Annotated in this window: 51 protein-coding genes and 1 pseudogene (1 of these 52 only partly in view); 5 read left to right on the forward strand and 47 right to left on the reverse strand. The window is 41.0% G+C overall.

The genetic code is table 11. From position 1 onward, the window contains the following. The 16 genes from JOC37_RS02480 to JOC37_RS02555 form a co-directional block, all read right to left on the reverse strand. Nucleotides 1-255, reverse strand: partial view of a MerR family transcriptional regulator gene (locus JOC37_RS02480; protein ID WP_204615601.1) — the 5' portion only. Its footprint begins 159 nt before the window's first position; the window shows 255 of its 414 coding nt (coding positions 1-255); the start codon lies at nt 253-255; the stop codon falls past the left edge of the window. A 172-nt stretch (nt 256-427) separates the two neighbouring features. Further along, nucleotides 428-1,675, reverse strand: coding sequence for a methionine gamma-lyase family protein (locus JOC37_RS02485; protein ID WP_204615611.1), 1,248 nt, complete (start codon nt 1,673-1,675; stop codon nt 428-430). A gap of 24 nt (nt 1,676-1,699) precedes the next feature. Beyond that, on the reverse strand, nt 1,700-2,680 hold the full coding sequence (locus JOC37_RS02490; protein ID WP_238480714.1) for an AAA family ATPase: 981 nt from the start codon (nt 2,678-2,680) through the stop codon (nt 1,700-1,702). Between the two features lie 156 nt (nt 2,681-2,836). Next, nucleotides 2,837-3,100, reverse strand: coding sequence for an RNA chaperone Hfq (gene hfq, locus JOC37_RS02495; protein WP_204615621.1), 264 nt, complete (start codon nt 3,098-3,100; stop codon nt 2,837-2,839). Nucleotides 3,101-3,137: 37 nt separating this feature from the next. After that, nucleotides 3,138-4,088: a tRNA (adenosine(37)-N6)-dimethylallyltransferase MiaA gene (gene miaA / locus JOC37_RS02500; RefSeq protein ID WP_204615623.1), complete on the reverse strand. Its 951-nt coding sequence runs from the start codon at nt 4,086-4,088 to the stop codon at nt 3,138-3,140. Further along, a complete protein-coding gene (locus tag JOC37_RS02505) occupies nt 4,085-4,882 on the reverse strand; it encodes a class I SAM-dependent methyltransferase (protein WP_204615625.1) in 798 nt (265 codons plus the stop codon). The genes miaA and JOC37_RS02505 overlap by 4 nt, the downstream gene beginning before the upstream one ends. Then, the gene (gene mutL / locus JOC37_RS02510; RefSeq protein WP_204615628.1) at nt 4,879-6,699 is read right to left on the reverse strand and encodes a DNA mismatch repair endonuclease MutL; all 1,821 of its coding nucleotides are present in this window, start codon (nt 6,697-6,699) and stop codon (nt 4,879-4,881) included. Before mutL ends, JOC37_RS02505 begins: the two co-directional genes overlap by 4 nt. Before the next feature lie 33 nt (nt 6,700-6,732). Beyond that, entirely contained in the window at nt 6,733-8,088 is a 1,356-nt protein-coding gene (locus JOC37_RS02515; protein ID WP_204615630.1) for a histone deacetylase family protein, read from the reverse strand. Next, entirely contained in the window at nt 8,085-9,767 is a 1,683-nt protein-coding gene (locus JOC37_RS02520; RefSeq protein WP_204615631.1) for a hydantoinase/oxoprolinase family protein, read from the reverse strand. Before JOC37_RS02520 ends, JOC37_RS02515 begins: the two co-directional genes overlap by 4 nt. A gap of 110 nt (nt 9,768-9,877) precedes the next feature. Beyond that, nucleotides 9,878-12,508: a DNA mismatch repair protein MutS gene (gene mutS, locus JOC37_RS02525; RefSeq protein WP_476580492.1), complete on the reverse strand. Its 2,631-nt coding sequence runs from the start codon at nt 12,506-12,508 to the stop codon at nt 9,878-9,880. 205 nt (nt 12,509-12,713) lie between these two features. Beyond that, nucleotides 12,714-13,088, reverse strand: a complete 375-nt coding sequence (locus JOC37_RS02530; protein WP_204615633.1) for a YlbF/YmcA family competence regulator — start codon at nt 13,086-13,088, stop codon at nt 12,714-12,716. A gap of 11 nt (nt 13,089-13,099) precedes the next feature. After that, nucleotides 13,100-14,443: a tRNA (N6-isopentenyl adenosine(37)-C2)-methylthiotransferase MiaB gene (miaB, locus tag JOC37_RS02535; RefSeq protein WP_204615645.1), complete on the reverse strand. Its 1,344-nt coding sequence runs from the start codon at nt 14,441-14,443 to the stop codon at nt 13,100-13,102. A 113-nt stretch (nt 14,444-14,556) separates the two neighbouring features. Beyond that, entirely contained in the window at nt 14,557-16,065 is a 1,509-nt protein-coding gene (malQ, locus tag JOC37_RS02540) for a 4-alpha-glucanotransferase (RefSeq protein ID WP_204615648.1), read from the reverse strand. A 54-nt stretch (nt 16,066-16,119) separates the two neighbouring features. Beyond that, nucleotides 16,120-17,919 carry a glycoside hydrolase family 13 protein gene (locus tag JOC37_RS02545; protein ID WP_238480709.1) on the reverse strand — a complete coding sequence of 600 codons (1,800 nt, stop codon included), beginning with the start codon at nt 17,917-17,919 and terminating at the stop codon, nt 16,120-16,122. Nucleotides 17,920-18,600: 681 nt separating this feature from the next. Continuing rightward, nucleotides 18,601-18,858, reverse strand: coding sequence for an alpha/beta-type small acid-soluble spore protein (locus JOC37_RS02550; RefSeq protein WP_204615653.1), 258 nt, complete (start codon nt 18,856-18,858; stop codon nt 18,601-18,603). Between the two features lie 165 nt (nt 18,859-19,023). Then, nucleotides 19,024-19,503, reverse strand: a complete 480-nt coding sequence (locus JOC37_RS02555; protein WP_204615656.1) for a hypothetical protein — start codon at nt 19,501-19,503, stop codon at nt 19,024-19,026. A 412-nt stretch (nt 19,504-19,915) separates the two neighbouring features. Between JOC37_RS02555 and JOC37_RS02560 the strand changes: the two genes are divergently transcribed. The 3 genes from JOC37_RS02560 (at nt 19,916) to JOC37_RS02570 (ending at nt 20,817) form a co-directional block, all read left to right on the forward strand. Next, nucleotides 19,916-20,263 carry a hypothetical protein gene (locus tag JOC37_RS02560; protein WP_204615659.1) on the forward strand — a complete coding sequence of 116 codons (348 nt, stop codon included), beginning with the start codon at nt 19,916-19,918 and terminating at the stop codon, nt 20,261-20,263. A 58-nt stretch (nt 20,264-20,321) separates the two neighbouring features. Continuing rightward, nucleotides 20,322-20,480 carry a hypothetical protein gene (locus JOC37_RS02565; protein ID WP_204615661.1) on the forward strand — a complete coding sequence of 53 codons (159 nt, stop codon included), beginning with the start codon at nt 20,322-20,324 and terminating at the stop codon, nt 20,478-20,480. A gap of 169 nt (nt 20,481-20,649) precedes the next feature. After that, on the forward strand, nt 20,650-20,817 hold the full coding sequence (locus tag JOC37_RS02570) for a hypothetical protein (protein ID WP_204615664.1): 168 nt from the start codon (nt 20,650-20,652) through the stop codon (nt 20,815-20,817). 408 nt (nt 20,818-21,225) lie between these two features. Here the strand turns inward: JOC37_RS02570 and JOC37_RS02575 are convergent, their stop codons facing one another. Further along, nucleotides 21,226-22,878 (reverse strand): AMP-binding protein, encoded by a 1,653-nt coding sequence (locus JOC37_RS02575; protein ID WP_204615673.1) that lies wholly within the window; start codon nt 22,876-22,878, stop codon nt 21,226-21,228. Between the two features lie 279 nt (nt 22,879-23,157). Between JOC37_RS02575 and minC the strand changes: the two genes are divergently transcribed. Further along, the gene (minC, locus tag JOC37_RS02580) at nt 23,158-23,811 is read left to right on the forward strand and encodes a septum site-determining protein MinC (RefSeq protein ID WP_204615676.1); all 654 of its coding nucleotides are present in this window, start codon (nt 23,158-23,160) and stop codon (nt 23,809-23,811) included. An 82-nt stretch (nt 23,812-23,893) separates the two neighbouring features. On the opposite strand, the gene JOC37_RS02585 is transcribed toward minC, so the two are convergent. The 24 genes from JOC37_RS02585 to JOC37_RS02700 all read right to left on the reverse strand — a co-directional run bounded on the left by JOC37_RS02585 (nt 23,894) and on the right by JOC37_RS02700 (nt 44,539). After that, a complete protein-coding gene (locus JOC37_RS02585; RefSeq protein WP_204615678.1) occupies nt 23,894-24,439 on the reverse strand; it encodes an NUDIX domain-containing protein in 546 nt (181 codons plus the stop codon). A 207-nt stretch (nt 24,440-24,646) separates the two neighbouring features. Beyond that, the gene (locus JOC37_RS02590; RefSeq protein ID WP_204615680.1) at nt 24,647-25,411 is read right to left on the reverse strand and encodes a response regulator transcription factor; all 765 of its coding nucleotides are present in this window, start codon (nt 25,409-25,411) and stop codon (nt 24,647-24,649) included. Nucleotides 25,412-25,413: 2 nt separating this feature from the next. Then, nucleotides 25,414-26,607, reverse strand: a complete 1,194-nt coding sequence (locus tag JOC37_RS02595; RefSeq protein WP_204615682.1) for a histidine kinase — start codon at nt 26,605-26,607, stop codon at nt 25,414-25,416. 782 nt (nt 26,608-27,389) lie between these two features. Then, a complete protein-coding gene (eutM, locus tag JOC37_RS02600; RefSeq protein ID WP_204615684.1) occupies nt 27,390-27,677 on the reverse strand; it encodes an ethanolamine utilization microcompartment protein EutM in 288 nt (95 codons plus the stop codon). A gap of 21 nt (nt 27,678-27,698) precedes the next feature. Further along, the gene (locus JOC37_RS02605; protein WP_204615686.1) at nt 27,699-28,340 is read right to left on the reverse strand and encodes a phosphate propanoyltransferase; all 642 of its coding nucleotides are present in this window, start codon (nt 28,338-28,340) and stop codon (nt 27,699-27,701) included. Between the two features lie 2 nt (nt 28,341-28,342). After that, on the reverse strand, nt 28,343-29,827 hold the full coding sequence (locus JOC37_RS02610) for an acetaldehyde dehydrogenase (acetylating) (protein ID WP_204615688.1): 1,485 nt from the start codon (nt 29,825-29,827) through the stop codon (nt 28,343-28,345). A gap of 68 nt (nt 29,828-29,895) precedes the next feature. Further along, nucleotides 29,896-30,531, reverse strand: coding sequence for a BMC domain-containing protein (locus JOC37_RS02615; RefSeq protein WP_204615691.1), 636 nt, complete (start codon nt 30,529-30,531; stop codon nt 29,896-29,898). 20 nt (nt 30,532-30,551) lie between these two features. Further along, nucleotides 30,552-31,226 (reverse strand): cupin domain-containing protein, encoded by a 675-nt coding sequence (locus JOC37_RS02620; protein WP_204615693.1) that lies wholly within the window; start codon nt 31,224-31,226, stop codon nt 30,552-30,554. A 49-nt stretch (nt 31,227-31,275) separates the two neighbouring features. Then, a complete protein-coding gene (locus JOC37_RS02625) occupies nt 31,276-31,824 on the reverse strand; it encodes a BMC domain-containing protein (RefSeq protein ID WP_204615695.1) in 549 nt (182 codons plus the stop codon). Beyond that, nucleotides 31,817-33,154 carry a 4Fe-4S dicluster domain-containing protein gene (locus JOC37_RS02630; protein WP_204615697.1) on the reverse strand — a complete coding sequence of 446 codons (1,338 nt, stop codon included), beginning with the start codon at nt 33,152-33,154 and terminating at the stop codon, nt 31,817-31,819. The genes JOC37_RS02625 and JOC37_RS02630 overlap by 8 nt, the downstream gene beginning before the upstream one ends. Nucleotides 33,155-33,175: 21 nt before the next feature. After that, the gene (locus JOC37_RS02635; RefSeq protein WP_204615700.1) at nt 33,176-33,436 is read right to left on the reverse strand and encodes a EutN/CcmL family microcompartment protein; all 261 of its coding nucleotides are present in this window, start codon (nt 33,434-33,436) and stop codon (nt 33,176-33,178) included. Beyond that, a complete protein-coding gene (locus JOC37_RS02640) occupies nt 33,433-33,744 on the reverse strand; it encodes a BMC domain-containing protein (RefSeq protein ID WP_204615702.1) in 312 nt (103 codons plus the stop codon). Before JOC37_RS02640 ends, JOC37_RS02635 begins: the two co-directional genes overlap by 4 nt. Nucleotides 33,745-33,763: 19 nt before the next feature. Then, nucleotides 33,764-34,606, reverse strand: coding sequence for an ethanolamine utilization protein EutJ (eutJ, locus tag JOC37_RS02645; RefSeq protein WP_204615704.1), 843 nt, complete (start codon nt 34,604-34,606; stop codon nt 33,764-33,766). Beyond that, nucleotides 34,594-35,265: a cobalamin adenosyltransferase gene (locus tag JOC37_RS02650; RefSeq protein WP_204615706.1), complete on the reverse strand. Its 672-nt coding sequence runs from the start codon at nt 35,263-35,265 to the stop codon at nt 34,594-34,596. The genes eutJ and JOC37_RS02650 overlap by 13 nt, the downstream gene beginning before the upstream one ends. 95 nt (nt 35,266-35,360) lie before the next feature. Further along, a complete protein-coding gene (locus JOC37_RS02655; RefSeq protein ID WP_204615716.1) occupies nt 35,361-35,816 on the reverse strand; it encodes a EutP/PduV family microcompartment system protein in 456 nt (151 codons plus the stop codon). Next, the gene (eutS, locus tag JOC37_RS02660) at nt 35,813-36,166 is read right to left on the reverse strand and encodes an ethanolamine utilization microcompartment protein EutS (protein WP_204615718.1); all 354 of its coding nucleotides are present in this window, start codon (nt 36,164-36,166) and stop codon (nt 35,813-35,815) included. Before eutS ends, JOC37_RS02655 begins: the two co-directional genes overlap by 4 nt. A gap of 33 nt (nt 36,167-36,199) precedes the next feature. Then, complete coding sequence (gene cutD / locus JOC37_RS02665; protein ID WP_204615720.1) at nt 36,200-37,165, reverse strand: choline TMA-lyase-activating enzyme; 966 nt, start codon at nt 37,163-37,165, stop codon at nt 36,200-36,202. Nucleotides 37,166-37,214: 49 nt separating this feature from the next. After that, on the reverse strand, nt 37,215-37,505 hold the full coding sequence (locus tag JOC37_RS02670; protein WP_204615722.1) for a hypothetical protein: 291 nt from the start codon (nt 37,503-37,505) through the stop codon (nt 37,215-37,217). 2 nt (nt 37,506-37,507) lie between these two features. Further along, the gene (locus JOC37_RS02675) at nt 37,508-38,518 is read right to left on the reverse strand and encodes a DMT family transporter (protein WP_204615724.1); all 1,011 of its coding nucleotides are present in this window, start codon (nt 38,516-38,518) and stop codon (nt 37,508-37,510) included. Between the two features lie 78 nt (nt 38,519-38,596). Next, nucleotides 38,597-41,143 carry a choline trimethylamine-lyase gene (cutC, locus tag JOC37_RS02680; protein WP_204615726.1) on the reverse strand — a complete coding sequence of 849 codons (2,547 nt, stop codon included), beginning with the start codon at nt 41,141-41,143 and terminating at the stop codon, nt 38,597-38,599. Between the two features lie 57 nt (nt 41,144-41,200). Next, the gene (locus tag JOC37_RS02685) at nt 41,201-42,349 is read right to left on the reverse strand and encodes a 1-propanol dehydrogenase PduQ (protein WP_204615777.1); all 1,149 of its coding nucleotides are present in this window, start codon (nt 42,347-42,349) and stop codon (nt 41,201-41,203) included. 22 nt (nt 42,350-42,371) lie between these two features. Next, nucleotides 42,372-43,865 (reverse strand): acetaldehyde dehydrogenase (acetylating), encoded by a 1,494-nt coding sequence (locus tag JOC37_RS02690; protein WP_204615734.1) that lies wholly within the window; start codon nt 43,863-43,865, stop codon nt 42,372-42,374. A 53-nt stretch (nt 43,866-43,918) separates the two neighbouring features. Beyond that, a complete protein-coding gene (locus JOC37_RS02695; protein WP_204615736.1) occupies nt 43,919-44,209 on the reverse strand; it encodes a BMC domain-containing protein in 291 nt (96 codons plus the stop codon). A 30-nt stretch (nt 44,210-44,239) separates the two neighbouring features. Further along, nucleotides 44,240-44,539, reverse strand: coding sequence for a BMC domain-containing protein (locus JOC37_RS02700; protein WP_204615738.1), 300 nt, complete (start codon nt 44,537-44,539; stop codon nt 44,240-44,242). Nucleotides 44,540-44,921: 382 nt separating this feature from the next. Here JOC37_RS02700 and JOC37_RS02705 point away from each other — a divergent pair, with 382 nt between their 5' ends. Then, nucleotides 44,922-45,836 carry a choline kinase family protein gene (locus tag JOC37_RS02705; protein WP_204615748.1) on the forward strand — a complete coding sequence of 305 codons (915 nt, stop codon included), beginning with the start codon at nt 44,922-44,924 and terminating at the stop codon, nt 45,834-45,836. Nucleotides 45,837-46,155: 319 nt separating this feature from the next. On the opposite strand, the gene JOC37_RS02710 is transcribed toward JOC37_RS02705, so the two are convergent. The 6 genes and pseudogenes from JOC37_RS02710 to JOC37_RS02735 all read right to left on the reverse strand — a co-directional run. Continuing rightward, a complete protein-coding gene (locus JOC37_RS02710) occupies nt 46,156-47,826 on the reverse strand; it encodes a DUF5301 domain-containing protein (RefSeq protein WP_238480716.1) in 1,671 nt (556 codons plus the stop codon). A gap of 584 nt (nt 47,827-48,410) precedes the next feature. Beyond that, complete coding sequence (locus tag JOC37_RS02715) at nt 48,411-49,955, reverse strand: caspase family protein (protein ID WP_204615752.1); 1,545 nt, start codon at nt 49,953-49,955, stop codon at nt 48,411-48,413. Nucleotides 49,956-49,981: 26 nt separating this feature from the next. Further along, nucleotides 49,982-52,510 (reverse strand): S8 family peptidase, encoded by a 2,529-nt coding sequence (locus JOC37_RS02720; RefSeq protein ID WP_204615754.1) that lies wholly within the window; start codon nt 52,508-52,510, stop codon nt 49,982-49,984. Nucleotides 52,511-52,525: 15 nt separating this feature from the next. Beyond that, complete coding sequence (locus JOC37_RS02725; protein ID WP_204615757.1) at nt 52,526-53,521, reverse strand: AAA family ATPase; 996 nt, start codon at nt 53,519-53,521, stop codon at nt 52,526-52,528. Nucleotides 53,522-53,578: 57 nt separating this feature from the next. Next, entirely contained in the window at nt 53,579-53,773 is a 195-nt protein-coding gene (locus tag JOC37_RS02730) for a helix-turn-helix domain-containing protein (RefSeq protein ID WP_238480710.1), read from the reverse strand. Nucleotides 53,774-54,244: 471 nt separating this feature from the next. Then, nucleotides 54,245-54,781: pseudogene (locus tag JOC37_RS02735) on the reverse strand (IS3 family transposase); the annotation flags it as partial. Nucleotides 54,782-54,872: the final 91 nt, after the last annotated feature.

A 54,872-nucleotide genomic window follows, 5' to 3' on the forward strand; every position in this document is an offset into this window, starting at 1 on the left:
TTTTATTTTCCAACAGGGGTACAAGCTGATCATCTGCTGTACACCGGCAATATTTAATCCCTTTTCATTAATTAAGTGGTGAATAAACTGCAGCCTTTTAATATCGTTGTTTGTGTACAGTCTTTGCTTGTTTCTGCGAGCGGGATAAATTAACTCGTTTTTTTCCCAGATTCGCAGCGTCTCTGGATGCACTTTTAAAAGTTCGGCCACTACGCCGATATTGTATAGCGGTAGGTCATCATTAACCAATGCCATGTTTACTTTACCACCTCTTACTTTTTAGTTAATTACTGTATCATTATATAATTGCAAACCACATTTGTAAATAATTTAGTCGAATTTTCTGTTGTAAAAATGTAGGAACCCTATAAAACTCGGTTTTATTAATTATCAACAGGAATATTTATTTTTAATAACGGGTTCCCGGTTATTTCGCTGTTCTCAACACCGCCTCAGCTGCGGACAATACGCCCAGCTTAATATATTCCTTGGAAAGCCCACCCTGCATGTACACAGCATAGGGCGGTCTCAGGGGACCATCGGCGGATAATTCAATGGAAGCGCCCTGAACAAAGGTGCCGGCCGCCATAACCACCGCATCGTCATAACCGGGCATGCCGTCCGGTTCGGGACGCACGTGTGAATCCACCGGGGATGCGGATTGTAAACCGCGGCAGAATTCCACCAGCTTGTCCGCATCACCCAGTGCCACCGCTTGAATGATATCGGTGCGGTATTCATCATACAGGGGAGAAATTTCAAACCCCAGGCGTTCAAATAACCTGGCAGTAAATACTGCTCCCTTTAATGCCTCAGCCACAACGTGGGGAGCTAAAAAGATACCCTGCATTAACAATCTTTGGTGATCTAATGTGGGTCCCACTTCATCGCCAATACCGGGGGCTGTCCAACGGTTGGCAGCCATTTGAACCAAATCAGCCCGTCCCACCACATAGCCGCCGGTGGGAGCCACTCCACCACCGGGATTTTTAATTAGTGAGCCGGCAACCAGGTCCACTCCCACATCGCATGGTTCTTTAGGTTCTACCAATTCCCCGTAGCAATTGTCTACAAATATTACTGTATTTGGCTGCCTTTGCCTGATAAACTGTACCAATTTTTCTATACCGGCAATGCTCAGCGACGGCCGCCAGGCATATCCCCGGGATCTCTGTATCATCACCATTTTTGTGTTGGAATTAAGAGCTTCTTCGATACCTTTCCAGTTCAGTTCCCCGTTGGGTAATAAATCAACCTGCCGGTATTTTATTCCATAGCTTTTTAACGAGCCGGCAGCGTTACCCCTTATGCCTATGGCCTCTTCCAACGTGTCATAGGGTGCTCCTTGAACCGCCAGCAGTTCATCCCCGGGACTAAGCACTCCAAATAAGCACAGGGCAATGGCATGGGTACCGGAAACAATTTGCCCTCTTACCAGGGCCCTCTCACCGCCAAATACACGGGCATAGATTTTTTCCAAAATTTCACGCCCGGCATCCCCGTAGCCGTATCCGGTGCCGCCTTTCAAATGAAAATCACTGACTCTGGCTTCTCGAAAGGCATTTAATACTTTGGTATGATTTTTTAAAGAGTTCTCATCTATTTGATGATAAATATCACGAACTTCAATTTCTACTTCTTTAGCTAATCTGTCCAATTTATTTTTGATATCCATGATGTCCTCCCGCATTTATTATTATCAATCTTCCGTTAATTCGTCATAAGCATTTATCACATCTTCAACTGTGATAGTCATTAAATCTTCCCTGCTTATTTTGGGCAAATTCATGTTTAACAAGCGCACTGCCTGCAATCTCATGGCCCTTTCAATAAGGTTTCTCACCATCCTGGCATTGCCGCTGTTCATGTGCTGGCTGGCCCTGTTTTTTATTAATGTACGCAGCTGAGCCTTTGCATCAGCGGTTAACTTATACTGCCTTTCATCCAGCATAACCTTTGCTATTTCCATCAGTTCCTGAATTGTGTAGTCCGGGAACGTAATATGGATGGGAAACCTGGAGCGCAAACCCGGGTTGGTTTCTATGAAACACTCCATTTCGTGCTTATACCCGGCTAAAATTATTATCAAATTATCCTTGTAGTCTTCCATGGCCTTAACCATACAGTCAATTGCTTCTTTGCCAAAGTCTTTATCTCCACCCCTGGCCAGGGAGTATGCCTCATCGATAAACAAAATTCCCCCCAGCGCCTTCTTTATCTGGTCCCTGGTTCTTTTAGCGGTATGCCCAATGTACTCACCAACTAAATCAGCCCGCTCCACCTCAATTATGTGGCCTTTATTTAACACGCCCATCTCCTTAAACAGTTGTCCCAACAGGCGGGCCATAGTTGTTTTCCCGGTACCGGGATTACCTTTAAACACCATATGTAAAACCATTGGTTCATAAGCCAGTTTTTCCCGGTGGCGAAGCTTTTGTATTTCTATAAAAGCATGTAATTCATTAATTAACTTTTTGACACTTTTCAATCCCACCAGTTTATTTATTTCTGCCATAATTTCTTGCACACCTTTTTCAGGTGTTTGTTCATTAAATACTGATGGGGAATCGTTATTCTTTTTTACGGAATATATGGGTTTCCGGCGAAAATGACTGGGCTTTTTCGGGGATTCATTTTTTTCAGCCCTTTCATGGTTATGCCACATTCTAATTTTCACCAACACCTGTCACCTCGCGGACTTTAAATCTCTTTTAATGTATACGCCCGCGCCGGTGATTAGTGAACCAAAAAAGAAGACCTCTTCACCGCCGGGTGGAGAGGTTAACCATCTTCTTAAAACCGGGTTTTCTTACTGTAAACGTAAAATTACCACCAACTATATTGTTTTGGCCTCACTGGTTATATTCTTAGCATCAGTCATTGGTGTATTAACCGGTTTCAATGGACTGATAGTGGAAATGGCATGCTTGTATACCATCATTTGCTTACCTTCACTTTCCATGATTACTGTAAAGTTGTCAAACCCCCGCACCAATCCCTTGAGCTGGAAACCGTTGATGAGAAACATGGTAATGGGGATACTTTCCTTTCTAACTTGATTTAAAAATGCATCTTGCAAATTAATCTGCGGTTTCGTCATCGGAGTCCCTCCGTTTTTCTTTATTTTTTCCATTATTTCACTTCGACATTACTAAAAAGTTTTCCTGCCAGGCATTAATAATTTTACTTACAACTTTTGATATACTATCATAATTATGCATGTCAATCCAATATATGCGTGGATCTCTTTTAAACCAAGTAAACTGCCGTTTTGCAAACCTGCGGGTATCCCTTTTTATTAACTCAGCGGCCCGGTCCAGGGATATTTCTCCGGCCAGGTATGAAGCAATTTCTTTATATCCCAAACCCTGCATAGATGTGTGAGAACGTTTAACCCCCTGCTGTATTAAAGACTTAACTTCTTCCACTAAACCCATTTCTAACATTTTTTCCACCCGCTGTTCTATCCGCCTGTACAGCAGTTCACGGGGCATGGTAAGGCCAAATATTTTTATCTGGTACTTGGAATTGCTTTGATAGCCGGCTTTCTGCATACCGGAAAAGGGTTTACCGGTAAGTTTGTATACCTCCAGGGCCCGGATAACCCGGCGCACATTATTGGGGTGAATGTTTTCCGCTGCTGCCGGATCCACCGCCGCCAGCTGGCGGTGCAGCCACAAATTCCCTTTTTCCCGGGCTGCATTTTGCAGTTCCTGGCGGAGTTTTTGATCCTCCTTCGGGCTGTCAAAGTGGTATTCATCCAGCACTGCCCGAACATACAGACCTGTTCCCCCTACCAGTAGAGGTAGTTTCCCCCTATTATGTATTCCGGCAATTATTCTTTCCGCTTCTCTTTGGTATAGAGCCACATTATATTCTTCCCAGGGCATAACCACATCAATCATATGGTGAGGGACACCCCGCCGTTCCTCAATGGTGGGTTTGGCGGTACCGATATCCATACCCTTATATACCAGCATGGAATCAGCTGATACAACCTCACCGTTTAGTCTCAAGGCCAATTGTACCCCTACTTCGGTTTTACCGATGGCAGTGGGGCCCACTATGGCCAGCAGCGGCTTTTTCAATTGTTATCCCTCCCCACTACAATAACCCCATAGGCAATGGGTGATTTTTTTCCGCCAACCACTTGCTCGCACCCCAGCCTCTCAAATTCTTCACTATTATATCTTTCTTTTATTACCACTCTTTTTCTGGCCACCCGGCACGCTTCTTCAACAGAGTCCACCGCCAGGGGATCATGATTGGCCAGTTTTCTCAGCGGCACCATGCCCGCAGACTTGTAAACGGGGTTGCGGAACATGGGATCGAAATAAACAACATCAAAACTGTTGTCCGGTAAATTCTTAAGGTACTTTTTGTGGTCGGTGTTGATTATATTGATTCCTTTAACCGCCTTGACCAGTGTTGGGCTGGGGTTTTGGAAACGTTCAATACCGTCTTTTACCACATAGGCCATTAAGGGATTGATTTCCAACCCTGTAACCCGCCCACTGCCACCGGTGACATAGTTTGCCACCACAGCATCAGAACCTAATCCCAGCGTACAGTCTAACACACTGTCCCCGTAATTCAGGTTCATAGCACTAATCATTTGATCAGTATGCCCGTTTTTTAACTGCTTAATACGTAATTTTGCCATTCCTGGATGAAAAAAGAATTCCTCGCCCTTTATATAAACGGACAGCCTGTTTTTAGACACCACCAGTATACCGCTGCCGGAATATTGGGATTCTAAATCAGGTAACGACATGCCGTTCCTGGGAACATAATTTATATTTAGTTCTGCCGCAATTTTTTTTGCCCTGATGATCATTTCTTTTGATGCATTCAAAGAAGTGGTTACCATTTGATTTGTCATCTTTGAAACCTCTTTGCCAGTTCTTCGAAAGTTAAATTTATTATTGTCGGCCTCCCATGGGGGCAGGTATATGGATTTTCCGCTTCCCTCATCTGCTGCAGTAAAGTTTCCATTTCTTGATGGGATAATTTTTGCCCGGATTTGATAGCACTGCGGCATGCTAATTTTGCTGCCAGCAGGTGATAGAAGTCACTGCTTCTGGTTTCCAGCAGGTCATAAAAAAACTTCGCCTCTTCTCCCTGGGGAAAGCCCATTGGTACACCCCGCAGCATATAATTGCGGCCGCCAAAATGCTCTATTATAAAACCCAGCTGCCGAAATGTAAGAATATTTTCCGTCAGCACCTGGGCTTCATGGTAATTCAATTCTAATACCACTGGAACCAGCAGCATTTGACTATTATGCCCGCTGTTATTTCCTTTTGTATAACGCTCATAAAGAACCCGTTCATGGGCGGCATGCTGATCTATAATATACAGCCCTTTGGGGCCCTGGGCCAGTATATATGTGGGAAGCAGCTGCCCCAGGGGCAGCAGTTCCGGAAAACTTTGCTGCTGGTAGCTTTCCCCTGCTTCTTTAAACATTTGCTTAGAAGCATGTTCAACCTGTAAACTTTCTTGATCATCTTTTAAAACAGGTTGTTGAACCGGTTTTGGGGATGACTTTTCCCGCTGCCGGTGAGGGCTGGATGCTTCTCCTGTCCATTTATTAGCAGGTGGGCTTGTTTTTAACTGCAGGCCCAGCTGTAATTCAGTTTGTTCAGCACTTCCAGCGTCAGATGAATGATGATGCTTGCTTTTTAACGGTTGTTCAATAACAGGTACTATCTTTGGTGTACGAAGAGCCCTTTGGACAGCAGAAACTATCAGTTTGTAAAGTTCCCGTTCCTTATCAATACGCACTTCCATTTTGGCAGGGTGTACATTGACATCAACCATACCGGGAACCAGTTCTATTTTCAATACGGCCAGCGGGTGTCTTTTGGAAGACAATAAGGTGTGGTACCCTTCCTGCAGAGCATCGGACACCACCCGGCTTTTAACGTATCTGCCGTTTATAAGTATTGTTTGATACGACCTGGTGGCCCGGTTTAGTTCCGGCTTGCTCACGTAACCGCTGATGTGTATACCGATACCTTGACCTTCAATGGGTATCATTTTTTTGGCCACTTGGATTCCGTTAACCGCTGCAATGGTGTCTATTAACTTATCATTACCCGGCGTTTCAAGCAAAATACGGTTTTGTGAAGTAAACTTAAAACTTACATCCGGTCTGGATAATGCCAGCCTGGCCACTAAATCACTAATCAATCCCGCTTCCGCAGAGGGTCTTTTTAAATGTTTTTTTCTGGCCGGTGTGTTGTAAAACAGATCCTGTACCGTTATCTTAGTACCAGGGGGACAGCCGGCAGGAGCCTGGTCAGTTATATTCCCGCCTTCTACCTGTAATTTTATCCCTTCATCCCGTTGGGGAACTCTGGTGAGCATTGTTACCTTTGATACAGCAGCAATACTTGGCAGTGCCTCGCCTCTAAAACCAAGGGTGGATATACTAAGTAAATCTTCCACCCGGCTTATTTTACTGGTTGCGTGTCTGGAAAAAGCCAATGCGGCATCTTCTGGCTCGATGCCGCACCCGTTATCACTCACGGTAATAGATGTTGTTCCTCCATCTTTAATATCCACGGTAATTCTGCCGGCTCCGGCGTCAAGGGCGTTTTCCACCAATTCCTTTACCACTGAAAGCGGTCTTTCTATTACTTCGCCGGCAGCGATTTTGTCTGCCGTATTCTGATCCAGCACTCTAATTTTAGCCAATCCAACACCCCCGAAAAATTATTGTCCGCTGGCTTAGCCTTCGGTACGCCATTCCTTTTGGTCATCCCGCCGGAAAGTTATAAATGTATCATCGGTTTTATCCTGCAAGTATACATAGGAATAACGGTAATCTTTTTTAGCCTCGTAATAGGCTTCCCAGGCTTCTGCAATGCAGTTTTTACAGCAGCGGTTGTGAATGGAGATGGCCATTACGCGGCAGCGGCCGATTTTGGGCTGAGCGGCATGGGAATCTATAAGCACGTACCCGGGACAGCTTACACAGGCCCGCACTTTTTCCAGCTGCTTTTCTTCAAAATATTCAGTGTCGTAAAAAATATTTTTATGCCGCTGGTAATATTTGCTGCCGCCGCACAGCTGGGATACGGTGACATCTTTACGCTTATCCCACATCTGCTGTAATTGATCCACCACTTGGTGAACATAATTTGTTACCTGTGAATTTTCAACAATTTTTCCCGGATGGTTGCCGGGTTCAGTAACATAGGAGTAATCGCGGCCTGCCAGGGCCAGTAAAATTGCCAAATTAACGTATGGTAATGCCGATTCTATGGCATAACCGCCCTCTAACACAGCCAGGTCCGGTTTTAATTTTTCAGTCATTCGGGCGTAACCCTGGGCTGTAATCAGCATGCTTCCCAGGGGATCGGTGAAATGGTTATCCTGTCCCGCCGAGTTAATTACAAACTCCGGCTCAAAGTCTTTTAAAATGGGCAGCACCAGGTTATCTATAACGTACAGCAGGCTGCTGTCGGTAACACCGGGAGGGAGTGGTATATTAATAGTTGCGGCATAGGCCGTCGGTCCTCCCAGCTCGTCAGTAAAACCCGTTCCGGGAAATATGGTGCGGCCGTCCTGGTGAAAGGAAATAAACAAAACATCCGGATCATGATAATAAATGTCTTGTGTTCCGTCACCGTGATGGACATCGGTATCAACAATGGCAATGCGTTTAATGCCGTAAGTACGTCGTAAATGCTCCACCACCACAGCCTCGTTGTTTATGCTGCAAAAACCCCGGTTGCCATGAACCACCCTCATGGCATGGTGGCCGGGTGGACGTACAATGGCAAAACCGTTATTTATTTCCCCGCTCATGATGCGGTCGCTCAGCCGTATAGCTGCTCCCGCTGCAATGCGGTGGGCCACCAAAACCTGATCATCCACTCCGGGAACACAAAAATGGGCCCGGGCGATTTCATGGGGTGTAGCCACCTGCGGCCGATATTCAATGATTTCCGGCAGATCCAATACACCTTCCTCAAAAATCTGATCCCTGGTATATAAAAGCCTTTCCTCGCGCTCCGGGTGAATAGGTGCGATAGACCAGTCAAAGGCGGGGAAAAATACCAATCCCGTTCTTTTTTTCATATTAATTTCCCCCCTGCACCAATGTGCCATTGAATACCCCTGGGGGTTTGCACACATATATCGTATATTTTACCGGTGGTTTTTAGATCCCTTACAATATTAAATACTTCCCGGCGGGTTATTTCCACATCCTGCATCTGATCGCCAATGTTCATCCTGCTGGCTTTATTAATCAACCATTCCTTTGCTAAATCCAAGGCCTGCTCAAATCCAAAGGGAGACCGGTTTATTTTTCCCTGGTAGCCGTCTTCTTCAATGCTAAATATGTTCTGCTCGGTATCCGCCCGCATGGTTACCTGCAGTGTCGGCCTGGCCACCGCAGCACCGATGGCGTTAGCTACTGAGGCATACGGGGGCAGTACCGGCGTACCGCCTATGCGGATGGCTATTTGAGGCACAAACCCGGCGGCGCCGCCTCCCACTCCAACTACATTTTGGGGACGCACCCTGCGCTTTTGCATAACTTCCCAAATCCGGTAAGCAGGTTCCTGCTCCCATTCCAAAAACATGTTTTCTATTTCCTTTACTATGGTGTCAACCACCAGGTTAATGATATTCTTGGCCACTTCCACCGGGGACATATTTGCCCATTTACCGAGCCTGCTCATTGCTTCCCAAGCTCTATCCTTATCACCTAATCTGGTAAGCCCCATCACGTTTAAGGCATCGGTGGGCGTGGGAAACGGCCCGCCCAGGCAGTAGGGCTGTCCCATTCGTTCAGAGTAGATTATTAATTCTTTACCCACCATTTCCACCACACTGTCGCCGCCCACAGGCACTGATTTCACCGCCAGCGTCCGAACCTGGGTGAGCTTATCTCCCACCATTACCCCCTTAGAAGAGAGCAGCGGTTTTCCCGACAATATAAGCGCCAGGTCAGTGGTGGTACCGCCAATATCCACCACCAGTGATGTTTCTCCCGCCGCTGTTAAGGCCTGGGCCCCCAAAGTACTGGCAGCAGGCCCGGAGAAAATTGTTTCTACCGGTGACTGTTCAGAGCTTTCCAGCGTCATGGTACCGCCGTCGGCCTTCATTATAAATACCTGGGCTTTTATATCACGTTTTTTTAAGGCCTCATTAACTGACTGCACAAAGTAACGATATTTTTCCTTGGTAGCACAGGTAAGCACCGTGGTGTCTACCCGCCGGGGAAAATTTAACTGTCCCCCGGCCCGGTGCCCCATTTCCACCTGCCAATGGGGCTTATGTTTTTTCACCAGTTCAGCCACCTGCAGTTCGTGCCGGTTATTTCGCGGTGAAAATTTACCCACCACCGCCACCTTATTGTAACCTTTAGCATCAAACTCCTTTATTGCCTGCAGTACTTCTTCTTCGTTTACCGGAATGATCTCCCGTCCCCGGTAATCTATGGCTCCACTTAAAATGTGTACATCGGCATTGCGGTAGTGTTCTAATTTACGACCCGGCCCGGGCATTATAAGCAAACCCACCGGGTCATACTTTCGTTCTACAATCAAATTGGTAATCATGGTGGTTGAAAGCACCACCCGCTCTATGTCCCCGGCAGATACCCCCTTCATAACGGAATCCAGTGCCTGTACCAGTGAGGTTAACAAATTGTTTGGCGTATTATATATTTTGGCGGTGGAACGCACCTTGCCCTCACTGAGCAGTACAGCGTCAGTGCAGGTTCCGCCCACATCAATACCAATGTACACATTTACACCTCCGAACCAGCCGATATTAATAACTTAGTTTATCACATTATTAGTAAACAAGAAACGTATCCGGTATAAAAAATTAACTGTTCTAAATATTATGTTAAAAGTTAAATTATGCTTTTTAGTTTTCTGGCTTTCTTCTGCAGCTCAAACAGCACAGTAAGTGCTTCCAGGGGGGTTGTATCCAATAACTCCAAGTTTAGTAATTCATCAATCATTGCCGCAATTTCCCGGCTGCAAGTGAACAGTTCCAGTTGAGTGTCTTCCTCTTTTGCCGCGGCAGCCTGTTTTTCCCCGGTAATCACTTCTTCTGCTGCCCGGCAGTATCTCTCCAGGTCTTCTACTAAACCATTGGCTCTATCAATTACTGTACCGGGCAGTCCCGCCAACCTGGCACAATGAACGCCATAGCTCTTGCTGGCCTTTCCCGGTACAATCCGGTGCAGAAATATCACATTGTCTCCCTTTTCTTCCACTGCCGCGGCATAATTTTTTAAGCCGGAAAGGCTGCCTTCCATTTCTGCCAATTCGTGATAATGGGTGGAAAAAAGAGTACGACAGCCCACCTGATGATGCAGATATTCAATAACTGCTTGAGCAATGGCCATACCTTCTAAATTAGATGTTCCCCGCCCCAGTTCATCAATAATCACCAGGCTTTTTTTGGTGGCCAGACGCAGGGCGTTATTACACTCGTTCATTTCAACCATAAAGGTGCTGCGCCCGGAGGCCAGGTCATCAGAGGCCCCCACCCTGGCGAAAATCCGATCCACTATCCCAATTTCTGCACCGCCGGCGGGAACAAAGCTGCCCATTTGAGCCATGATGGTTATTAAAGCCACCTGTCTTTGATAAGTACTTTTGCCTCCCATGTTGGGTCCGGTAATTAAAGCGATATATTTTCCTTCGTTATCCAGGTGTGTATTGTTGGGAACAAATTCTCCTTCTTCCAATGCCCGTTCCACCACCGGATGCCGTCCCTCAGAAATGTCAATTCTACCGCTGTGGTTTACCACCGGTCTAACATAGTTATATTTTACCGCAGCTTCAGCCAGTGACACCAATACGTCTATACTGGCCACCGCGTCGGCACTTTGTTGAATACGTGGAATCTCCGCAGCTACAGATTCCCGTAATTGCACAAAAAGACGATATTCCAGTTCCACCAGTTTATCTTGGGCGCCGAGAATCATTTCTTCATATTTTTTAAGTTCCGGGGTTATAAATCTCTCCGCATTGGCCAGGGTTTGGCGGCGCTGGTAATCCTCCGGCACTGCATCAAGGTTACTTTTGGTAACTTCAATATAATAACCAAATACTTTATTAAAGCGGATTTTAAGGGATTTAATTCCGGTGCGCTCCCTTTCTTTTACTTCCAACCGGGCTAACCAATTTCGTCCGTTGGCGGAAGCATCCCGCAGTTTGTCCACTTCATCATCATAGCCGCTCTTAATCAACCCACCATCCCTTAAACTAACCGGCGGATCATCAGCCAGCGCCCTTTCCAGCAGGTCCGACAAATCTGCCAGCACGTCAATTTTACCGGCTGTTTCCAGCAGCAGTGAGCTGCCGCTGTCACTTAAAAGTTTTTTAATTTCGGGCAGTACGGCCAGGGAATTTTTAAGTGCCAGCAGATCCCTGGCATTGGCTGTACCGTAAGACACCTTTGCGGTCAGGCGTTCTAAGTCGTACACCTGCTTTAACGACTGTCGTAAATCTTCCCTTAAAAATATACTTTTTGTTAGTTCCTCCACCGCATCCAGCCGGGCATTGATTTGGTCAACATCTAAAAGAGGCTGCTCTATCCACTTTTTAAGTTTTCTCCCGCCCATGGCGGTAACGGTGTGATCAAGCACCCACAGCAGGCTGCCTTTTTTATCGCCCTCTATTAACGTCCTGGTCAATTCAAGATTACGCCTGGCCGGACCATCCAGCGCCATATATTGGGCTGTGGAATATTTATTTATCTTTCGGATATGACTTAAATTCCGCTTTTGAGTTTCCAATAAAAAGCGCACCAGTGCCCCGGCAGCCCTTAAGCACAGGGAATTTCCCGGCAGGTCTAACTGGTCTGTTACCTGCGGCGAAAACTGCCGATTTAGGTAGTCAACAGCTTCATCTTCATGGTAATAATTTTCATTACAAAAATTTAAAGCCGCTGAACAGCTGAGTTTGATACTCTTTATTAACCGGTCATCCTGCTGCATACTTTCCGGCAGCAGGATTTCCGATGGCTGTAAACGTCCCAGTTCATCAATTAGGGTGGCGTTAATGGAGGAGTCCTTTAGTTCAGTAACCATAAATTCCCCTGTACTAACGTCGGCAAACGCCAAGCCTAACTCCTGCTTGCCCAGCAGTATAGAGGCAATATAATTATTTTTTTTCTCCTCCAGCAGCTGCCCTTCCATAACTGTACCGGGAGTAATTACCCTGGTCACCTGGCGTTTAACGATTCCCTTGGCTGCTTTAGCATCTTCCACCTGATCACACAGCGCCACTTTGTAACCATTGGAAATCATTTTGGCAATATATGAATCAACAGAATGGTACGGTACACCGCACATGGGTACCTTCTGATGGCTGTCTCTGCTGGTTAACGTAATGTCCAGCACTTTGGATGCTATTAAGGCATCTTCGAAAAACATTTCATAAAAGTCACCCAAACGGAAAAACAGAATGGAATCGGGATATTGTTCCTTTATGCTTTTGTACTGCTTCATCATCGGTGTTAAACCCAACTTCATCCCTCCCGCCATCATTATATCACAGCAGCCAAATCTTGGGACAACAGATACGGGTTATCCTACCCTGAAAAATGGTATCTCGCCGAGCCCGGCAGTATTTGCACGTCGTTCACCGGTTTCTAAAATGTAAAAACCCTGCATGGTATATAACCATACAGGGTCTTGAAGGCCGGGCACCTCCCGGCCGGTTTTTCTAGCCTCAACCAGATGTGGAACAGCTGGCCCCGTGCTGGTGGCCGCGTTTTTCCAACATTGCTTTGTTAATGGTTTCATTAACGGTATTCAACAAGTTTTGAAACTTGTTTTGTGCCTTATGAAATTCATTAATGAACTGGTTTTCCAGCATCTTAACTTCTTTCTCTTCAAAGGCCTTAATTTCCTCCGGGGTAATTTGCTCCCCGCGCATTTGTTTTTGCTGATACTGCTGCTGTAACTGCTGGTACTCTTTTAATAGTTCCTGAGCGGCAGGATCTTTAAGCATGGCTGCTTCCTTCTCCTGAACTGCACTAAACTCTTCAGACTCAGCAATCAGCTTTCCAAGTTCCAAAGCCTGGTCTAAAATTTGTTGGGACATATTCTCACCTCCTAACCACAATATTCCCCATCTAAGTGGGTAAGATGACCGGCAGTAATTTTTACCGGCACAATCTTTCCAATTAAGTCACTGCCACCGGTAAATATCACCAGCTTATTGGTCCTGGTTCTTCCACCCAACCTGTTAACGTCATTTTTGGTTGGCCCTTCCACCAGTACCGCTTCCACGTTTCCTTCCAATTCCTTATTTTTTTCCAGGGAAATTTTATTTTGCAGCGCTATTAATTCTTGGATGCGCTCGGTTTTAATTTCTTCCGGCACCTGGTCTTCAAGTTTTGCCGCCGGTGTACCTTTGCGCTTGTTATAAACAAAGGTAAAGGCACTATCGTACCTCACTTTTTTTACTATGTCCAGGGTGTCGGCAAAATCTTCGTTCGTTTCCCCCGGAAAACCAACCATAATGTCGGTGGTTATACTGGCGCCGGGAACTTTTTCTCTGATTTTGTCTATTAAATTTAAATATTGCTCCCGGGTATATCCCCTGTTCATTTTCTTCAGAATCCGGTTGCTTCCCGCCTGAATGGGTAAATGAAAGTGTTCGCATACCTTATCGCTGCCGGCGATAACTTCAATCAATTTATCGGTAAAATCCCTCGGGTGGGAGGTTGTATAGCGCAGCCGTTCCAGTCCTTTGATTTCATTTAAGCGCAGCAGTAAATCTGCAAAATCGAAGGGTGGATCGAACTCTTTGCCGTAAGAATTTACATTCTGCCCTAACAGGGTGATATCCTTGTACCCCCGGGCCACCAATTCCTCTATTTCCCGTACAATATTTTCCGGTTTACGGCTGCGCTCGCGCCCGCGTACATAGGGTACAATACAATAAGTGCAGAAATTATTGCACCCGTGCATAATGGTAACCCATGCCTTTATTCCCGGGGCCCGTTTTACCGGAATATTTTCCACCAATGCATCGGAATCAGCCCATACTTCCAGCACCGTTTCCCGGGTTTCCTGCAGCTGACTTATGTAACGGGGCAGTTCATGTATATTATGGGTACCGAATATCAAATCCACATGGGGAAAACGTTTTTTAATGCTTTTCCCAACGTCCTTTTGCTGAGGCAGGCAGCCGCACACGCCAATAATTAAATGAGGGTTGTCCTGTTTTAATTTCCGCAGCCGCCCCAGCAATCCCCAAACTTTGTTTTCAGCAGTTTCCCGCACACAGCAGGTTACCAGCAGAATAATATCTGCCTCTGTTTGGTCCCCGGTGGAATGATAACCCATTTCTTCCAGTTGACCGGCCAAAATTTCAGAATCATGTTCTGACATTTGACATCCGAAAACTTTAATATAATATTTACCTTTACATTTGTGCACCATGATCTTCATCCTTTTCCAGGCAGTCTATTTCATTATATCTATTATAAGCAGATGATGCAATTGATAAAAGATTAAAAACGCGGAATAAAAATAATAAAAGGTCCTAACAGGCCTTTTATTATTTAACGGTTATACACGCTGGCCAGGGCGGCCAGTTTTTTTTCAAGTTTTTTAGTCAGCATTTTCTTGGCATATCTCCACTGCCAGTTACCTTCGGCTGTGCCCGGCGTGTTCATTCTGGCCTCACTGCCCAAGCAGAGTATATCTTGTAATGGAATTATGGCTGTATTGGCATTGCTTTGGTAAGCAGTTTCAATAAAGCGCCAGCAGATATCCTCGCTGTTTGCTGCTTCGGCATGGAGATGATAATATTTTTTTATTATTTTTAGCGTTTCTGGTTTTTCTACCGCAATGGTTTTATACCAGCCCAATATGGTATCATTATCATGAGTTCCCGTATAAACCACAGAATTCTTATCGTGATATTCCGGGGCAAATTCTTTCTGATCTCCGCTTTCAAAGGCAAATTGTAATACTTTCATTCCCGGAAAATTAAACTGATCCTTTAACTCTTCTACCTCCGGCGTGATTACACCTAAATCTTCAGCAATTACCGGCAGTTCATTGCCCTGCATATATTTTTTGACAGTAGAAAAGAATTCATGACCCGGTCCCTTTACCCATCTGCCGTTAACCGCCGTTTTTTCCCCGGCCGGCACCTCCCAATAGGCTTCAAAACCCCTAAAATGATCGATTCTAATTATGTCTACCAATTTTAAAAGATTGTTAATTCTTTCTCTCCACCATTTATAGTCATCCGATTTCATGGCTTCCCAATTGTATATGGGGTTTCCCCAGAGCTGCCCGGTCTCACTGAAGTAATCCGGCGGCACGCCGGCAACTTTCTCAGGATTACCCAAACTGTCCAGCTGAAAAAGATTGGGGTTGGCCCATGTATCGCTGCTGTCATAGGAAACATAAATTGGCAGGTCGCCGATAATTTTTATCCCGTTCTGGTTGGCGTAATTCTTTAGATTTAGCCACTGGGTAAAAAATTTATATTGAAGAAAGTATTGATATTCTATTTCCTGCTGCAGCGCTTCTTTATAATATCCAACGGCCCTTTTATCTCTAAAGGCAGCTGCTTTATCCCACCGGTTCCAAGGTGCTCCATTAAATTTATATTTCAGTGCCATATACAAGGCATAATTCTCCAACCAGTAGGAATTTTCTTTTAAAAAATGAATGTAATCTAATTTTTTTTCTTGATTTTCAAAGGTTATAAAGGCTTTTTTTAACAATTGGTTTTTAAATGATATTACCCTGCTGTATTGAACCCTTTGCTCATCGAAACTTGGTATGTTTTGTACATCCTGGGGTGTCAGCAATCCTTCACTTACCAATTTATCTATGCTGATAAGCACTGGATTTCCTGCAAAGGCCGAAGGGCTTTGGTAAGGCGATGCACCGTACCCCCCGGGATTTATAGGCAGTATTTGCCACAGTTTTTGGCCGCTTCTTTTTAAAAAGTCTACAAAGCTGTATGCTTCTTCTCCTAAATCTCCGATACCATATTTTGATGGCAGTGAAGTGGGATGAAGAAGTATACCGCACTCTCTTGCAAATTCCATTTTTATCCCCCCGGGGTTTTCATTCTCTGATGGTGCCGTATGTGGCATAGGCAGCTATTCCAATGCTGAAACGTTACTCATTAATAATTTGCCTTCCAAGGGCTTTAATAAAACATTAAGTCTGCCGTCTTTTAAATGAAATTTCCGACCTTCCTGCAGTACATCTATTAAAATTCCATTGCACCACCGGCTTAAATCTATGGTAAGGTCAATCTTTTCCTTGGGATGGCGGTTAAACAGCACCACTGCAGCATTGTCCTTTTTATTCTGTCCAAATACATCTTTGCCATTTTCTATTAACCTAAGATACCCATAAAAATCTCCCTGGGGATTCAGGGGCACCCAGCGGCCGGTTTTTAAAACATCATGCTGTCTTCGCAAAGCTATAATTTTTTTATACCAGTTGAGAAGCTGCCGGTTTTCCCTACCCCAGGGATATGTGGCCCTGCAGAGGGGGTCCCCGTAACCTTCCATTTCTGCTTCATCCCCGTAATAAATGCACGGCACTCCGGGAAAGGTCATTTGAAAGAGGGAAACCAGTTTTAGTCTCTCAATAGCTAACTTTTTTTTATCCGGGGGCAGCTTATAACAGCCCTGCTCCTCTTTAGATAAATTTTCTTCCGCCGGCGCTTCCCCCAATATGGTTAACACCCGGGGAACATCGTGGGAGCCAACTAAATTCATAGTGGAATAAAAGTGTTCCAATGGATAATTTTCATAAAGGCTCATAAATGCCCGGTGAATATCCTTAACATCTCTTTTGTTGAGGATAAAGTCAAGTAAAATATTTCTAAAGGGGTAATTCATCACCGAATCCAGTTCATCACCCAGCAGGTACTCACGCATTTTACCATAACTGATTTTGTTGGAAGCATCTTCCCATACTTCTCCAATCAGAACTGATTCCGGATCTAATTTTTTCATTTCTTTACGCAGCCGTTTAACAAACTCATCGGGCAGTTCATCCACCACATCTAATCTCCACCCCTTAATACCCATTTTCATCCAATACTTTAGTACACTGTCTTGATCGTAAATAATGAAGTTTTGATAGGACGGATCCATTTCATTTACATTGGGCAATGTGTCTATTCCCCACCAGCATTCATACCGGTGCGGCCAATCATAAAATTTGTACCAGGAATAGTAAGGTGATTCTTTTGATTGGTACGCACCTATTTCCGGATAAGTACCTTCTTTGTTGAAATAAATGCTGTCACTTCCGGTGTGACTGAACACCCCGTCCAGGATAATGGATATCCCCATTTCTTTTGCTTTGCTGCAGAGCTCTTTAAATAACATGTTATCTCCGAACATGGGGTCTATTTTTTTATAATTTGCGGTGTCATACTTGTGATTGCTGGGTGCCTCAAAGACAGGGTTAAAATAAATTATATTAATACCCAATTCTTTTAAATAAGAAAGTTTTTTTATTACCCCCAGCAAATTGCCTCCAAAAAAATCATAGCACACTGTTTTTCCCGAATCGGGATCAGTTCTGTAATAGGGCGTGTCATGCCAATTATTATAAACATAGCATTTTTGTTTTGGATTAAGCATTTGACCTCCGTCATGGCCGTTATAAAAACGGTCTACAAAAATTTGATACATTACGGATTCTTTAAACCAGTGGGGAACAGATAAGTCTTCTTTATAAACGGTTACCTGGTATGATGGGGGTTGATGTTTATATATTTGCCCTATTCCACCAAAGTTGTCTGCATTATTACCATAGTAAAATGTTTTTCCGTTGATATGAATAATGAAAAAATACCACAACAGGCCTGGGGTGGATGGAGTAATTATTTCACCCTGATAAATCTTTTTATTATCATCATCTTCGCTGAGCTGCATGTTAATTTTTTCTTCTTGATTTATATGGTTCCAAAGACGCAAAGTTACAAATTGCGGATATTCCCGGGAGTATATCTCCAGCCGTAAGGTTATTTTGGTATTACATGCAACGGCTCCAAAGGGAGCGCGAAAAAATAAGTCCTGTGAATTATGAAAAATCCATTCTCGGCACAATAATTTTTCACCTAACTTTCAATCACATTTTTAGCTATTTTTCCCAATTCACAACACATTATCCTATAAAAAAATAAACCCTGCCAACTTATATCCAAGTTCTGACAGGCTTAAAAAACCTATTTTAGATTAACTTTTGGGTTAAACAGCTGCTGCAGGTACAGTTTATTTTTTTCCTTTTCCGCCCATAAATAAGTACAGGTTGCCGGACTTATAGCTCTGCCAATGATGATCATTCCACCGGTACCATTACATTTAACATAGTCTCCTAATTTTTTACAACTAAAAACTAAAATATTACCATTAATAAATTACTATATTTTCTATAAATTCCTTTTTATGAATCAAAAAACTTACTGTATAATTTAACAATCTTAAGGTATAATACCAGCAAAGAAACCGCCCTGTATAAGGACGGTTTCGGTTATTAATTTTTACTGCCGTTTTAGGGTTCAATAGTCACCTGCAAAATCGCTTATGACCATTGCCCTATTCGTAATGTTTAATTTACTGCTGTTGAGGAGTTTCCAATTGAGCAGATTGAGTAACTTGAGCTTGCTGTCCCTGGGATAAAGCCTGCTCAGCATAAGCTACCAGTCTTTTGGTCATGTTACCACCAACATACCCGTTTACACGGCTGGGCAGCTGCCCTTTATCCATTTGTTGATAGTTGGTGATACCAAGCTCATTTGCAATTTCATACTTCATTTGATCCAAAGCACTGGCAGCACCGGCTTTTACAGGTTGATTAGTGCTACGAGCCATTAAATATCGCCTCCTTAATTTTTTTATTTTTTTGTTTGGCTCTATCTCTATTATGGCTTTCGCAAAAAAAATAATGTGTGAAAAATAATAACAACGTTTACAATAGCAAGCAAAAAACCTCTGTTTTGTATAAACAGAGGCAGATTTGTAAATGTGTAAATTTTATTAAACTACACGTTTAATATTTTGACGTCTCCATTTTTCTTTTATCCGGTACATCATCAAATTCCATCTTTTGTTATCGTTTACTATACTTCTTAAAGTAGCGGCAAACATTATGTTGCCAATCCTGCAAGCGGAAGCTAAATCTTCGTTGTTTTCTCTCATCTTAGTCATAATATATCTATATTCTTTCCGTTCTAAAAAAGGCAGTAAATCAACCGGTTCTAAAAAATCTGAAAAATCATAAAATAAATTTTGCAAATCAATCAGCTGCTTTTTTAATCTCAGTATTGCCAGTGCACCGCGATCACCGCTAAAAGGTATTTTCTTTTGCCTGGCAGCTTCAATTATTACCTGCGGATCTTTTTCTAGAATTTGAATTATACCTGCCCGGCGCAGCACATCACTAAATTCCCGGTTCAATTTTAAAGCCATTTGTCTAAATTCAGCAGCCCTAATCAAAACTTCTCTTAATAACAGCATATACTGAGCCTCCCGCTTCCAAAATATCTTTTTAATATATTGATTCAATAAATTAAATATTTTCTCCTTCGAAGATACTGACTTCTTTTGTCGTCGGGATATACAAATAATGTCGCTTGGTTGGAACACCGACTTAACGCCTGCTGAAACAAAAATACGGTGGAGAGCACGAAAATATGTGAGGGAATTTATACTTCTTAGCCGTTAAAATAATGTGCCCCGGGCGCACCATTTTCGGGAGTGCAGGGCCGCCGTTGGGCTGCCCCACTCCCTTTTTACAAATATATGCCAGGAAATTATTTTTTGCTACAAACGGGGCCAGGATTTTATTTATTGAACTTGTTGTAACAGACCTGCCTCTTGTATCGTATCATGTATTGATGGTATAAACTGGAGAGAGGAGGGTATTACAGTGAAAGGCAAGTTTGATAAACAAACACGGCATAATAACCATCCACATAACCCTATAATGCATTTAACAATGCTAGCACTGCTTTCACATCCCGAAACTGATAAACATTTAGACCAGGCAATTTCTCTTATTGAGGGAATTTCTAATACCATTCGTACACTGCGCAGGGGAATGGATTCTCTGCACACAGGAATAAAGGAAGCACAGCAGCAGATGCTGAGACTGCCCTACGGTCACACAAATATTCCCAATCAGCTGACAAATAATCAGCCTTACAGCAAGTTCCCAGGCAATGAAAACATAAATACTCTGCCCGCTAAGGAAAAAGACGAAGATAATAATCGCTAAAGGTATATAACATTACCCCTAAAAGGAAAGATAAAAGCAAAAAATCAGGGGTGATGTGATGTTTAAATATCCTCGTTTAGGTTGGTGGGTTGTACACTTGGGAATTTTATCATTATTAAGCTTTATTGCTGTTAAAATGTTCAGTGGTCAAAATAAAGATGTGATAACGGCTAACTTAGCTTATCCTAAACAAATGCCTGTAGATAGAGAACCTTAATTGCAGCATAAATTATACCCAAAAGACTTGGTACTTTTCCCTAAAATCTTTACAACTCACAAAAGCCTTGAATTTATTTCAAGGCTTTTGTGAGTTGAAATTAAAAAAGTCTCCCAAAACAAAAACGCTGGGCAGGTTAGCGGCATATGATGCCACAGGAGGTGTTTTCATGGTGCAAACACAGGTGTTAAAGGAACCCGTGTTAGATAAAATTGAATTACTGGTTCCACCCAGGGTGACATTGCAAATTGCTGCCATCGCTGCTGAACGCGGGCAATCGATAAATGAAGCCATTTTGGATGCCATTAACGAATATATTAAAAAGTCAAAACAATAAACTTTACCTATCCGGGTTTTGAAGTTATAATAACTTATTAATTAACTATAATACAAAACCCGGAGGTGATGTTTATTATGAACCGGGCTGTCAATGAAGAGCTACCACTGCCGCAGTGCTACTACCCTGTAAAGATTGGAACCAGGGGAAGTATCTGTTTGCGTTTTGGGTGTTCTCCGGTATGTGTTAATTGCAGGTTTGCCAAACCTAAAAATACACCGGCATGTTATGCCGCATTACCTGGATATCCCGATGAGTGTGTATCTTCTTATTACTCGCCCCAATGCAAAACATTCTGTAAATATGCCAGTACTGATTAAATTGTACTGCACCTTTATCATCTGCAGCTCGTTCCTCAGCGCTTAGAAGCCGGAGTAGAAAATACTCCGGCTTCTTTAAACACTCACTTTAACGCAGAGGGGGCAGATTTTTTTTCATTCTTTCCATTTGCCTTAACTGCACCCTTCTAATCTTCCCGCTGACAGTTTTTGGCAGCTGCTCTATGAATTCAATCTCCCTGGGGTATTTATACGGTGCCGTGGCTTTCTTAACGTGCTCCTTAAGTTCTTTTATCAATTCCATTGAAGGTTCATATCCCTCTGCCAACACAACAAAAGCTTTTACAATTTCTCCCCGCAGCTCGTCAGGACTGGCCACCACTGCCGACTCAGCTACCGCGGGATGTTCTATTAAAGCACTCTCTACTTCAAAGGGGCCAACCCTATAACCGGCGGTAAGGATTACATCGTCAGCTCTACCTACAAACCAGAAATAACCATCTTTATCCTTAACCCCCCTGTCGCCGGTTACATACCAGCGGCCCCTGCGGGTGGACAGCGTTTTTAATGGATCCTGCCAATATTCTTTAAACAATCCCGCCGGTGGCTCGGGCTCAATTTCAATCGCTATATCTCCTTCTTTACCCGCCGGAAGTTCTGCTCCCGTTTCATCGATAATGGCTACTTTAAAACCCGGGGTTGGTTTGCCCATTGATCCCTGGCGAACATCCAGGCAGGGGAAACTGCCCAAAACCAGTACTGTTTCTGTTTGACCGTAACCGTCTCTAATGGTCAATCCCGTATGCTGGCGCCAGGTATCTATCACTTCAGGGTTTAGGGGTTCGCCGGCCCCAACACAATGTCTAAGGGATGAAAAATTATACTGCGATAAATCTTCCAATACCAGCATACGATAAATAGTCGGGGCAGCACACAAGGTGGTAATGGGATATTCCTGTAACAGCTCCAACATTCTTTTCGGGTTGAATTTTCCCACCTCATGATGGACAAATAGGCACGTCCCCTGGTGCCAGGGACCAAATAAACTGCTCCAGGCCGCTTTACCCCACCCCGTATCCGACAGGTTCCAATGCAAGTCATCTTCCCGCAAATCCAGCCAGTATTTACCTGTCACTTTATGTGCAAAGGGGTAACTGACATGGGTATGTAATGTCATTTTAGGATACCCTGTGGTACCGGAAGTGAAAAACAGCAGCGCACCGTCATCGCCCTTAGTTTTAACCACCGGAAAATCCGCAGGTGCCGATTCAACAGCGGACTGGTAATTAATCCAACCTTCTCTTTTTCCCACCACTAACTTTGTTTTCAAAGATGGACAGTTGGCAGCTATTTCATCAACCTTTCCGGCATTGCTTTCGTCTGTGATAATTGCCACCGCCTTGGCTGATTTAATTCTAAACTCGATATCTTTGGCAGTTAGCTGAACAGTACCCGGACTGATTATTGCCCCCATTCTGATACAGGCTACCATTGATTCCCACCACTCTATTAGGCGGGGCAGAATGATAATTACACAATCACCCTGATTTACACCATTTTCTTTTAAAACGTTGGCCAAACGACATGATTGTGTACTTATTTCTTTAAAAGTACGTTTAACTTCTGAACCATGGTCATCAACCCAAAACAGTGCCAGTTTACCCGGTTTCTCTGCCCACTTATCCACCACATCAGTGGCAAAATTAAAATATTCCGGAACGTTCCATTTAAATTCGCTGTATGTCTTTTCATAGTCCATCATATTATGCGGATATTCTGACATGATAGTCCCCCGTTCTAAAAAATATTTTATAAAAACATGTCAAATTATTGAACAAAGCATTTTCAGAATATTGCTAAACAATGTTATATTATATTCGATGCCATTATTATATTTCCTTCTACAATTTTGGTAAAGCATTTTAAGCTAAATTGTCAAACCATTTGTACTTTTATGTTTAGACTCTTTCTTTTCAATGTTTTTTATAAGATTAGAAGGAAAAAAACAGCGAAGGTCGAAAAAACTATTAATAATGCAAATATTTGGAAGGGGGCGGGATTTATGGCTGAACCTGTTAATATCAAGGGTACACGAAACGGCCTTGTAATTTTATTTGATTCCAACGCCGATTATGATGAAATTAAAAATTATTTGCATAAAAAAATGCAGTCTGCCAAGGGTTTCTTTAAAGGTGCTAAGTTTACATTGCAAAATCATAATGATATTCCCGAGAATTATAGATCGGAAATAGAAGAAATTTGCACGCAGTACGGTCTGATTCGTTCCGAGGAAAAGATAGAATTACCTAACTTTGCCAATAATACAACCGATAAAAAAAATGATTTTTCTTCTGTTAAAAGAAATAAAACACCGGAACCTCCGGGCGAACAAACGCTGTTGATAAAGCGCACCTTGAGATCAGGACACAGTATAAAATATAACGGTCATGTGGTGGTAATGGGAGATGTTCATGCCGGGGCAGAAATAATTGCCGGTGGTAATGTTATGGTGCTGGGGCGCCTAAGCGGTGTGGTTCATGCCGGCGCCACCGGAGACGTTACTGCTAAAGTGGTGGCCAATAAATTATGCCCCACACAACTGCGGATTGGACCTGCCATAGTAACCTCTCCCGATGAGGAACCACAGTATCCGGAAATAGCTAAGCTGCATAACGGTCAAATTATGGTGGAAAAATTCGTCCCCTCAAAAATGTAAACCGGGCTGCGCCCGGTTTTACAATTTCTATGCTGTCGGCTTATATAAAAGACAGCTGTTTTTCTTTGATGGTTTCTGGTTTTTAATCCCCTGATCGTTCCCGGGTTTTTACTGCCAGCAAACCGGCAATAGTTTTGGCATCCTCTATTTCTCCGGCAGAAATCATTTCTACCGCCTTGGACAGCGGAACTTTTTCCACTTTTAAAAATTCATCTTTATCCAGCTGCTGTCCTTGATATGTTAAATTTTCAGCCAGGTAGACATGCAGTATTTCATTACTAAAGCCGGGAGTGCTGTAACAGCTAAACAGCTTGCTCAGTTTGCCGGCCACCATACCGGTTTCCTCCAACAGTTCTCTTCTTACACAGTCATCCGGGGCTTCACCCGGGTCCAGTTTGCCGGCCGGTATTTCCAATAAAATTTTCCCCACCGGATGCCGGTACTGTCTAACCATTAATACTTCCCCATTATTATCAATGGGCACCACCGCCACCGCTCCCGAATGTTCCACCACTTCCCTGGCAGCAATTTTTCCATTGGGCAGCTCCACCGAATCAATTCTAAGGCTTACCACCTTACCCCGATGCAGCATTTGAGAAGAAATAGTTTTTTCGGTAAGTTTCATCATTTATCACTCTCCATTTTCTAGGCTCCAGTATTTTAATAATTCAACAAAAGCGACCGGCTGCTTAGTCAACAGCCCCGAAAACTTAGTAATTATTTTACCAGTTTTTCTCATAAAAGCTAGTATACTTCATTGCCATTAATATTAAATATGCTGCTGCATTGATTCTTTTTTCATAAATCCGGAATACTTGTAGTAACTTTGTGGGACTCAGTTATTATTATTTGTGCTGTCATATAGATGTTTTGTTCTGTATTCTTTTGGGGTCATATTCATTTGCTGTACGAAGACACGATTAAAATAAGAGGGATCTGTAAAACCACATTCACTTGAAATGCGATAGGCGGGATAATTGGTTGTTTCTAATAATTTACAGGCATATTCAATCTTCAATTTATTTACATACTCAACATAGGAGATTCCTACTTCTTTTTTAAAGATGCGGCTGAAATATTGGGGATTCAAAAATACATGGGAAGCAACTAATTTCAGAGGTAATTTTTGTTTAAAGTTATTGTGAATATACTTTATTGCTTTTTCAATAAAATATCTCTGGTTAGTTTTCGGTTCCGTAATTTCTTCATCGGCATTTGCTTGGCACGCAGCTGCAGCAGTCAACAGATCGTGGAATAATTTTTTAAAAACAGAAGGTTTGATGGGTTTCAGCAAGTATTCATGAACGCGGAGACGAATTGCTGTTTGCGCATAGGAAAAGTCTGAACATGCCGATATAATCATAACATACGCCTCGGGAAGAAATTTTCTTATCTCCTGAAGGGCCTGTAAGCCATCCATTTCAGGAATGCGTATATCCATCACTATGATGTTCGGTCGATATTGTTTGGCCAGTTTGACAGCCTGAATTCCACTTTGACAAGTGATTATCTTATCTTTATGAAGAAAATTTTCGGCCACAATAGATTTGAGAAATTCCAATTCGATTAATTCATCTTCCACAATTAAAACTACACTCATCACTATCGCCTCGCAGTAAGTTTGGTTGGAATCGAAATGATAACGGTACTTCCACTATAGTCTGATTTGGCAATTTTCAACCCGTAGCGTTCTCCGAAATATCGTTTCAACCGTTTATCTGTACTACGAAAACCTATTTTTCGTTTATCTTCTAATTTATGTAAATTTTGTAAAACCTCTTTGGGAAAACCATTCCCATTATCCATAACAAAAATATTGATGTCATTTTTATATTTTTCTGCATAAATTTTTATCTTACCCCCATCCCTTTTAGGAGTAATACCATGGATAAGAGCATTCTCAACGATGGGCTGTATAATCATATTGGGTATTCTATGGGGTTTAATATGATCTGCAATGTCAATTTCATATTCCAGGCGATCTTTATACCTTATCTTCTGAATATACAGGTATTTCTCGACATTATCTATCTCCGCTCCAATGGTATGTAATTCATCGTCTTGCTTTAAGTTGTACCGCAATAAATCGGAAAGACAGTAAATGAGTTCTTCCGTTGTATGAGATTTTTCAAAATAGGCAATACGTGCTATGGTATTTAAGGTATTAAACAGAAAATGGGGATTAATCACCAAAGACATATTTTTTGCTTCCAGGTCAATAATCTTTTTTTCCAGTATTTCTTTTTCAATAGATAATCTTGCTATAGTCGAATCAGTATTATTGATGCTTTTAGAAAATTCATAGGAAATATTCTTGGCAATATGGTTGCAAAGTTGTTCATGAATGTCAATTTTGTTTTCTTCGATGGTTTTTATTGCGGCAATTGATTTAGCAATAAATTCACATTTTAGTTTTTTATCCTTTGCTATAGTCATTATATCGATTAAATATTTTTGATATTCACTATCCGTTAAATAAACCTGTCCTCCGACGATATAGCCTACAGTTTGATTGTTAATATCAACTGGCAAAATAATGTTTACAAGTCCGTATCGACAGGTAAATCGGTTTCTCTCACCTAGTTTCAATCTAGAAATATAGTCTAAACATATCCTCGTTTCGTCATCCTGACAAATAAGCTTGCAAAAATCGGGTGACGGATTAAACTCAAGCAGAATATCACCATTGGTATCAATCAGCTGTAAAGAAATATTAGATAAGGATAAAAGCCCGCTATATCGGGAATATAGATTGGAATCTATAAATTTTCTTAATATTCTGTCATAATCAGTCATACCTTTTCCCAAGATCCCCTTTCTCTGCTTGCTTGTATTTGCTTGGTTGATTTAACATCCAGTTAAACCCCCTATATTAGAGCCTTTGTCCCAAAATCGCCTTGTTTCATATTTTTTACTAAATTAACGCTTGAACTTCTTAGAAGTCCCACAGCCTTGACAGTCTTAAAAACTGTCAAGACTACCAATACAGTGCTTAGTGCTTAATTAAATTCTTATGATAACGAAATGATTCGATATGGGCATTTTGGTTCGGTATCTTGGGTGGAGTACATTAATCTATAACATTCGATCATAACATCTATGATGCACATTAAATAAAAAAATCTATTTTTGCCAGCAATTAGCTCTAAAAGGCACTCTTTAATTTATTCATCGCTAATTGGCTGGTTATTTAAAGCTAGTAAAATCCTGGAATTTTCTTCCGCCTGACTAAAAGGGTTTTAGGGGTTATTTCGCAGCGTTTAGCTATTCGGATTCGGATGCAAGTCCAATTTATTTATGTCAAAAAGATCAAATGCATAAAGCATACTTTCAATAATTTATAATACAATATCCTTATAAAAATGTAAATAAGATAGCATAACACCGAACCTTGAATAAAAAAACACCCAATTTTGCACAGCTTAACTTTACAATCAACAATAATAATATGGACACGATAAATGGCTGGTATTAAACCAGTGAGAAAAGTGTTCATTCTTAACATTTACATTATTATTTAAGGGGCTGCCATTTTCATCGAGGCAGCCCCTTTATCGTACGACCTGTCTAATTATCCATTATGCTTCTTTTTTGACTGAAGGGAGTATCATTTCTACGTCAGTGTGTGGACGCGGAATGACATGAACGGAGATTAATTCGCCAACTCGCTGAGCAGCAGCAGCACCGGCATCGGTCGCCGCTTTTACAGCACCAACATCTCCTCTTACCATAACGGTTACCAGAGCACCGCCGACTTTTTCATAGCCAATCAGCTGAACGTTGGCAGCTTTAACCATGGCATCCGCTGCTTCAATTGATCCTACCAAACCTTTGGTTTCAATTAATCCTAAAGCTTCTGATCTCATTTTTATTTCCTCCTAAATTTTTTATTTTACTATCGTTATTCTTGAGGTTGATTTGAGAAGCATAGCATTCGCTTCTTCAATGTCGATATGAAATTCAAGAGCCGCGTTATCATCGACTCTAATGACAACATTGGAGTAAGTTCCTCCACGAGCTCCACCTGTTTGTATGGTTACCTGTTCTCCATCGCTTACACCAAAGCGTTTTGCATCTTCCGGTGTCATATGAATATGCCGCTGCGCAATAATAACGCCTTGGGACAAAATGACGCTTCCTTTGGGGCCAATGATAGTAATCCCCGGAGTTCCTTGCAAATCTCCAGACATTCTCACCGGCACGATTATACCAAGTTTGAAACAATCTGACTGGAGTATTTCTACCTGCGTTTCGCTTCTTACTGGCCCGAGAACACGAACATTTTCAATAGCACCCTTGGGACCGCATATGGTCAGGGTTTCCTTACAGGCATATTGCATGGGTTGGGACAAATCCTTGATTTTTGTCAATTGGTATCCTGCACCAAACAAAGTTTCCAAATCTGCTTGGGAAAGATGGATATGACGGTTAGATATTCCCACGGGTATAGAATTGTCTTCCTTTTTTAAATACCCCCCTTCTTTGAGCACTTCTAATAGAAGTTCTGCTAAAGCGTCATACTTTCCCACTTTTAGTAGTCACCTCTTTTTTTTAGCAGCGCGAGAACTTCATCCACAAGCATCATAATCTGGTCTTCACTGATGGCATTGGAGCTGTCACGCTGTGCTGCGCAGTCTGAACAGGAAGTGTTTGTACTTTCGGTGTAGTCTTTGATTCCATAAGCTACACGTTTTTTATTAATCAAGTGCATGGGTGTTACATTATCGGAAGTTGCACTTCCTCCCCAAGTGCCACAACCCAGTGTAAAAGCTGGAGCTAATCCGGTACTTAAACCCACACCGCCATGGGTGGAGGGTGTGTTTACTAAGATTCTGAATACAGGCTTTTCAGCAAATTTTATAGCCATTTCAGGGTTTTCCGTATGAATGGAAAGACTGTGTCCAACACCGCCATTATTCAATAATTTAATGCACAAATCGCAAGCTTCTCGCCAATCTTTTACAGTATAAAAGGCCAGCACGGTAGTTAACTTTTCGTAAGACAGAGGATATTCCTGCCCCACGCCCTGCTGTTCACCCAACAGGACTTTTGTTCCCGGCGGAATCGATATACCGGCACTATCTGCAATGACTTCAGCAGATCGCCCTACCATTTTTGCATTCATGGCATGGCCGCGGATAAACAATTTTTCAGCAACTTTGTCTGTTTCCGCAGGGGTCATGAAGTAGCCCCCTTGGCGTCTGAATTCCTCCATAACTTGATCGCGAATACATTCTTCAACAATAACCGCTTGCTCAGATGCACATATAGTCCCATTGTCAAAGGTTTTACTAGTGATAATATCTTTGACTGCTTTTTGTATATTGGCAGTTCTTTCTATATAGGCCGGAACATTACCCGGGCCTACGCCTAGTGCTGGTTTCCCTGCGCTATAGGCAGCCTTTACCATAGCTGTACCACCTGTGGCAATAATCATGTCCACTTCATCGCATTTCATTAGTTCATTGGTTGCATTCATAGAAGGTTTTGAGATACAGCCAATAATATTAGCCGGAGCACCAGCTGCTACTGCAGCGTCATTCATCAATCTGGCTGCTTGCAGCGTGCATTTCAAAGCCGAAGGATGCGGTGAGAACACAATGCCGTTACGGGATTTAATAGCAATAATGGCTTTGTATATAGTCGTAGATGTAGGATTGGTTGAAGGAATAATACCCATGAGCAATCCTACCGGTTCCGCAATTTCCACGACTTTATTAACTTGATCGTCTTTAATAATTCCAATGGTTTGCATTGGTTTAATGAATTTATACAGCTCTGTGGAAGCAAGCTTATTTTTTAAGGTCTTATCTTCTACATTGCCAAATCCAGTTTCTTCCACAGCCATTTTTGCCAAAGAAACAGCATTTTCCTCAGCTGCTTTTACCATATTACAAATTATTTTATCAATCTGTTCGCTATTGAATTTTGCAAGTTCTGCTTGTGCCAGTTTGGCCTGACGGGCAAGATTTCTGGCCTCTTGCACAGATTGTAAATCATAATCAAAGGTTTCCATATTTACTCTCCCTCTCCCCACTGTCTTATCCCGTTTTTACAGGCATACCAATTACACATTTATTGTCCTTACTTGTTACTGTCTCTCTGGTAATATTCTGTTAGTTTTTTGATAAGCAAGTCTTTATTTGCTTTTGATATGGCTCTACCTGTTATGCCAAGTTCCTTGTATTCTCTCGCCAACTTGCGAAGTTTTGCTACGGAGAGCAATTTTAATGCCTCAATACTTTTTTCAAGACCGAATTTTTGTATGAAAGCATCAACCTCCTCTTTGTGTAATTGCTTCAGCGTTACGGGTGGTTCTGTCGACTCCGCTGCAATATTCTGCTTTGACGATAGATCGTTTATGTTGGCTGTTGGATCAGATCCCTGAGGGAAGCCTGATTTCTCCTGTGGTGGCACAGGCATTGGTTGTTCCTCAACGGGATTTACCCTTACAATGACCATGTTTTCAATTTCATCATGCGGTCTGGGAATTATATGTTGAGAAACCAATGACAAGCGGCCAATCTTTTCAACCGCTGTTATACCTGCTTCCACGGCGGCTTTAACAGCTCCCACGTCACCGGTTACAACAATTGTTACAAGGCCACCGCCTACAAAGGTTCTCTCCACAAGTTCCACTTGTGCCGTCTTGAGCATAACATCTGCACATTCAATAGCAGGAAGAAGTCCTCGTGTCTCAATTAGGCCAAGGGCCTGCATCGCTTACCCTCCTCTTAGTGTCACGCCATAAGCTCAGACCAGTTTGCCGGGTAGGTTACATAGAAGAGTTTGACATACCCTGAAGAACTCCAAACTACTTTAGAACCTTTGGGTATAAAGATTACATCTCCTTGACATGCATCATAAGTGTTACCATTGATGGTAATAGACAAGCTTCCTTCAAGAATGATATCAATTTCTTCACAGCACAATTCCCGCTCAAAACTGGATTTCTCAATTGTTAAAAAACCTGCACCCATTTTAGAATCATTTTTGCTGATCACTTTACGATAAGCTACGTTTGTGCAGGGATCCCCCGTGTTAAAAGTTTCGTATTTCACCGTTCTGCCGCGCACAATTTTCAGTCCACTTTTTGGGTCACCATCTGTAAGAAAGGGCAGTTCGTGAGATGGCACGGGAACACTTGCCAAGCAGCCGCTTGTTAATACCGCTTTAATAATTTGATAAATTAAATCTCTGTCAATTTCGTTTTTCCGGCCAGCTTTCTTCGGCGGACCACTGCCTTTACCAGTGTGATTTCCTGCAGCAGATGAACCTGCTGCAAATTCCACGCCCAGTTCTTTGGCTAAATCTTTGGCAGCCGGGGTGATGATAGTATCAGAATCTACGTATAATATTCTTTGCCCCTTTTCTGATGCTGTTTGTACTTCATTTGCGCAAACAAGTTTTTTCAAGGTACCACCCCCTTTCGCTAACTAAATATGGCAGTATGTAATAGCAATTTTAAAAAAGCGATTTCCATAATTTATCAGACGGAGAAGGAATTACCTCTACATCTACCAACAAGCCTTTTTCTAGAGCAATGGCTGCCCCGGCTTCAATACCTGCTCGTACAGCAGCGACATCCCCGGTAAAGGTGAAATAGGATTTGCCGCCTATTCCACTGCCCATACGCAGCTCAATAGCCTGTACGTCTGCAGCTTTAAGTGCCGCATCGGCCGCAACAATCATGGATGCTAAGGAAAAGGATTCCATGATTCCCAGAGCTCCCGTTTCATCCGGCATGGTCGTGGCTGTAATAGCCGGGAAAACGGCAGGATGAACATTGGGAAGGATAAAGCTATCTACCAGATATTCTCCTGCTGTTTCTACACCTACGCTGATAGAGCTTTCTACAGCAGCAACGTCTCCATGAACAATGGCGATATATTTTCCCGGACAGACAGGAGTTGCACTAACTGCTTCCACGTAAGCTGTTTTAAGCATCAGGTCTGTGGTATAAATTCCCCTTGCAATACTCGTAAGCTCAATCATACCTATCGCGTTATTCATAAGAACCCACCTTTATCACAATAAAATTATCCGTAATCTCTTTAACGGTCCCATTGACGCTGGAATGGACTGCAGCCCCGAGACTATTGTCCGGAATTTTACCAATCAGCTGCCCGGCTTTCACCTGTTCGCCTACGGTGACAACAGGTACTGCCGGTGCTCCGATGTGCTGTTGCAGAGCGATATGAACGGTTTCAGATCGAAATTCCACTTCAGTCATCGGTGCCGGTTTATCGAAAGCCGATAAGCCAATTTTGGCAATTAGACGTTTGCTTGGAATTAAGCGATACTCCCTAGCTGACCGCGCTTTGAATTCGATCTCTGCCGGCTGGTATTTAATACCTTGTTCTGCCAGCTTTTGCTTAAAAAGAACATTGACAGATCTTGGATGAAGATTGACCGGACAGGAAAATAATTCGCAGATATTACATTCACAGCATAATTGTGCAATTTGCTGTTCTTTCACGTCTCCCAAGTTATAACTTAGCGCACGCATGACTTTATGTGGTTGAATATTGTGTCCCAAGAGATAGCGAGGACACAGATCTGTACACATTCGACATTGCCCGCAGGCGGCTCTGCTTATTACTCTCGCTTGAGCAATGCTCATGGATTTTTTACGAATGAGAAAGTGATCTTTTTTGAGCAGCACATACCCTTTGCTTTTTTTGGTAACATACCCATCTACGTTGTTCCTTACAGAACCCATCATGGGGCCGCCGTCTATCACGGCATAGTTGTCAAAATTTTCCACTCCGCATTGTCTGATTACATCCCGGACGGGTACACCCACAGGAACTTTGACCGTCATGCGGCGTGGAATATCTCCGGCAATGGTGATGTACGTGTTTGTAACGGGGTTCCCGGCCATGGCATGGAATATATTTAATGCCGTTTCCGAATTGATAACCACACAGCCCACTTTCAGAGGAATGGATGCTTCCGGAACAATTCTTTTAGTCAACTCGTAAACCAGAACTTGCTCATCACCGGCAGGATAGACATCCCGGAGTTCCATTACTTCCACGTAATTTGAAAGCCCCAAAGCAGCAATTCTCTTCCTTAGGATGGCAATAACTTTCTTGTGTTTGCCCTTGATACCAATGATGGCTTTGCGGGCTTCAATATATTTTCCTACAGCACTCAGTCCTCTGATAATTTCATCAGGAAACAGCTCCATCAACTGCTGGTCAACCCTAAGCAGCGGTTCACATTCAGCACCATTAAGCAGTACATACTCGGCCTTGGAAGTTAGTTTGGCATGAGTTGGAAACCCTGCTCCCCCTGCCCCGATAACCCCTGCATCCTTGATTAAGTTCCGTAGATCCAAGCTTTTTCACCCCCAGCATTCTTAAAACGCGCAGTCTTCGTCAATGATTCCTACAATAACGGCATCAATGGGTACATCGTCCCGATCCAGCATTTTGCGTGCTGAGCTGCCATTACAGACGATTACTCGTTCGCCAATGCCAGCACCAATGGTATCGGCAGCTATTATGAAACGTCCGGCATCAATACCACCGAGGACTTCCACCAACATGAATTTCAGTCCTCTGAGGGAATCCGCTTTTCTAGTTGACCATATATTATCAATTACTTTTGCTGCTATCATAAAGCATCACCTTTTCTTACTGCTTCCAACTTATCTTGTATATCTTTTATAGCTGCTTCCACCGATGCTGTATCTCCGAAGATAGCGATCATAATCAGATTCTGCGGGCAGTGACCTTTAATGTCTTCCACTACTACCCCGGCTGCTTTTTCGGCGATGTCAGCAGCGAAAACCATATCAATCAGCCGCCCCTGAACTAAACCCACAGCATCATAGTTTTCAATGGGGATAGTTGAAGTGGAGCTTTTCCGTCGAAAGAGAATATCCAATGTTCCCTTGGAAGGGGATTTTATTATCCGGTACTCCACGTGTAAAGGTCACTCCTGTCTAAAGGCTTTCCTGTGTGCAGCTAAGTGCAATACCCAAAGGTGTTACAAACATGGGGTTTTGCGGTTTATAAGTGGGCAGATTGGTTTTTTGAGCAATAATATCTTCAATCCCATTCAAACAACAGGTTCCGCCAACCAAATAGATTTCTTTTGCTTGGTATTGAGCTACGTGGTGACTAATAATGGATGACACTTTTTCAATAACTGGCTGTAATACCGGAATTAATTCCCGATGATTTTTGAAATCCCGCTTATATTGATCAGCCTCGTCAAAACTCATTCCATATGCACCGGCAATAACTAGAGAAAAGTGAGTGCCACCTGTGGGCTCATCGGCAACATAAATCACTTTACCGTCTTTAAGGATGGCGATTCCTGTAGTACCGCCCCCAATATCAACAATAGCACCGTCTTTAATCTTCAGTACGGCATTAGCCGCCGTTGGTTCATCCAACAGGTTGGTAATTTCGAAACCAGCCCCCTCCACTACATGTTTAATAACTCCTGAGTCAAGGGTAAAGGTTCCCGGAGGAAGCGCCGCTGCTGCATAGATCAATTCTGTACCAAGTTTCTGTTCCAGTTCTTGTTTTAGCTCTTTGACTATGCGAATTGCACCAATATAGTCCACCACCATACCATCTTTGACAACATTGGCATAACGATAGGCACCAGCAACAGGCTGATAATTCTCATCAAGTACTGCCAGCACAATATAGGCTGTTCCTAGGTCAACACCGGTGTAATAAACTGATGATTTATTCAATATGGGTGTTTTGATGACTTTTTCAAAATCTCGAATAAGCTGATCACAATATTGAAAGGCCGCATTTACCGTTTCCATTTTTCCCTCCCCAAACACTTCCACATCATCACGCAGAGTATGTTAATAATCAGATAGAGCGCGTCAATCAGGTCTTGTCGTGAGCAGACTTGCTTCTCTTCATTCCAATAGGTTTCTAAAATGGCTGGTTCTAACTCTCGGAGAGAGGCACGCAAGTGATTTAACAAAGCCATCTCTTTTCCATTTTTTAATCTCACGTGAAATTCACTTATTTCAACGTATTTTTCCAAATTATCGAATCGTTTTTTGATTTCTTCTTCCGACCATCCCCAAAAATCAATATTTTCCGGGGGAACCTGTTCCCGTTCAGCAGTTCGCACGTTCCGAAAGCATTTGCCCAGTGCCAAAACTTCTTCTGACAGGACAGCATCTCCAGAGTGTAGAAGCTCTGCCGCAATTAGGAAAAATAAAGATTCTATGTATTCCATTTTTCTACGCAATTTTAATGCACACTGGCTGTCCCCTACTTGTGTCTGATTCGATTCGCCGGTGTTTAATTTCTTATTGTCACCACACTTAGCCTGTACCAGTGTGACTCGTTTGTCTATAAGAAATTGACGGGCTCCTGGTGTAATCTTTGTATCTGGTTCCAGAACATAAGTAGCAAAGGGTTCTATTTTATATAAATCTCGCAATTCCATTTCGGTGATGAATTTCATTACTTCACCTCAACCTTTCTGAAATCCCCTTTTGCCAAATTACCCATTAATTTACTGCTGAAGCGAAAATCCAGAGAATCTATATAAAAAGAACCTCATTTTTTTCCAGATGATTCTTGTTTTCCAAATAAATATTCTTTCAGCTCTGCCACGCCCGTATTGTCTATTAAAGAAATCTTAAAGTAAGGTTCGGAAATCCCTATTCTCTTCAACTGTTGAATAGATAAATTGGCCTTTTCAGGAGCCAAATCAATTTTGGTAATCACTCCAATAACAGGACAAGTAAATGATTTGGCAAAACCGGGCGGATATACTTCAGTGGGCCTGGATTGATCAACAAGCATCAGCACATGAGATGCGGCTTGTGCCGTTGCAATCAGGTATTTGTACATATAAACGTTTTCAATATATGCGCCCGGTGTGTCAATGGTATTTTTCCCATATATAACATCTTGGGTTTTTTTTAATGATCTGATGGAATCATTTAAAACATTGGCCAGGGTGGATTTGCCAGCTTGTGTTGGTCCGACAATCATAATTCGTTTTTTCATGTGCGTGTAATCTTAGCAGGCGTGAAGCCTAACAGCTTTTCCAAGGTGTCATTAATGGCAGCCATAGCTGCTTCGACACTTGCCACGTCACCGTATATAACTAAGGAGCCTGTAAAACGATCCAGAAAACCAATCTCTACGTCCGAAGTTTTTGTGGCAATATCCGCTGCTATAATTGCTGTCTCACAGGGAGTGAGGGTTGAAATGCCAATGGCTCCACTTTCTTCAATTCCTAGACGTTCATAAATGTCTTGTACGGGTGAAGCTATAATGTGAGCCAAAGTGACCTGCTTGCCGGGTACATATTCCTGAATAATACGTTTTTTCTCAAATTCATCGGCTGCATTCATAAGAAGTCCCTCCCCCCATCCTATCTATAACCTTTAATGTCTGATGACTTCAACCTGCAAGCCATAACCTTTTATAATCTTTTCAATTTTAGCCAGCTCTTCTTCTTTGAGGCTTAAATCTTCAGTGATAGCGTATTTCATGTCCAATTGCTTATATTTGTTGATACCCAATTTATGATAGGGAAGCAAATCCACGCCCTGAAAATTTTTATATCTTTTTAAGTTCTGCAAAAATTCCATGGTTCTGCGAATGACGTCTTCACTATCATTCAATCCTCTGAGGAGAGGCATCCTGACTTTAACATTAAAACCTCGGCGTATTAGTTCTGTTAAGTTATACAGAATAAGTTCATTGCGTACTCCCGTAAGTTCATAATGCCGGTCAGAATCAATGTGCTTAATATCATAGAGAAACAAATCAGTAAACTGAGCTATCATGAGCAGGGAATCCAGTTTTGCATATCCGGAAGTTTCAATGGCTGTATGGATTCCCATTCGTTTGCATTCCATTAGCAGGTTGGTGGCAAATTCCGGCTGCGCTGTAGCCTCCCCACCTCCAAGAGTAACTCCTCCACCTGAATTTAGGTAAAAAAGCATATCTTGTTGGATGATTTCCAGAACTTCAGAAATGGTTTTGTCCGAGCCAACAATGGACAATGCCTTTCTAGAACAAACGCTTTCACATTTTCGGCAGCCTAAACAGTCAATGCTTCTGTTTACTTTATGTCTAGGCCCTTCACCATCTTCTTCATCCAGGAAATAATGCAGCTGGACAGGACATACAGGAATACAGTTGCCACAATGAATGCACAAATCTTCTTTGAACATGACCTGATATTTTCTTTCAAGCCCCTCGGGATTAGAACACCATTTACATCTAAGGGGACACCCTTTGAAAAATATTAATGTCCTAACGCCCGGTCCATCATAGATGGAATATTTCTGGACATTGAAGATTCTCGCTTTTCTTTCTAATATGCGACCATTTTCTGCACTCATAAATGCCCCCATTCCTTAGAAAATATCTATAATTAAAGTTATTTCTGTTTCATTTCTGTTTCCAATGTTTGGGAAGATACTTTTGGAGAAGTGTTCTTCCTACATCGGTGATCCTGTAGTAAATGATCAATTCTCCCTTGCCGTTAAGTACCACATCATTATCATCAAGGATAAAGTTTGCTTTCATATCCAAAAGATGATCCATAAAGACCTCTTTTTTAAACTGTTTTTCCGTACCATATTCCGGTTCCAGTGCCTTCATAATCTCATCAGCACAGGCTTTATTGACAGTGGATATATAATGAAGAATTCTAAATCGTAACGGCAGCATTTCAGCCATGTTTACGCCTCCCCGCTTTTTTTGAAGAATTCTTTCGGGTTAATCGCTACAAGAGTCGCCCCAATCAGTACCAAGCCGCTGCCAATGACCAAATTCTGCGTAAGGGGCGATTTCATTAAGATAGCAGAGAAGATAACACCCCACATGACATAGGTTCCGTTAAGGGCCATTCCTTTAGCAACACCAATGGTAGTATTGGCCTTATACCATGCCAAGTAAGATACTGCCGCTGCCAAGGCAGCAATGGCAAAGGCACCAAGAGCTTCGGGTAGAGTCACAACTTTAGAAATAACCTCCCAGCCGCCGATGAAAGGAAGAATAAATATAGCTAAAAAAGTACCGGAAGTCAGTTCTCGAATATTGATGGCAATTTTGGGGTCTATCATGGACATGCCGAATACAGCCAAAACAGCTTCAGCACCCCAACCTAAAGCAGCTAACGCTGCAAACAAAATACCTAAGTAAAATTTTGAACTATCCCCGCCTTCAGGCGGCACATAGGATATAATGATAGCTCCGATAACAGAAAGAACCATACCCACCCAAACACGAGGCACAATACGTTGCTTAAGAAAAATCCGGGAAAGAATAGCACCAACAATAGGATATAATGCGGTAATTGTTAAAGCATAAGCAGGTCCTGCCATAGAAATCCCCAGAAGATATCCACCATTAGCAATAGGTCCACCCAGTAAAGCAGCTACCACAACCATTAGACCGGGAAAAGTTTTAAGACTACGAACAATTTCCCGAAAACGTCCGGCTCCACCGTTATACAACAATAGCCATAGACCTGCAATAAAATCATTCATACAGGCAGCAGCCAGTGGGATGGCATATATGGCAGCTTCTTCACCTAAGGCAGGTACAAGAGCTAAAGCCAGGCCCAAGAGTACACTGTTCAAACCCCAGGTAGCGCCGCTAAAAATGCCTGTAAATATACCTTTTCTGGCAAACTGGGCATTTAATTTTTCCCTCATCATAATGGCTGCCTGATTTCCCGATATGCTCATATAGACATGCCCCTCCTTTTTTACAGAATATCTGAAGAATTTTCATTCTTCAGATATTCTAAATAACTAAAAATATTATTAAAAATGATCCAGCACTGTTCTGCTGATAATTTCATCCTGCACTTCCTTGCTCAACTCTACGAAGTAAGCACTATACCCGGCAACACGAATGATCAAATCCCTATACTTGTCAGGTTCGATTTGGGCTTTCTTTAAAACTTCATTATCAACATAACTAAATTGCATCTGACCATTACCCAAAATGGATGCCGTTCTGAGCAAAGTAATTAGGCCATTTTCTCCTTCTGGTGTTTCCAGTATGCCGCGTAACAGTTTGAAGTTGTGCACCATGCCTATATTCATAGACTCGCAGCTTAACTTGCTAACTGATTTAATAATAGCTGTGGGTCCCAATTTGTCAGCACCCTGGGTCGGGCTAATCCCGTCTGACAAAGGTGTCCAGGCCAACCGTCCATTAGCTGTCGCCCCAGTAATTTTACCAATGGGCGTATTGTTGGAAATGGAAAGGGTACCATGAGAAAAATGTGAATAAAGCATTTTAAATTTGCGGTGAACCTGTTCAGTCCAGACGATAATATCTGCTGCAATCATGTCAGCATAATCATCATCATTTCCGTATTTAGGTGCATTCAGACAGTCTGTCCGAATGGTTTCGTAACCTTCAAAATTTGCATCTAAGGCATCCCGGATTTGTTTTAGCGTATATTTCTTGTCATCAAAGACCAATTTTTTAATGGCCGCCATAGAATCAGCATAGGTTCCCAAGCCGGAGAAGATAAGTCCGGGACCGTAATTGATAAGAGCTCCGCCGCTTGTAACATCGGTGCCTTTTTCCATACAACCTTCTACAAGTAGGGACATGAGGGGCTTGGGTGCAAGTTCTCTGTGAACCCGCTGGCTGATAATGGTTCCAATGGCTGATAAGCGGATAATATGTTCAATTTGTCGTTTGCAGGCAGCATCAAATTCTTCATAGGTCTTGAAATTGTCAAGATCTCCCGTATCAAGCCCTTCCTTGATGCCACTCCATTTCATTACGCCGCGATTCAGAACAAATTCTATAGCAATGGGCCATTGGGTATAACCAGTGGATGTCCACTGATAAATTCTGCCGGATTTTTGCGGTTCAACGCAGCCCATGATGCAATAATCCCGTGCATCTTCAATGGAAAACCCCTTGGCAAGCATCATTTTAATATGAGTATCATCAAAGTGGCATGCTGGGAACCCAAGCCCTGCTTTAACAACTTCTACAATTTTCTTTAAGTATTTTTGCGGTGATTTATTGTGAATCCGGCAAGCAAGAGATGGTTGATACATCCTGGTAAAACGAACAGCATCCATGATTAAATAAGTCAGTTCATTGGTTGCGTCACCACCGTTTCTCTTCTGTCCGCCTACAGTACAGTTGATAAAGGGTTGATAACCGGCGAAATATTTTGCTCCCTGCTCACTGTTCAGCCACATTATTTCAGAGCATTTAATAATAAAACAACCCAACAGTTCAAAGGCTTCCAGTTTGTTCATCCGACCAGCTTCCATGTCGGCCTTAAACATGGGATAAATGTATTGATCCAAGCGTCCGATGGAAATACCAGTTTGGTTTTCTTCCAACATAAACAGGGACTCCAGTATCCAGATGGACTGAAGTGCTTCGTGAAAAGTACGGGGCGGATTGGCCGGTACATTAGTCAGAATTTCAGAAATCTTATAAAGTTCTTTTTGCCGGGCTAAGTCATTCTCCCGATCAGCCAGTTCTTTTGCATAATCAGAAAGTCGTTTAGCATAAGTTAAAACACCGTCACAAGTCTCAATTGCCGCTTTATAAAAATAAATCTTATCAATGTCATCAGGATTTTCCATAGACAATTTGCTCAACCTGTCGATGGCTTCCTGTCTTACGCCATTAATACCTTTTTTAATCAGTATGACATCATAACCTGGACAGGTATCACCGCCGCCGTTTATCTGATGGTAAGAAAGATCACTGACAAAAGATTCTCCTGAAAATGACCATATGCCAGCTTCTTCGTATTGTTTCTGGCAAACCTCATCTAGACTCTTACCTTCCCAGTAGGGGAAAATCTCCTCCCGTAAAATCCGCTTGTCCTCTTCACTGATTTCATAGGGATCCTGCGGTCTGGTTGACATTGTATCCAGTTCATCCCGAATCCATCTCCAGGCAATATCCGGGGATACAGCACCGGCCCTCGGTTTTCCACAGGGATGTCCCACAATCAGTTCATCTTTTTGAATAAGCAGGGGAGCTGTTTCACAGGCTTTTCTGAAACATTTGGCCCGTAAAAGAATCTTAGGTAAACCCTCATTTTCTTTGGTCACTTGGGTAAAAGCTACAGCACGATGGATACTGACACTGGGTTTAACCTTTAAATAAGCTGCCCGCAGTCGTTCCAAGCGCGGTGTCAATCCCGTGATTTCCCCTTCATATTCAGGCAGCTTTTTTGTTACACTGTTCGTTGCCGAACTGTTTGCAGACAGTTCCTTGGAAATCCCCTGAAACAGCTTCATAATGGCAGCTATTTCTTCCGGGGACAAGTGTTTTGTTGCATCCGCAAATTTGCTTGAAAATTCTTGAATATTCAATCTTTCTCTATCCTCCCTCGCATTTTATTCAGCAGGACAAATCTTTTGCTGGCTGTATTAAAATGATTTTTTATAAATACCGATTAAATCTTCTCTGGATGGTTGTCTAGGATTGGTAGAGGTACATCGATCACGGAAAGCCAGTTCAACCATATTACCTAATTCGTTCTCAAATGCGCTTTGATCAATTCCCAACTGGCGAATACCATTGGGAATTCCCAGGGATTTTTTTAAATCCTTGACAGCCTGCATAAAATTTACCGCTCCTTCTCGATATGTCCGAGCTGGTAATTGCAGCACAGCAGCCAATTTTGCGTATTTTTCAGCTGCATATCTACCGGTATTGCCATTCAAATCAGCATTATATTCAATTACTGCGCTCATTAACAGCGCATTGGCTCGCCCGTGAGAAATACGAAAAGTTCCTCCCAAAGCATGGGCCAAGCTGTGGTTGATCCCCAGATTGGCATTTGTAAAAGCCATACCCGCTATACATGATGCGTTTTGAACACATTCTCTGGCGTGAGAATCGCTCACATCATTGTATAAAGTTCTGAGATTCTCAAAAATTAATTGAACCGCCTTCTCCGCAAGTGCATCGGTGCAGGGGGTTGCCTCGGTAGAAACATAAGCCTCGATGGCATGCACCAGCGCATCTATACCCGTATCTGCCACCACCTGCTGGGGGACATGCTGAATACAAGCGGAATCAAGTATGGCTATATCTGGAGCCAGCCACTCATCTACAATGCACACTTTTTCTCCTTCCGCAGTAATGACAGAGAAATTCGTTACTTCAGATCCTGTACCGCTTGTGGATGGAATAGCAATAAATAACGGTCTCTTGAATTGTTTCCCAGCTGCTTTACTAAACTGCCACAAAGAGTATAAAATTCCCTTGGCAGCATCAATAACAGAGCCCCCACCCAAAGCAACGATAATATCCGCATGAGTATCCGCATGGGCTTCCAGGTATCTCCTCATACCTGCGGCAATGACTTTTACATCCGGATCAGGACGTACTTCCGTAAAAACAGCAGACTTTATCCCCGCTTCATTGAGATAATCTATAGTTTTTTGGAGGTACCCCAACTTCTCCATAACAGAATCAGAAACAATAAACGCACAGGATCCTTTGATCTCTTTAAGAAATTTCATTGACCCTTCATTAAAATAAATCTTAGGTTTAATGACAAACTTTTTCATTTTCACCGTCACCTTCTCTGCATTACCTAAGTCGCTTAATTAATTCTTCCAGCAGCTCATTTAAATTTTGGATGCTTTCAATGGAATACTGATTAGCGGAACAACAGGTTTTAATTATTTCAGCGGTTTTCCCCACCTGCACGTCATTGGTTATATCCTCTAACTGCCGCACACCATAGCCAACTTTTCGGATATTAATCAAATTCATTGGTGTGACATTATCAGAAGTAACCCCACCGCCTGCTGCACCGCAGCCCAAGGTCAATGCTGGGAAGAGATTGGTTGTGGCTCCTATCCCCCCTAAACTAGAGGGGGTATTCACCAGTACCCTTGATACCGGTTTCTTCAAGGCAAACTCCCTAATCACATTTTCATTCTTTGAGTGAATGACCAAGGTATGTCCTCGCCCTTCATTGACCAGTAATTCTATGCATTTTTCACAGGCATTCTTCCAGTCCTTTTCAACGTAAAATGCTAAAACCGGACAAAGTTTTTCTCTTGAATACGGATTGGTGGGAAGCACATATTTTTGTTCTGAAATTAATACTTTGGTATCTTCGGGAACAGATATACCGATTAACCGCGCCAATTCTATAGCTGATTTTCCGACAATTTCCGGATTCATACTGCCATCACAACAAAAAAAATATTTACTGAGTTGTTCCGATTCCAAGGCTGACAGGAAGTAGCCCCCATTTCTCCTGAACTCTCGCCTTACTTCATCGGCAATACATTCCTCAACAACGATGGATTGTTCCGAAGCTGAGACAATCCCATTATCAAAAGTTCTACTGACAATAATATCTGCTACCGCCTTTTTTATGTCGGCTGAACGCTCAATAAAGGCAGGACCATTACCCGGACCGCTATAAATGGTTGGTTTTCCGGAGGTATACGCCGCCTTAACCATCTTGGGTACACCCGTAACCAAAATGAGCGATGTGTCTTTGTGGTTCATCAATGCAACCGTACCTTCAACCGCCAATGTTCGCAAATATCCAATAGCTCCGCAAGGCAATCCACTTTCTTCCGCCGCCCGTATCAGTATATCAAGCACTTTGGCAATCGTTTTTTTCGCCTTAGGATGGGGAGAAAAAATAATAGCATTGCCAGATTTTATGGCAATTAGGGTTTTATATATTGTCGTGGATACTGGGTTGGTTGAAGGAGGCAATGCGACAATTACCCCCACAGGTACGCCAATATCCATAGTTTTGTTTTCTTTGTCTTCACCAATAATACCGACAACTTTCATACCCTTGATTTTCTTATAAAGAAAATCGCTCGCGAAAATGTTTTTGATAAACTTGTCCTGCCATTTGCCAAATCCCGTTTCTTCATGGGACATAATGGCAAGTTCTCTGGCATGTTTATATACTGTTTCAGCCATATGCCCCACAATTTTATCCAGTTTTTCTTGAGAAAAAGCCGCCAGTATCTTTTGCGCCTCGCGAGCATTTTCCACAAGAATCCGAGCCTCTTGGACAGAGAGTAAGTCATTATCAACTCTATTCATATTTCAGTCACCCCCTTTTCCAATCACAGAATTAAAGATTTAACATGCTTTATTTACCAGTCAAGAACGTACTTAGCAACAATCTTTTGTACGTCTTCATGCGGCCTGGCAATGACAAGAGAGCTATAAACCTCACCCACCTTGCTGGCTTCTTTGATGCCAGCATCTACAGCCGATTTCACCGCTCCTATGTCACCACGAACCACGACGGAAACCAAACCAGAAGCCACATTTTCATAACCAATCAATTCCACATCCGCAGCCTTGCACATGGCATCCGCAGCTTCTAACACCGAAACCAAACTATACGTTTCTATGAACCCTAAAGCATCATTTTGGTCCACACTGCTTCCCCTTTCCAAAATAATAAATGTTCATTCTGCATCAATGTCATGTTGCGAAACAATCTTACCTACCCGACTGATGGGACGCGGCATAACGTGGCAGGCTGTCATATCACCAATAGCGGCGGCTGCTGCTGCGCCATTTTCTACAGCTGTCTTCACTGCTGCTACATCACCTTTAACCATGACCGTAACAAGCCCAGAACCCATATTTTCATACGAAACAAGAACAACGTCAGCAGTTTTACACATCACATCCACCGCTTGAATTGCCGGAACCATACCCCTTGTTTCAATAAGGCCCAATGCTTCCTCTTCAGAATATTTCATCGAAACAACCCCTCTTTCTATAGATATTAGACTTCCAGGATTGTCGCTTTTATCTTGGTTTTATCAAACAATTCTTATTGTTCTTATAATATCGCATGCAGAAAATATTTTTTTGAAAAATCAGTATATATAACTAGCATTATTGTATCTAGTATAATTTTGTTATTGTATTAAAGCGATTTTTTTGAATAATCAATACATTCATGATTAACTGATGCCTCGTGACAAAATAATACTAGATTATTGTAGTTTCCCAAGCAGCATAAACTATCCAAAACTTATTATTGATTTTGTCAGTTTTTTTTGCTAAGCTAAAATAAGTTAACAATTTTTAAAAAATAATTTTAAAATTCAAATTCCATATAAATGGTGGAGTTATAATATGAGAATAGAAGAATTAGTTCAAGAAAAGCTGCGGCTTTTTTTTCGTGATGAAAGCATTATATTCGACAAGTCCCGCTTTGCCGGCGGGCTTACTAATTACAACTACATAATGGACATTAAAGGTGTCGAATATGTCATCAGACAACCCGGCGGCATGACGGAACAGATTATTGATCGAAAAATAGAACGGGTCAATAATAATATTGCTTCAGAGTTCGGCGTGAACTCTGATTGCGTTTATTTTGATGAACACAGCGGAATCAAAATAAGCCTATACATAAAAAATAGTCGAAACATGGCTCAGGCCGGTCCCAGCTTGCCTAAAAACTTGGAAGCTGTTTGCCGTTTAATGAAAAAAGTTCATTCCTTTCCAAAGCATTTTTTAAACCGCTTCGACTGGCAGGTAGAGTTGTCTAAATACGAACGGATTATCCAACAACAACGCGGCAGCTTTTTCTTTGATTACGCAACCTTAAAAGACCAATTAATCACTTTTGTCCAAAAAAACGTTAAAAATACAATCTTAGTCCCCTGTCACAATGACACAGTACCTGAAAACTTTATCATTGACGATACTGGCAGAACATATCTTATAGACTGGGAATATTCTGGAATGAACGATCCCTGTTGGGATGTGGCAGCCTACATTATTGAATCCAAACTATCCGCAGAAGCTATTGACTATTTAATTCAGAACTACTTCAACCATCCACTGACACCTATGGAAGAATTAAAGATAAAAAGCTTTATGATGGCACAAGATTTACTTTGGACAGTTTGGGCTTTGATTAGACATTACAATGGCGAAGACTTTCTTGAGTACTGCCGTATCAGATATGAACGTTTCCGAAAAAACATCCAAGCAATAACCAAATCACCCCATTATTCCATTGCCAGCATGGTCATGAGTTGACCAAGGGGACGGTTCTTGCGGTTCGTTTTTGCAAATAAAAGAGTCAATCGCTCAAATAATTGCGGCTGTAGAACCCGGGCAGGCAGGATTAAGGCAGCTTTCAGGTTGCGGAAAGGGAAATTTTTTACCCATATCAAAATATTCTTTTGGGGTTACTGAAGTTAAAAAAATTTGCTGCATAAGAAATCACTTCTGCAGCAAATTTTTTAATATTTTGGTACCAAAATATAATGAATTATTTTAGCCTTAAAATTATTTGCAGATTATTTAATTTGAGAATACAAGAGCGGTTTAGAAGTTTTTAATTTGAGATTTTACATCATGTAAGTGGTATTAATTTAGCAGGTTCTTTGTAGGGTTCTTCATATAAAAAAACTCCATATTGATTATTTTTCTTTAAGTGCTTGATTAAATTTTCACGTTCTAACTGTATTATATCCTCATAATCACTATAATGATCTAAAATTTTATCAGCAAGTCCTTTTATTTTTTTACCAGATACAGGCATTATACAAAATTCTTTTATAGAACTTACAAAATCTTCCCCACCCTTAGCTTCTTTATATTCTTCTAATGAATAGCTACCATCAGAATTTTTTGTATAGGTTATTGCAACAGGAATAACTGCACCACTTTCATTTGAAAGAACATTTTCATATAATCGATAACAGGAACTATATATTGTTGTAAATACCTTTAATTTATTACCTTCTTCGTAACTTCCAAAAATATGTGGTGCAACTATTAGAAAACCTTGTTTACTGGTTTTATTCCTTTGAATTTCAGTTTCATATACTAGCTTTTCGATGAAATTGTCACCGTCATAAGAAAAATCAGGTAGATTAATTTCTTGCCTTATATCTAGTTTTTCATACCATTCTTTAGGTGTTAAAGACTCATCCATTACATTGTTTCTTACACCTAATAATTCCTTGCAAAGTGCCATCATTATATGCCCACGTAAACCTTCTACGTTACCCTTTTCAAATTGGGAGAGCATATACTTAAGTACCTCTTCATTTTCATATTTATAGCTATATTTAATAATCTCTTCATATTCATTCCGGTGGGCCTTAATATAGTCCATTGGATTGGATGATTCTTTAGGGGATGACATTATAGTTGCCAAATTAACCTCTACAAGTTCAATAACCGCCTTTGAAAATTCATGTTCCGTTTGGAATTTTCTTTGGGTGTGAGCTTGTATGAATTCACTTATATTATTATACGTTTCTTCTGTTATTTCATCTATAAACTGATAGGGCTTTTCAAGATAATATTTATCTTCTTTAATGTATATATAATAAACCTCACCATCTACTTTAATTATCTGATAATCTTCTACATTAGGAGTATCATTAATACTTTCTTTGTTGATCCTTTTCCCGCTATTTAATAAGTAATAAATATCTCCTGTATGAGTTATTGATGCCAGTGCTTCTTCTAGTAAAACCAGATTCTTACCAAGCCTAGATAAATCGCCATATTTTTCTTTAAATATAGAGCGTGAAAAACTAAATCTAGTATCATATTTCGATTCATCTAGTTCTCCCTCGGATTGTGAATTGCGAAATGCAAAGGTTACTTTATCAACATTATCAATCATACAAAATATCACTAATGCGTTTGCCCTTGAATTTGCCTCAATAACAGAATTCCGTGTAGTTATTGGCCATTCACCTTCATATTCTATGTCTTTAGCTGCTTCGTAATATATTGTAAGACCATACGGCTTTTTACTAGTTTCCATAGATATATACTGTTGTTTAAAATAACTATCTGGTACAGGAAGGCTGCTGGCAATATGGCTAACCTTACTGCTTTCTCCCACATAGGGTGTTTTATATTTTGAAATCTCTGATAAGTTGTATACACCCACATCTCTATTTGAAAGTTTTTCTTTTCCACTTTTTAATGCCCCAAATATAACAGTCACCAGCATAATCACTAAAAAAGCAATAATAAGTTTTGATTTTTTATTGTACTTCATAATCGTCACTAACCTTTCCTTTAAACTCTTTTTTCTTCATACATAGTTGCTTGTAACCCCCTCACAGGAAATTCATGAAATTTTAACATATTATTTTTCATTAATACTCTTTGAGCAAGTCTCAGAATAACAGGATCTGCAAACCGTCCAAGTGCTGCTCCACCAGCCGCAATACTTGTAATAGCTGCTATTATTTTTCAACCTTTTAAATTATAATAATTTGCTGCATACCTTCCTAACAGACATCCTAAACCGCCACCTATAATTGCGCCTACTACATTAGCTACATAGTGTCCATCAGGGTCTACATAAATAACTGGATTATTCTGTATTTAAACTCTGTGGGTGCTGGAAGGCACCCTTCTTATAATCTTCTTATTTTATTTTTCTTAACCGGCTCACCGGTGATTACCCGCTTTATCTCACCATTGGGTGAATTGGGTTCGGCAGTGCCCCCCACTACAATTTCTGGAATCCTCATGGTTGGCTGGGCATCGTTATCAATAAGACAACTCCCTATATTCGGGAAATATAATATAGCTTTAAAAATATATACTTATATATATCTAGCTTAATCATCCCCATTACGTTTTCCAAATATCTTTTTCTAGTTTTACTATTTTTCCCAAATCACTATAATATCTTTGAATCGTCGTTTCCATACAATCTTTTCTATTCTTACTTGTTCTTTGATTTATATACTTCTTATTGTAAAACAATGTTAAATCATGGATAGTCCCCGCTAAATTAGAACATCCTTGTTGCCAACTATGAATTTCATTTGGAGCTATACCTAGCTCAATTTCTTTATAATATGCTTTATCAATCTCGGGTATGAGTATATCCATTTTCTGCAACATCTCATTTTCAGTAATATTATTATTTTTTAACTCATTATAAAGTGCGATTACTTTTTCAGCTAGTGTTATTAATTCAGACATTACTTTTTTAGTTTGTGATATAAGTACTTCTTTGTCCACAGTGCTTTCCAATATGAATGATTTCCGTACTTCGTAATACGGATGTATAGTAAAATGGATATCCTTGTTTACAAAAGAATACTTATCCAATTTATACCACCATTTTTCATCTTGAGTTTCATCGACCCAGGTAGCACAACATATATAGTTGCAATTTACTATATCACCTTCATCACGACCGTAACAAATCCAAATAATATTAGCAAGTTTATTTAACCAACAGCTTTGCGATTTCTCGTTAGGGTAAACTTCTATATACCGAATTTTCTCTTTTATCTCAATGGAAATGTCCGTAATTTCATCAAATGAAAAAGGTTCATTTAAAATTACCTTGGCAGTATAACGTTTTGCTCTACTAGAATGTAATGGTTCAACATCATAAATAACATATCTTTCGTTTTCTTCGTAAACTCTCTTACGATAATATGGTTTATATTCTTCTACGTTAAAAAGTATAGTGCCTCCCATATTCGCTCTAAAAATCGGTTGCTGTTGCATTGTTGGGTTTCTTTTATTCCATATTTCTAAATATAGAGATACTAATCTAACAATATCATATAATGATTTTTTTCCATTTCTTATAATACATTTATCTTGCAAAGCATCACATAAAAAACTTGTAAATAAACTTATTGCTTTATCAGGATGCCTAAAAGAATATTGAACTGCATTACTGGAAGCTAAAACAGCATATCCTTTACCAGCAAATTCCTCAACAGTCTGATATATACTAAACTTAGCAGATTGATCTATTGTGAAATTTCCAGACATACAGCAATCTAAAATAATAATTTTATTCTTAGCCTTTATCTTATCAAGAAAATTTATTATAGCTTGAGTACTGACAGTTGCATCACTAAAAACAAGATGGTGGCCTGTTAACTGGGTTGTTCCATGGCCTGAAAAATAAAAAATCACTGTATCTTCTGGCATTGAATGCGAACATAAATCAATTAATCCATTAATAAAATCTTTGCTATTAACAAAACCAGTTTCTCCGAAAGTAATTATATTTTCAGTTTTCATCTTTAGCCCGGAAACTAAAGCTTTCTTAACTGCGGAAATATCGTTTCTACAAAAAGGTAAATTATTAACCTTTATATTAGTATAGTTACTAACGCCAACAACAAATCCCCTTATATCCGCCACGCAATCACTCCATATTATTAGAATAATCACGCCTTGATTTGTACACGAGCACGCTCTCTCTGGCGATCTCTAATGCGCACATTACTTTGAAGTTTTTCATAGAGCTTTATATCTTCTTGTCCAGAATATGAAAAAGTAATAACTAACGCATAAGGTTGTGGGGAATCTTGTTCCGCATATTTAAACTGTTCTTTACCTGTTACTAAAATATAAATATATGGATTATTGTCATTCCAAAGAAGATCTCTTCCACCACGCGCACTTTTTGCCCATACACGCTGTTGCAATGTTGACTTAAAAATTTCCGTATATCCTGGATAAGATGCCATTTTGTAACTATCAGGCAGATTTTTTAGATCATCTTCTGTATCTTCGCCTGTTTCTTTTTTTGCTTTATACTTCAATAATGTTTCTTCATCCATCTTGCGGAAAATTTCAAACCATAAGTTGCATGCGAGATAGTCCTTGCGACTCAAACGTGTTATGGGATTATATGCTAAACTGACTACAATTCTCTTTTCTGCATGAACAGACAAAAATTCCTTTGGTACGGGGATTTTATATAAATGGAATGAACGCAAGTCTAACTCATCTTCAGCAAATAAAGTAACTTGCCTTTCATTTGAGTAAAGTATACTGTCATCCGCTTTTCCAAAGCCAATTAGCCTTAGCCTGCGCTCTTGTCTTGGATTTCCTTTGCCGCTATATAATGCATCAATAGATTCTTCTGTCCACTCTACCATTTCAGGCGTACATTTTGCAGAATTTACCAATAAAGCTCTGATTAAATTGGCTGAAGGCCTTTCTCCAATTTGTTCTTCAAGGGCACGTTCAATTCTAGCCACTATATGCGTAACATGTGGGGCAGAGAAACTTGTTCCGCAATACCCTTTGAATATTCTATCATTTCCATTATTTAGTGTAGGTTCTAATAGATTACGATCATTTTTATGCCATCTTGTGTTACCACGTGCTATTTGATGAAGAGCATAATTCCCACCATAGTCCACAAGTTCCGGCTTTATGGCTTTATTAACTCCTCTCCCAATTCTGGTAAATACAGAAGGATAATTCTCTGCTCCCACCGACAGTCTCACACCACGATTTTGTGTTACCTCCGGTTCAGCAAAACGTGTTATAGATCCTACTGTAACGCTCAGGGCAGAAGTAGCAGGATCAATAAGCCTATGCTCGTGCTGAAACAACTGGTTTCTGCAATTTTTCATAAGTGCTTCTCTTGAATCAAACTCATTGATAACAGGATTTGGCACATTACCCGCACTTACTATGATGACTATATCTAAGTTTCTTGATAATTGGTCTAGCATTTCTGCCCATGCAAACTGCCTTCCGCCATTATATAAATGATCCATATCTCCCGTGGACAAATTAAAAACCCTACAGTTATATTCCTTGTGGAAATATTCAATAGCCTCTTTTACTATCTGCTCCGGTCTTTTATCAGCTGGAAAACAAGTATCTCCATTTTCATTATGCATTATTTTACCATTCAATATCCGAACTAACGGTGTGAAAACCTTTGATTCAATACATTTATTAAAATCTCCATAGACAACTATACCTGCCACACCTGTACCATGGCCATTTAAGTCAGATGTGGTATTTTCAGTAGTATCGAATTCTTCTTCTCCAACTATAACATTACTCAATAAAGGGTTAGCTGAAAAGATTCCTGAATCAAGCACTGCAGCCAAAGGAGCATTCTCGCCAAGATTATCATGAATAATTGGTTCAAAATCAAATGAGTATAATTCGTATTGTTCTGTAGAAACAGTGCTGAGTGGCAAGTCTACAAGGCTTATAATATCCAAATCAAGCAAAGCATTTAATGTAAACTCATTTACTTGTGCACGACCAAGCAACAAACTTGGTATCTCAAACAAGTCCCCCAGCAAAGCACTTCCTTGAGTACCTAATGCTTTTCTTATAATATTTTCGGTTTCTATAATCTTAGATCTATCTCCGTTATACCACACATCAATATTTACAATAAAAAAGTCTTTAGGAAACAGGGAAGGATTTTCAAAATACTTTTTTAAACGGGGCCCAATTCTATCTTCACGAGAAACCATTCTTATATTCTCTATACAATTAAACAAATCTCTTCTTTGAGCACAGGTTAAAATAGCATTATTAGGATCATTATTTTGCCATAATTCTCTTTCTTTATTAAATAAATCAAGCGCTGCCTTATCTTCAAATTGTATAACTAGTTTTGATTTGTTAGGTTTAGCTGGGTCTATAATCTCCTCTTCGACAAGAAACAATTTAAACTTAATCAGCATATTTTCTAAAATGTCCTTAGACATAGCATCACTAATAATCTCTAAAACCAAAAGATTTTTTGAATCTATGCCTAGTTGAACCCGCTTTGATTCTATAAATTCTGTAGTTTGGGATAATTCCTCTGCTAGTTTTTTGCCGTGAGTACTTCTGTTACGATTGATAGGCTTAGGGGCCATAGGATTAGACCGAAACCTATATGGCTTAACCACATCTTCTTTCATTATTTCAATGTGTTTTAAATCAGCCATTTTCAATCCCCTCACTTAATATTGAGTTTTTCTCAATGAGACAATTGCTTTTTGCTTATTTACGGCATAATCAATGTCTTTCTTTGTGTAAATTTTTCTCCCTTCAAGAATGCATTGTTTCATTATGAATTGACAAACTTTTTCAATATCCGCATGTGAAAAACCATGTATACGTTCCAAATATTGCTCAAATACATGATCAGGTCCATTGAATCTTTTCATATTTAGTGCAAATAAAGCAATTTTTTCTTCATTAGTTGGCATATCAAAGCGCATGGTTTCATCAAACCTGCGCCATATGGCATAGTCAAGCGATTGTTCAAAATTCGTTGCAGCAATCACTAAAGAACGTCCTCTAAAATTATCTAATTGTTGTAAAAAGGCATTGACTACTCTTTTAATTTCTCCATGTTCTGATGCATCATTTCTGCTTCTTCCAATGGTATCAAATTCATCAAAGAAAATAACCCAACTATCATTCTTAGCATAATCAAATACTTTGCGTATATTACTTGCTGTTTCTCCTAAATAAGAAGATATTATAGCATCAAATCTAACATACAGCATCGGAACGCCAATTTCCGATGCTAACGTTTGAGCCGCAAGAGTTTTTCCACATCCAGGAGGTCCATAAAAAAGCACCCTTCTTGTCGGGAAAACTCCGTTGCTTACTAACACATCCCAGTTGTTAAATTCCTTTACAACCTGTTCTAACTGACCTAGTTTTTCTCGAGTTATAACCAGATCAGTGAAATACTTTTCCGGATATATCACTTCAAACAACGGTGCATCTTTATCGGCATCTTTTGGCGTACCCGCAATAAACGCCGTTGTTGAAGACTTAATAGGTGAGTTACCGTTAAACAAAATCATTTTTAAATCATTAGCAAGTATCCCATGATTTTTTTTTCGTTCATCCTCAATAATCTCATTTGCTATTTTATAAAAAGTCTCTTTATCATCTTTTTTAAAGCTGCTAAAAAGCTTTTTTAATAAATCGGCTCTTGCCATAATGGTTTCCCCTTTCAAAATAATATGAGCTTTTGGTTTTTGCAGCGTTAGAGTTTTTCAAATCCAGAGGTAATAACTACATCTACATTTTCCCTGCTGCAAAAATCCAATTTTTGTCAGTTTGCTAGGGGAGGTATGCCCATTTTTCCACCGGTTAATAGTCAAAAAACATATATTAAACTCACGAGCAAGCTGCTCTTGAGTAATATTAAATTTCATACGAATAGCCTTTATAACGTCTCCAAACGGCATGTAGATGCACCTCCAGATACTATATTATAGCACATGCTATAATTATCCCACAATTTTGCCTATAATCCCGTTTTACACTAATGCCAGTCTTAAACTTCACCACTATCCTGCCTTCAAACAATTAATCCAAATGTTCCATTGCTAATTTTTTTATAATAACTATAAATAATGCTGTTTTGAATTTTCAAAAATTCCTATCACCGCAATACGTAGCCACTTATTTTGCCACTCGGCGTTGTTGTCCAACGTTTTCAGCAGCAGATACCGCAAGTGGTCAACTTTTCTCTATCGTTTTGTTTTTTAGTGATCATTCATTGGTGAAGGGCTATCCTTCAGAAATATTATTTAAAAAGGGTAAAGAGTATAAATAAAGTAAGCACACACCATTATGCCAACAGTGTGTGCCTTTCGTTGAAATATTTATGCCATGCTTGCTTTGATGTTGTTAGCCTCTGGACTGTCAACAGTAAACTAGACAACTTTTTTAAGGTACGCAAGTTTATATTGTATAGGCGTCATATAATCAAGTGTACTATGAATTCGAACATGGTTATACCAATAAACATAGTTATCTAGCTCGTTGGTTAGTTCTTCTAAATTATCAAAATGACGGCCGTTTACAAACTCTGTTTTAAAGATTTTAAACATGGCTTCTGCCACTGCATTATCATAAGGGCAGCCTTTCATGCTTAGCGATCTTTTAATATTAAAGGTATCCAGTGCATCGTCAATAAGTTTATTTTTAAACTCATTGCCACGGTCGGTATGAAACAGGCATATCCGGTTTAGATTGCCTTTAATTGTGGATATGGCCCGGTATACCAATGATGCATCTTTATTAGTACCGGCACTGTACCCAATAATTTCTCTGTTAAAGAGATCAACTAATAAACATACATAATTCTAGGACATGCCGACGCGTACATATGTTAAATCGCTAACCACTACTGACAGGTGTTCTTTTTGTTTAAATTGTCTATTGAGTTCGCTTGGTACCAGGGATTGGGAGTGTAAATTATTTTGTGTAAATGGGTAATTCCGTTGAATAATGGTTAACCTTATAATGGCTCTTACCCTCTGGGAGGATAGGGCTCTGCTG

This window comes from Desulforadius tongensis (assembly GCF_016907915.1).
Classification (GTDB): Bacteria; Bacillota; Desulfotomaculia; order Desulfotomaculales; family Desulfohalotomaculaceae; genus Desulforadius; species Desulforadius tongensis.

Bases quoted from the DNA above. Each gene is read 5' to 3' on its own strand.
- JOC37_RS02485 (WP_204615611.1), bottom strand. From the start codon at position 1,675: ATGGATATCAAAAATAAATTGGACAGATTAGCTAAAGAAGTAGAAATT.
- hfq (WP_204615621.1), bottom strand. From the start codon at position 3,100: ATGACGAAACCGCAGATTAATTTGCAAGATGCATTTTTAAATCAAGTT.
- JOC37_RS02505 (WP_204615625.1), bottom strand. From the start codon at position 4,882: ATGACAAATCAAATGGTAACCACTTCTTTGAATGCATCAAAAGAAATG.
- JOC37_RS02515 (WP_204615630.1), bottom strand. From the start codon at position 8,088: ATGAAAAAAAGAACGGGATTGGTATTTTTCCCCGCCTTTGACTGGTCT.
- JOC37_RS02530 (WP_204615633.1), bottom strand. From the start codon at position 13,088: ATGTCCCAACAAATTTTAGACCAGGCTTTGGAACTTGGAAAGCTGATT.
- miaB (WP_204615645.1), bottom strand. From the start codon at position 14,443: ATGAAGATCATGGTGCACAAATGTAAAGGTAAATATTATATTAAAGTT.
- malQ (WP_204615648.1), bottom strand. From the start codon at position 16,065: ATGGAATTTGCAAGAGAGTGCGGTATACTTCTTCATCCCACTTCACTG.
- JOC37_RS02545 (WP_238480709.1), bottom strand. From the start codon at position 17,919: ATGCAGCTCAGCGAAGATGATGATAATAAAAAGATTTATCAGGGTGAA.
- JOC37_RS02550 (WP_204615653.1), bottom strand. From the start codon at position 18,858: ATGGCTCGTAGCACTAATCAACCTGTAAAAGCCGGTGCTGCCAGTGCT.
- JOC37_RS02555 (WP_204615656.1), bottom strand. From the start codon at position 19,503: ATGCTGTTATTAAGAGAAGTTTTGATTAGGGCTGCTGAATTTAGACAA.
- JOC37_RS02565 (WP_204615661.1), top strand. From the start codon at position 20,322: ATGTTTAAATATCCTCGTTTAGGTTGGTGGGTTGTACACTTGGGAATT.
- JOC37_RS02570 (WP_204615664.1), top strand. From the start codon at position 20,650: ATGGTGCAAACACAGGTGTTAAAGGAACCCGTGTTAGATAAAATTGAA.
- JOC37_RS02575 (WP_204615673.1), bottom strand. From the start codon at position 22,878: ATGTCAGAATATCCGCATAATATGATGGACTATGAAAAGACATACAGC.
- minC (WP_204615676.1), top strand. From the start codon at position 23,158: ATGGCTGAACCTGTTAATATCAAGGGTACACGAAACGGCCTTGTAATT.
- JOC37_RS02585 (WP_204615678.1), bottom strand. From the start codon at position 24,439: ATGATGAAACTTACCGAAAAAACTATTTCTTCTCAAATGCTGCATCGG.
- JOC37_RS02590 (WP_204615680.1), bottom strand. From the start codon at position 25,411: ATGAGTGTAGTTTTAATTGTGGAAGATGAATTAATCGAATTGGAATTT.
- JOC37_RS02595 (WP_204615682.1), bottom strand. From the start codon at position 26,607: ATGACTGATTATGACAGAATATTAAGAAAATTTATAGATTCCAATCTA.
- eutM (WP_204615684.1), bottom strand. From the start codon at position 27,677: ATGAGATCAGAAGCTTTAGGATTAATTGAAACCAAAGGTTTGGTAGGA.
- JOC37_RS02610 (WP_204615688.1), bottom strand. From the start codon at position 29,827: ATGGAAACCTTTGATTATGATTTACAATCTGTGCAAGAGGCCAGAAAT.
- JOC37_RS02615 (WP_204615691.1), bottom strand. From the start codon at position 30,531: ATGCAGGCCCTTGGCCTAATTGAGACACGAGGACTTCTTCCTGCTATT.
- JOC37_RS02625 (WP_204615695.1), bottom strand. From the start codon at position 31,824: ATGAATAACGCGATAGGTATGATTGAGCTTACGAGTATTGCAAGGGGA.
- JOC37_RS02635 (WP_204615700.1), bottom strand. From the start codon at position 33,436: ATGATAGCAGCAAAAGTAATTGATAATATATGGTCAACTAGAAAAGCG.
- eutJ (WP_204615704.1), bottom strand. From the start codon at position 34,606: ATGGAAACGGTAAATGCGGCCTTTCAATATTGTGATCAGCTTATTCGA.
- JOC37_RS02650 (WP_204615706.1), bottom strand. From the start codon at position 35,265: ATGAAATTCATCACCGAAATGGAATTGCGAGATTTATATAAAATAGAA.
- JOC37_RS02655 (WP_204615716.1), bottom strand. From the start codon at position 35,816: ATGAAAAAACGAATTATGATTGTCGGACCAACACAAGCTGGCAAATCC.
- eutS (WP_204615718.1), bottom strand. From the start codon at position 36,166: ATGAATGCAGCCGATGAATTTGAGAAAAAACGTATTATTCAGGAATAT.
- cutD (WP_204615720.1), bottom strand. From the start codon at position 37,165: ATGAGTGCAGAAAATGGTCGCATATTAGAAAGAAAAGCGAGAATCTTC.
- JOC37_RS02670 (WP_204615722.1), bottom strand. From the start codon at position 37,505: ATGGCTGAAATGCTGCCGTTACGATTTAGAATTCTTCATTATATATCC.
- JOC37_RS02675 (WP_204615724.1), bottom strand. From the start codon at position 38,518: ATGAGCATATCGGGAAATCAGGCAGCCATTATGATGAGGGAAAAATTA.
- JOC37_RS02685 (WP_204615777.1), bottom strand. From the start codon at position 42,349: ATGAAAAAGTTTGTCATTAAACCTAAGATTTATTTTAATGAAGGGTCA.
- JOC37_RS02690 (WP_204615734.1), bottom strand. From the start codon at position 43,865: ATGAATAGAGTTGATAATGACTTACTCTCTGTCCAAGAGGCTCGGATT.
- JOC37_RS02700 (WP_204615738.1), bottom strand. From the start codon at position 44,539: ATGAAATATTCTGAAGAGGAAGCATTGGGCCTTATTGAAACAAGGGGT.
- JOC37_RS02705 (WP_204615748.1), top strand. From the start codon at position 44,922: ATGAGAATAGAAGAATTAGTTCAAGAAAAGCTGCGGCTTTTTTTTCGT.
- JOC37_RS02710 (WP_238480716.1), bottom strand. From the start codon at position 47,826: ATGAAGTACAATAAAAAATCAAAACTTATTATTGCTTTTTTAGTGATT.
- JOC37_RS02720 (WP_204615754.1), bottom strand. From the start codon at position 52,510: ATGGCTGATTTAAAACACATTGAAATAATGAAAGAAGATGTGGTTAAG.
- JOC37_RS02725 (WP_204615757.1), bottom strand. From the start codon at position 53,521: ATGGCAAGAGCCGATTTATTAAAAAAGCTTTTTAGCAGCTTTAAAAAA.
- JOC37_RS02730 (WP_238480710.1), bottom strand. From the start codon at position 53,773: ATGCCGTTTGGAGACGTTATAAAGGCTATTCGTATGAAATTTAATATT.